Below are 56,411 nucleotides of genomic sequence, written 5' to 3' on the forward strand. Positions count from 1 at the left end.
CCCTCGGCGGTGAATTCGTGCCGGGTTCGGCCCTTGCTGTCGGTCACCGCGCACAGGTCATCGTGGACCGGAGGGCCAGCCTTCTTGGATTTGCCGCGTTTCTTCCCAAAGACCGACCACCAGCCGTTGTCCGCACAGATCCGCCACGCGGTCCGCTCAGACATCGGCTCACCCGAGGTGCGGGCTTCATCGACCAGGAATCGGTACCCGAACTCGGGGTCGTCCCGGTGGGCATCGAACAAAGCATTGGCCCGGTGGGCCTGTTCGTACTCGGCGTCGGTAACCGGGGTGGCCAGCCAGCGGTAGTAGGGCTGGCGGGCGATCTTCAGCACCCGGCACGTCACCGTGACGGGAATACCGTCAGCGGCTAGGTCTTGGACGAGCGGGTAGCTCATTTTCCCGGCAGATGAGCCTGGGAGAAATATGCCGCTGCCCGGCGCAGAACCTCAACTTCCTGCTCCAACGTCCTGATCCGCCGCTTCGCGGCCGCGAGTTCCGCGGCTTGCTCACCCGTGATCCCCGGACGGTTCCCCGCCTCAACCTCGGCCTTCTCCATCCACCCGTACAACGTCGTGAAATGGACCCCGAAATCCTTCGCGATCTGGGCCAGCTCAACCCCGGGCTCGCGATTCAACGCGACCCGGACAACATCATCCCGGAATTCCTTCGGGTACGGCTTGGTCATAGTAGACATCCTTCCAGCCCAGTCCCGTTGACTAGGCACAACAGATGTCACCTATCCGTGCAGCAGACCCGTTGAATCAGCACTGCGGGGACGGATGAAGGCTCCACACCTAGCATTCGCTCCTGATCATCGCCCTTCCCATGGGACCGGAAGCACTGTAGCCCTTTTCGCTCCCACGGCTTATTGCCGATATTCGAGACGATGACAGGCGGGACTTCAGCCTAGGGCAGGGACCGAGGAACGGTAACGGCGTCCTCATTCTCGTCCGGGAGAGCCGTCGGCGCCGCTGGAACCAGTTTCAGTCCGATAACGCAGGCAACGATTCCCGCGAGGAAGAATATGCGCAGAATGGTGGGCGTCTCGTTGCCGATGATCATGGCCCATGTGACGGTGAGGGCAGCGCCGGTGCCCGTCCACACTGCGTAGGCCGTGCTCATCGGTATTTTCTTGGCTGCATACCCTAATCCGAGCATGCTGAAAACTAGACCCAATATGAAAACGGTTGTTGGCAATGGTGCCGTGAAACCTTCGCTTTGTCCAAGGGCCGTTGCCCACACGGCTTCGAGTACAGCGCTGGCAAGAATCACAATCCAGTGCATTTAGCTGACCGCCTTCAGACCAATGACGCATCCAATCAGGGCTGTCAGGAGCGCGGTGCGTGCCACGGAAAGTCGCTCCTGCTTTCGCAGGACAGCAAGCACAGCGGTCAGGACTGCGCCGATACCCACCCAGACGGCGTAGGAAGTGCCTGTGGGAAGCTCGGTCATCGCGTAGGCCAGGCCAGCCATGCTGATGCCCATGGAAGCGATGAAGATGAACGTCGGGATTTTCCGCTTGAAGCCGTTGGATGCTCCAAGTGCTGTCGCCCAGACTGCTTCGAGCACGCCGGAGAGGATTAGTACAAGCCACGCCATTGTTTGTCCTTGCTGTGGTGAACTTTGGGAGGCGCGAAGCTCTTGGTATTGCGCGCCAGGAACTCCATTATGCACTATCAGGGCAGTGGAGTGCACTAGCAGTTTAGTCCTTGGATGTCGTCTTGTTTGGATCGGTGCTGCTCCCGCGCCACGTTGTTGCTACGTTGTGCCATCCATGAGTGGCCCAAGGATGTTCAGCGCCCGAACCAATTTAAGGTCGCTGACTGCTCCGTACCCGATGACCAGACCGTTCATGGGTGCACGGTCGGCGTAGTACGAGGCCAAAGGAATTACGCGGACTCCCAACTTCAGCGCATTCGCTGCCAGGTCCGCCGAATCGGGTCGTTCGAAACGGATGACTGCGTGCAATCCGCCATCGAGCGCTGCTAGATCAAGGTCACCCCGGGAACCCAGGCGATCTATGAGCAGGGAGCGCCGGTGGGAGTACTCCCTGCGGGCACGGGTGATGTGCCTGGAGAGTCCACCGCCGTTAATGTAGTGGGCAAGGGCTGATTGCAGTATTCCTGCCACCGGGGTGTCGAGGGCTTCGCGGGCTGCTTTGAGCCGCCGCCCGGCATCCCCCCGGACTGCCAGGTAACCGCAGCGCAGCGAAGGGCTCAGGTTCTTCGAGAAAGTTCCCACCAGCACCACCTCGGCGGTGCTGGGAAGGGAAGCGACAGCGGGAAGAGGCATTCGGGCGTGCCGGAATTCGCTGTCGTAGTCATCTTCCAGGATTAGAACACCGTGCTGGCCGGCCCATTTCAGCAGCCCCAGCCTTTCCCGAACGGCCATCCTGCCACCCAGTGGGTATTGGTGGCTGGGAGTCACCAGCACTGCATCCGGAATGTCCTTTAGTGCCGCCAGTTGTGAACTTTTGAGACCGTCTTCATCCACGGGGACCGTTACGAGTTGAGCTCCGGCTGCTGTCAGAACACGGCGCGCCGTGGGGTAGCCAGGATCCTCAACAAGAACGTGCGGATGGTCGCGCTTTCCTCGGAGCATAGCTACAACCAAATGCAGGGCATCACTGGTGCCCGCGGTGATGATGATGTTCTGGGGGTCGACCGAGAGCCCCCGGGATACGGCCAGGTGCCGGGCGACCGCATCCCTGAGTGCCCATGTTCCCAGTGCCGGCGGGAGCTGAGTGTTTCCCTCCTCTGACAAGGCGGCCTTCCAGGCGCCTCGCCATTCTCGGTCCTTGAAGGGCGCCCCGGATGGCCTGCCTGGAGTCAGATCAATAACGTCTTGGTTTGTCGAGCTGCTGCATGGTTTTATCTCCTGGCGGGGGAGTGTTTGAAGGTCCGGGCGCACCGCCACTTTCGTCCCGCCTGCTCCGTTGCTTTCCAGGAACCCTTCTCCGGACAATTGCTCGAACGCGCGCACCACAACACCTCGAGATATGCCCAAGTCCGTGGCGAGCCGGCGGGTTGCGGGAAGAGTGTGCTCTGGCCCAAGTAGTCCGGTCAGGATTGCGTCGCGCAGTTGACTGGCCACTTGAGCACTCAGCGAGACTGGGCTCTGCCTGTTCAGTGCGATAGGTAATTCGGCTTCACTCATTGGACCTCCGAAATCTGTGTTTCTTGGACCTAGTGTAGGTCCAAGCGATTTGGAAGCATGAACATGTAGCCATCTCCGCTCCGCTGAGGGGACCCGCAAACCAAATGAAAGCAGGAATTCCTTGTTCACCGGCCTTAGTGCATTTCCTCTGTCACCCATGAACGGCGAAAACGTCGACCTTGACGCCGTTGCCAAGCTGGTCAACCGCGCGGCCCAGGCCGGAGTGGACTCCCTGGGTGTACTTGGCTCAACGGGCAACTACGCCTACCTGGCGCGCGACGAACGCAGGGCCGTCCTGGAGACGGCAGTGGGTGCGGCCGACGGCGTTCCGGTTCTCGCCGGCGTCGGGGCACTTCGAACCCGGGACGTGCTTGTGCTGGCAGAGGATGCCCATATCGCCGGCGTCTCGGCCTTGCTGCTTGCCCCAGTGTCCTACCAGCGCCTGACCGAAGCGGAAGTCTTTGGCCTGTACGAAGACGTTGCCGCCGAATCATCCCTTCCCATCGTCGTTTACGACAACCCCGGCACCACCGGCTTCACATTCACTGATGACCTGCACGGCCGTATCGCCCGGATCCCCGGAATCGCGTCAATCAAGATTCCGCCGCCCGGCGCGGACGTGATGGCTAGCCGGCTGGAAAAGCTTCGCTCCGGCCTGCCGGAAGGAACGTCGGTGGGCATCAGCGGGGACTGGGTGGCGGCCGAAGCCCTGCTTGCCGGTAGTGACCTCTGGTATTCGGTCATCGCAGGGGTGCTTCCGCATCAGGCCAGGATCATCGCCGATCATGCCTTGGGTGGGCGCCGAGACCTGGCGCTTGAAGCATCCGCCGAGCTGGAACCGTTGTGGTCGCTTTTCCGCACCTATGGCAGCCTCCGTGTCACTGCGGCCCTCGCCGAGGATCTCGGTTTGATTCCGTCAGGGGCGCTGCCGCGTCCACTGCAGGGGCTGGACAGCGAAGGCCGAAGCAAGCTGGGTGAGGCTATCAGCGCCGTAGGGTTGGAGGCCTGACCCATGCCGGTTTCTCCACGGAGAGTCGTAAGCCCTCCCGACGGCAGCATACAGCTTGACCAGGTTTCGGAGAGGCCCACTACTCGAGGAGGGCTTGCCCGTTATGTCCTGGCCGCCACGCTGGCCCGGAGCGCCGACGGGGGTGCCGTCGTCGCAATCGTCCTGCTCGTGACAACCAGCGGAGCCCCTGGCTGGCTTGCCGGTATGCTCGGTGCCTGCATCACCGCTCCGCATCTCTTCGGTCCCCTCATCGCCAGGCGTCTGGACACGGCTCGTGACGGCCGCACGGTGATCGCCATGGCATGCGTGGCACACGGTGTGACGCTGGCGGCCGCCGTTCTTCTGTATTCGGTCACGTGGCCGATCATCCCTGCCTTGCTGCTCATAGCTTCCGGGCTGGTTGGTCCCCTCTTAACAGGCGGTATCAGCAGCCGCTTGGCCGCGATTGCCGGAGGTGACAGGAGCAGTCAGCGTCGTGCGCAGGGGTGGGATGTTGCCACGTATGGCATCGGAGGCACGATCGGGCCGTCGTTGGTTGCGGCCGTCTCCGCGTGGGCGGATCCTGCAGTGGCAGCCTTGATCCTTGCCGGATCGACCTTCGCCGCGGCCACAATAGTCAGGCTTTTGCCGTATTCGCCTCCTGCGGCCGCCCCCTCGGAGATCCCCCGCCCGAGCAAGACTTTGCTGATGATGGTCTCGAACGGCCCGCTGCGCCGTACGCTCTACCTGACCGTCGTCGTCGCCCTGTCGGTGGCGGCACTGCCAATCACTGCGGTTGCATCGACAGGTGAACTGCGTGTGGAACCTGCTGCAGCGGGTATTCTGACGGCAGCTTACGGGCTTGGCGGCGTTATGGGTTCTGCCGGCGTGATGATCCGCCCCATGCGAACCGACGCGGACCCTTTGATGACTTGGCTGGGAGCAGCCGTGGGGGCTGCCCTGTGCGGGGCCGCCGTCGCTGGGGTGTTTCCTGTAGCTGTTGCGGCATACTTCCTGGCCGGTACCCTCAACTCTTACTTCTTTGCAGCTACCTTGGCAGCCCGTAGTGAATACGCGCCAGCAGCGGTGCGCGGTCAGGTGTTCGTTTGGATTGGAGCCTTGAAAATCACTGCGGGCTCCGCTGGCACAGCCTTGGCAGGGGGCATCGTTGAGCTGGCAATCCAGCTGCCGTTGTTCCTCGCAGCCGGACTGATAGCTGTTGCCTCGGCGGCATCGGTCCTTGACCGTCATCGCGAGCACAGGAGCCCGCCGAAATTCACCATGTAGCACCAGGACAGGGGAGCACTCCCAGCCCGCCAAACGGCCCACAACAGTTGCTGCGGCAGTTTGGCGGGCTCTTCGGTGTGTGGGCCACTCCGCGCGGGCTACCAGGCAGGTTAGGAGAGCTGGGTGAGGCTTGTCAGCCCAGCTCGCCTGAGCATATTTTCCAGCGCCCAATACGAAGAGGCGGGGGAAATATTCCTTGATCCGTCACCGGTCTGTGTGCCCACCAGCATGACATGGGTACCGACGTAGAGGACGTTGGGCCGATGGTGATGTGCTCAGGTTCAGCCATGAGTGCTTTCATGCACGCGAATGGGGTCCTGCCTGATGTCCGGCAGGGTGAAGGTAATGACGACAAAGCCTGGGACGGGGCCTTATCAAGTGCCCGTCCCAGACTCGTACGTGCAGCGATATTTACTGCCCGGGGAACGTCTTATCCAGGGCGTTGAGGATGTCATCCACGAGGTCTTCGGAGTCCTCGAGGCCGATCGACAGGCGCATGTGGCCGTACTTGTGGAACGACGCCGGGTAGTTTTCCGAGCCTCCGCGTGCGTCCGGGCCAACATGGACGATCAGAGATTCATCATGGCCAAGGGACACTGCAGAAGTAATGACCTGCAGGTTGTTGACGAATCGGTTCTGGGTGTCGGAGTCACCGTCGACGGCGAAGGCGAGGACACCCCCATAGCCACGACCGCCGAATTGCTTGGCGGCGGTTTCGTGCTGCGGATGGGATGCAAGGCCCGGGTAGAGGACGTAGGCGACCCGTGGGTCTGATTCCAGGACTGCGGCTACTTTCTCGGCGCTCGAGAAGTGCTGCTTGAGTCGCAACGGCAGTGTGACGGAACCACGCATGATCATCCAAGCGTTGAAGGGCGAGATCACACCGCCCACCTCGACAACGGCTTCGTGCTTGATGTGCTGGATGAGCTCGCGGCGTCCGGCGACCACCCCGCCCATGGCGTCGCCATGGCCGTTAATGTACTTGGTCAGCGAGTGGACGACCAGATCGGCCCCGTCATCGAGGGCCCGGTAGAACGGGGCCGGCGTGAAGGTGGCATCGATGCTGAACAAGACACCCGCATCCTTGGCAATCCGCGAGAGTGCTGCAACGTTGGCGACCTTGGTGGTCGGATTGGCGATCGTTTCGGCGTGGATGAGTTTCGTGTTGGGGCGCACAGCGGCCTGGACAGCTTCAAGGTCTGCCACGTCCACGAAGGTGACTTCGATGCCGTATTTCTCGGGGAGGAGCTCACCGAATAGGCGGTAGACGGCTTCGTAGGTGACATTGGAAACCACGACGTGGTCGCCGACCTTGAGGAGGCTGAAGAAGATTCCGTGCAGTGCCGCCACACCTGTGGCGAAGACGGCGGCGGCTTCGGCGCCCTCCATGGCTGCGAGCTTCGTTTCGAGCGCCACCGAGTTCGCCCCGGAAGTCCTGTTATAGACCAATCCGTCGTCTACACTCGACCAGTCCATGTCGGAGGGGTCCTCGGGCAGCAGGTAGGAGTTGGCCATGATCAGCGGGGTGCGGAGGGCTCCGGTGCCCTTGTCGATGTTGTTTCCACCATGGACCGCCCAAGTGTAGTCATGGACGGAGTCACGAATGTGCTTATCTGGGTTTCGCTTCATTGCTGGTGTTTCCTTTCGGATGGGTGTCATCGTCAGCTGCCAATGGTTTGAGGCGCCGGGCGATGACAGTAAAGGGGTTGGGTTGTTGACACGTCGAGGGCCAGGACCGCCGACTGAACCTTGAAAAAGGCGCTGATCTTCTCTAGCCGTTCAAGGTCAGGGATCTGGAGCCTCAGGAGCACCGTGTGGTCGTTGTCCATGAGGTCAGCCGTGGTGATTTCCGGGATGGATTCCATGCTGCGTTGCAGGTCGTGCCCGGTGCGTCCGGACACCTGCACGATTCTGATGATGGCCGATATGGGTCTCGTGGCCGGATCGGGATAGTTGCGGATGATCGTGTACCCGGCGATGTGCCCGTCCCGCTCGAGCCTGAAGATCCGTTCAGAGCACTGGCTTTCAGTCAGGCCGGTACGCAGGGCGATGGTTGCGCTCGGCAGCCTGCCTTCGTCCTGGAGAATGTCCAGGATCTTCAGGTCCGTGGGGTCCAACGCAGGTAGGTTCACAGCGTCCGCGCTCGGATTACTGTCCTGGCTGGTGGCCGTCGGACTGAACCAGTTGCTGAGCGGCGACGACTTGCGGTCCAAGCAGGAGCAGGTGCTCTGTGAGGTCCTTGCCGGCGGCAAGCAGAGCTTCGGTGGTCATCGGTTCGAGGGCATCGAGAATGAACAACGCAGAGGTCGTGTCGTCGCGCAGTTGCGTGCGGCGGCCTTGGCGCCAGTTCCAGCGGCGGCAGGTGACACCACCGTCGTCGCACCAGACAACTTCACCTGCGTCCGGGTATTCGACGATTGGTTCCCCGCTGGCCACAGTGTCGAAGGGTTCATGGCCCGTTGCACGGATCAGCCGGGGTGCTCCGCGGTAGCTGGCGAGGTCCTCGCCGCCGAGCGGAATCTGGTGCAGCACTGAGATTGCCTTGTAAAGGTCGGTGAGCCTGTTGACCCGGGGGAGTCCTGCATCCGCGCGGCGGACCAGGGCTTCGAGGCTGTTGCGGGTGCGGTTGGGCTTGGCTCCGAAAGACTGATAAGCCGCCCGCCACGCAGCAACGTGCGGGAGGTGTTCGACTTTCTGCTGGTTCAGTGCGGCCCGGGCAGCAGCTTCGGCCTGTTCCAGTAAGGCGTTGCCGGCTTCATCGCTGGGTTCCGGGACAAGCCCGTCGACGGCAATCAGCAGACCCCGGTAGTCCGGTCGAAGCTCGAAGACGTCGGGAGCGACGTGTGCTTCGTTGAGGAGTTCCTGAAGAGTTTGGCTGTTATGCATTGCCGGTCTCCCGATGCCCTGACCCGACGCCGCGCTCAAACACGGCGAGGGAAAACCGTGCTGCCTTGGTGCTGTCGTTCGCGTACGAATGGGCTATGTCACCAGGGAAGGTGACCGAGTCGCCAACTTCCAGAATTACTGTCTGTTCCCCCGCGACAACCCTGACCGTTCCGTGTTGAACCTGCAACAGCTCTTTCGTGCCGGGCGTATGCGCCTCGCTGGTGTGCTGGTCGCCGGGGCCGAGCGTCCAATCCCATAGTTCAACTACTTCCGGCGGTTCGGTTCCGGCGACGAGAACGCCGCGTCCGCCTGAATCGCTGCTCCACAGCACGGCGCCTTCGCCCTTGCGGGTCACTTTCACGGCTTTTGGTTCGGGGGACTGGACCAGATCCGGGAGCCCGACTCCGAGGGCGTCACTGATCCGCAACAGCGTGCCGACGCTGGGGTTCATCGTCGCCTGTTCCACGTTGACGAGCATGCGTCGGCTTACACCGGCTGCTTCGGCGAGTTGGTCCAGGGTCCATCGGCGTGCTTGACGCTCCTGCTTGACCCTTACCCCGATGGCCGAGGCCAGGGTTGCGATGTTTTCATCCATGAATGCAGCATACTGCACTTCCAGTGCATTTTTCAAGGCAGTTTTTCGAATACAGTGCATGAAACGCATGAGCCGCCACTGCGATGTCGCGGTGGCGGCTCACTTTCGTCCGTCCAATCAGGTGAAGCAGGTCATGCAGCGTCCGGGAGGACGGCCAGCACCTCGATCTCCACGAGGACACCGGGCGCTAATTCGGCCCCAACGGTCACCCGGGGCGGGTACGGTTCGGGTACATGCCGGCCGTAAGCGGCATCGAACTCGTCAAAGTCCTGATCAGTGGAGAGATAAACGCGGCTGATCAGCACGTCGGACCAGCCGGCAGCGGCGTGGGCCAGAATCGTGCCAATCTGGGCAAGAACCTGCGACACCTGCTCGGTGACGCTGCCCCGGAGAATGCCGCCCGTTTGAGGGTCGATGGGGATCTGACCGGAGACTTGAAGGAAACGGCCGATCTGTTTGGCCTGGCTGTAGGAGCCGACCGGCGCCGGGGCGTTGGGTGCTTCGATGACGCGGTTGACGGACATGTTCGTCTTTCCCTTGCTTGGTGGTGGCCAGTTCGTGTGGCGCGCCCTACGGAACGGGGAGTGGTTCTTTCACCGGCTCCGGCCGAAGTCGGGAGTGGCGGATGGAGTAGGTGAAGTAGAACGCCGTGGCCAGCAGGAGCCATGCGACGAACGCGATCAACGTGACCGGCCGAAGATCCTTGATGATCCACAGACACCCTAAGATGGCGAGAATCGGTACGACCGGGTACAGCGGGACCTTGAACGGAGCGGGCTGGTCCGGGTACTGGGCACGTAGGATGATGACGGCCAGGGCCACCACGATGAACGCGACCAAAGTGCCGATGCTCGTCATTTCGGCAAGGAAGCTGATAGGGAGCAAGCCTGCGAGCACAGCGACCGCAGAACCGGTGATGAACGTGCCGGCCATGGGCGTCCGGGTGCGGGCGTTGACGCGGGAGAACACTGGCGGTACGAGCCCGTCGGTGCTCATCGCAAAAAAGATGCGGGTCTGGCCATACAGCACAACCAAGGTCACGCTGAAAATTGAGACGATGGCCGCCAAGGCCAGTACGGTGCCGGGCCAGCTGGCGTTTGTGACGGTCTGCAGGATCGCCGCCAACCCGGCTTCCTGCCCTTCAAAGGCTCGGGTTTCTTGGGCTCCGATGGCCACTACGGCGACTGCGATATACAGCGCCGTGACGACACCAAGGGTGATAAGGATTGCCAGGGGCATGGTACGGGACGGGTTCTTTGCTTCGTTGCCTGCAGTGGAGACCGCGTCCAGCCCGATGTAGGAGAAAAAGATGATGCCGGCAGCCCCGGTGATGCCGGCTATGCCCATCGGTGCGAAGTTGGAGAAGTGGTCCTGGTTCCACCCCGTCACCCCAATCACTATGAACATGACCAGCACGGCCAACTTGATCATCACCATCACTGCGTTGGCCTTTGCGGACTCTCTCACTCCGCGCACCAGCAGCAGCGTGCACATGGCAACCAAGGCGATCGCAGGCAGGTTCACAACGCCGCCGGCTTCGGGTGCACTGGACAAAGCCTCGGGGATGCGGACTCCAAATACATTCTCCAGAGCCTGGTTAAGGTACTCGGACCAACCAACGGCAACAGCTGCCCCAGAGACGCCGTATTCCAGCAGGAGGCAGGCGCCGACGGCGAGGGCCGGGAATTCGCCTAGTGTCGCGTAGGCGTAGGAATAGGACGAGCCGGATGCGGGGATGGCGCTGGCCATCTCTGCGTAGCAGAGGGCAGTGAGTCCGGCCACGACGGCGGCGATCACGAAGGACCAGATTACAGCCGGGCCGGCAACGGGGACGGCTTGGGAGAAGACGATGAAGATACCGGTTCCCACGGTGGCGCCGATGCCCAGCATGGACAGCTGGAATGTGCCCATGCTCCGGTTCAGCGCCGGCTGCTCCGTGGATTGCTGTGTTCCTGGTGTCGTTCTGCGAAAGAGAACGTGGCTAAGTGAAGACATCTGAAAGTTCCTAGCGTTATGGCCTGACCAGAGGTCAAGCGGCCTGCCTCCACGGCGTCCGTGGCGCAAGGCAGGACGGTCACGGGAAGGAGAGACTCCTGCTCATGACCGGAGATCGGCAAAGACAAGTTATGAAACGGGGGGACCAAATTGGCGCTGTAGCACCCCGCCGGGGTTCGTCACGCAGCGCGCCAGATGGGGCGTACGGCTGTGACCTGTGTCAATGATAGATACGATTATGCACCGCACCAATGGCATATATGCCAATCAATGATTAAGGTAACCCTTATGGATCCGTATCAGCTCAGCGTCTTGCGTGAACTCGGTGATCATGGCAGTGTGGCCGCTACAGCCCGCGCCCTTGGGGTTAGTCCGTCCGCAGTTTCGCAATCCCTCGGCGCCCTTCAGCGCAAATTCAAGGCACCGTTGACCCAGAAGCGTGGACGCTCCGTGGAGCTCACGGACGCGGGGCAGGCTCTCGCTGTCGCAGCCATCGCCGTCTCGGAAGCGATCACCCGGGCGGAGGCAACCGTGGATGAGTTCGTTGGCGGCATCGACAGGACGGTGCACGTCAGTGCCTTCCATAGCGCCGCCATGACGTTCTTTCCGGATATAGCGGCATTGGAAAATACGGAAGGATTCCCAGTGGTTGAATGCGTCGATGAAGATGTGGACCGCCTGTCGTTTCCGGCCTTGACGGCCAGCTATGACATTGTGATTGGGCACAGGATGAGCCACACACCTCCGTGGCCCCGGGACAGGCTCGCAGTGCTCTCACTGTTGCGCGAACCCATGGACGTGGCCATGCACTCGTCCCACGATCTGGCCATGAAGAAGACGCTCAAGCCCTCAGACCTTGTAGGGACAACCTGGATTTCCACTCACACAGGGTTTTCGCCGGCTGACATGCTGGACGCCGTAGCCGCGGCGGCGGGGCATCCGATGCGGGTGGTGCACCGGATCAATGACTTCAGCACTGCCGCTGCCATGGTCTCCGAAGGCGGTCATCTGGCGTTACTGCCCCGGCATACGGTTCGGATTCCAGCTTCCCAGGACGTTGTTCTGCGGCCTCTCCAGGGTCTGGAAACGGTTCGCCATGTGGACATGCTGATCAGGCCCGAGAGGGTCGTCCACAGAGCAGTAGCAGTCGTCATCGATGCTCTGCGGGAGATCGCCCAATCACATGTTGAACCCCCTTCAGTCAGGAGCCCCAGTGCCGAAGAGTCCGCATCATGAGATAGATGCGCATATTCTGGCCGAGCTTCGGCGCAATGCCCGCATCAGCTTGGCCCAGCTGGGGGAAAAGGTACTGCTGTCCCGTAACGCGGTCCGGCAGCGAATCGAGCGGTTGGAGCGGGACGGCGACATCAGCGGCTACACCATCAAGGAATCAGCACGAGACGGGATCCCCACCGTCAATGCCGTGCTGCTGATTCAGCGACATGACCGTATGCGGGGCAGTGATGTCATTGCGGGTTTGCGTGCCATCCCGGAAATCATCACCTGCGATGTGGTCAGCGGCGAGCTTGATCTCATCGTCAGAGTGGAGGCGCCGGACGCCGCCAGGATCCAAGAGATCTGGAGTCAGGTCTCGGAGCTTCCTGGAGTCCGTGACATCACCACCGCAGTGTCCCTTCGACCGCGATTGACAGGCAGGTGCCCCGCTGAGGGTCTTCCCCTTCAGAGGTTTAAAGAATCCGGCGTTGCGGAAACGAGTATGTCCGCAACGCCGGATTTGCTTGGGGCGGGTCAGGGCAGGAAGAGGCGACCACGCTTTCGGCGGCGCCGGGGCGGAAGTGCAGGTCCAGGAAGAAGCTCAGTGCCAATCATCACTTGCTGTCCTGTCCGTCCGCTCCGACGAGCTTGATGCCCTGATGATCAGGCGTTCATCAGGGCCTCGACCTGCTCGGGCAGCAACAGGCCCTCACTAACAGCAATGTCGATGACACTCTGCCCCGAGGCAAGGGCCCTATGGGCGACGTCGGCCGTCGCCGCGTACCCCAGGATTGGCAGCAGCGCTGTGGCCTGCGCCGTGGACGCCCGTGCCCTGGACCGAAGCAACGCCTCGTTTGCTTCGATGCCGGTCACACACAGCTCGCGCAGGACGTCGCAGCCGTTGGTCAGCCAACTCAGCGACTGCAGTAACGCGTGGGCGATGACCGGCTCGAACGCGTTCAGCTGAAGCTGTCCGTTGTCAGCTGCCATGGTGACAGTGACGTCGGCGCCGGCGACAAAGAATGCGATCTGATTGATGACCTCGGGGATGACCGGGTTGACCTTGCCGGGCATGATGGAGGAGCCCGCCTGCCGCGGGGGCAGATGAATCTCAGCGAGACCCGTTTGGGGTCCGCTGGAGAGCAGGCGCAGGTCACTGCAGATTTTGGAGAGCTTGATCGCGGTGCGTTTGAGTGCCCCGGAGAACGTCATGAACGCTCCCGTATCCCAGGTTGCTTCAACAAAATCGTGGGCACGGGTCAGCTGGACTCCGCTGACCGCCGAAAGTTTGTCGATGACGCGCTCCACATACCGCGGGTCCGCGGTGATGCCGGTGCCGATCGCTGTGGCACCCAGACTGCATTCCTGCAACAGCGCTGCTGCCTCGCGCAGGCGGCGCTGGTCCTCCTCGAGCGTGACGGCGAAGGCGGTGAACTCCTGCCCGAGCGTCATGGGCACAGCATCCTGCAACTGGGTCCGGCCGACTTTGGGGATGGCCGCGAACGCCTTGCCGCGCTCGGCGAATGCCGCTGACAGCAGGGCCAGGCGCTCCAGAAGGTCCTCCAAAGCAAACACGAGCGCCAAGCGCACCGCTGTCGGGTAGACATCATTGGTGGACTGGCATTTGTTGACGTGCCCGATGGGGTCGACCACTCCGTAGGACCCGCGGGGATGACCCAATGACTGCAGCGCCAGATTGGCGATGACCTCATTGGCGTTCATGTTCGTCGAGGTTCCTGCCCCGCCCTGGATGACGTCCACGGGGAAAGCGTCGTCGACCTCGCCGGACGCAACCGTGTCGCAGGCCGACGCGATTGCTTGGCCAATCTCGGCCGGAATCAAGCCGAGCTCGGCGTTGGTCAGCGCCGCGGCCTTCTTCACAACAGCGAGGGCACGGACCAGGTGCCCGTGGGTTCCCAGCTGAATTCCGCTGATCGGGAAGTTGAGGATCGCCCGTTCAGTGTGGATGCCCCACAGCGCGGACTTGGGGACGGCCAAAGAGCCCAGGCTGTCCTGTTCGATTCTGACCCCTGCACTCATGAAGCGATCGCAATGACTTTGGGTTGGGTCATTTCCTCGTAGGCGAAGTGGACGCCTTCCCGGCCCATGCTGCCGTATTTCGAGCCGCCGAATGGCATCGCATCATGTCGGTAGTCGGAAGAATCGTTGATCATGACCCCGCCGGCATCGATGGCTTTGGCGGTCCGCAATGCGAGGCTGAGGTCCTTGGTGAACACTCCGGCCTGCAGCGCGTACTCGCTGTCGTTGGCCAGTTCGATGGCTTCTTCGGCTGAGCCGAAGGGTTCGATAACGACAACCGGTGCGAACAGTTCTTCGCTCCAGGCTTCGCAGGTGCGGGGCACCCCGGTGAGCACAGCGGGGGTGAGGACGGGTCCGTTCAGGGTCCCTCCCGTCAGCAGTTGCGCCCCGGCCGATACGGCCTCATCAATCTTCCGTTTCGCTTCTGCGGCGGAGTCGTGGCTGATCATCGGTCCGACATCCGTGTGTTCGTTGCGAGGGTCGCCGGTTTTCAAGGAGGCAGTTTGGGTGACAAAGGCATCCAGGAAGGTGTCGAAGACTGCCCGCTGGACAAGGATTCGCTGGGCGCCGATGCAGTTCTGGCCGGCTGCCCAGAACGAACCGGACACGCTGGCCTCTACGGCAGCTGGAATGTCGGCGTCACCGAAAACGATGACGGGCGCGTTGCCGCCAAGTTCCATGGACAGTCGTTTGATTCCGGCGTTCGCGGCGATGGCTCGTCCGGTTGCGAATCCTCCGGTGAAGGAGACCATGCGAACCAGCTTGGAGGAGATGATGGTTTGCGCGACCGTGCGGTCGCCCAGGACAACGGTGACGAAGTCTGAGGGCAGGCCGGCTTCGCGAAGGAGGTCCACGAGGAGGATGGCGGTCAAGGGCGTCAGCTGGGAAGGCTTGAGGATGACGGCGTTGCCGCCGGCTATTGCCGGTCCGAGCTTGTGCGCTACCAAGTTCAACGCGTCGTTGTAGGGCGTAATCGCTGCGATGAGCCCCAGCGGTTCACGTGTGAACCATCCCTGACGGTTCTCCGAACCGGCGAAGGAGTCGAACGGAATAACTTCGCCGACGTTCCGACGGGTTTCCGCCGCCGAAAGCTTTAGGGTGTTCACCGCGCGGGAGACTTCTTTCCGGGCCTGCTTGATGGTCTTTCCTGCCTCGGCGACGATCAGTTCGGCGACCTTCTGCGACCGCTGCTGCAAAAGGTCTGCGGCGGTGTCCAGAATCCTGCCACGCTCATGGCGGGGCATGGCGGCAGCTGCAGGAGCGGCGGCAGCGGCGCGGATCAGCTCGACACGTGCCTCCGCCTCGCTGCACTGGGAAAGAGTGGCCAGAACGGTACCGTCAAATTTGTTGCGAACCACCAGGTCGTTGGTGGTGGTTTCGCTCGTAGTTTCGGCGATGGCTGTTTCAGGCACGGACGGCTCCTTTGATGAATTCGTCGACGGCAATGATGTCGGAAATGAGGGCGTAGGCGGTTTCGACACGTCCGGCTCCCGGGCCGGACACCGTCACGGCGCCAAGTAGGTCGGTGGTGAAAGACACGGCATTGGTGGCGCCCGAGATACCAGCAAGTGGGTGGTCGGCCGGCAATGCTACGGGCTGGACGGTAGCGGCGATGCCGCCGTCATCCTCACGTCGCACTTCACCGATCAGCTTCCACCGAAAACCGTTCGCCAATGCTTGGGCGACGTCGTCACCCTTGATGTCCTGGATTCCGGTGGTTTCCACGTCGCTTGGGCGGATGTTTGCGCCGAGCAGTTCGTTGGCCAGAATGGCGACTTTCAACCGGACATCGGAACCACCGATGTCCGCCGTGGGATCCGCCTCCGCGTAACCCAGACCTTGGGCTTCGGAGATGGCTTCGTCCAATCGCAGGCCGGCTTCCATCCGGCCAAGGACATAGTTGCTGGTTCCGTTCAGGATCCCTTGAACGGCGTTCAGTTCCAGGCCTCCGAGCATCTTGTGTGCCAAGCGGATGACGGGCGTTCCGCTCATGACGGCGCCCTCGTACTCGAAGCGGACGCCGTTGTTAGCAGCGATTGTGCCCAGTTCCTGACCGTGCAAGGCGACGGGACCCTTGTTGGTGGTCACCACATGCTTTCCCGACTCAAGGGCCCACTTCACATGTGACACGGCAGGTTCCCCGTCAATAGGGCTGGTATAAGTGGCTTCGACGACGATGTCCGCCGGACTGTTCTTAATGACGTCTTCGTTCAGGGGATCCTGGCTTCCACCGGGGAGACCCTCAAAGGACGATCCTCGAGGCATTGCGAGGACGGAGGCCAGATCGATCCCGTCGCCCTGAACAAGCGAGCCAAAAGCAAGGTCGGTGATGGCCACGACACGGAGCTCGAATCCGAGGGAAGCGAACCGCTGAGGCTCGTCGCGGATCAATTCGGCCAAGGCGCGGTTGACGCCGCCGAAACCGATCAGAGCCAGGTTGTAAGTAGTCACTTTGTTCTCCTAGATGGGGCGGAATTGCTGTCCTCTAAGCCTCGGTCCCGGCAGTGTCAGTTCCCTAGAGGCAAACCGCTCGTCGAGCATGACGAAACGGCCAAAGCAGCCTGCAGTTTGGTCCCTTTGATCACACGCCCGACGACGACTACGCCCGCCTCGCCAGGGAGCACGCAGCCCGCCGGCCCCGCTAAGGTCCGGAAAACAGCAACAAACGACGACGCCGGCCGGTCACCAAGGTGACCGGCCGGCGTCGTACTTTTGCTCGCTGGAAGCGTCCCTGTTACCAGCCGCGCTCTGCGAGGCGGTGGGGCTGGGGGATGTCGTCGACGTTGATGCCGACCATGGCTTCGCCCAGGCCGCGGGAGACCTTGGCAATGACATCGGGGTCGTCGTAGAACGTGGTGGCCTTGACGACGGCGGCGGCGCGCTCTGCCGGGTTCCCGGACTTGAAGATGCCCGAACCAACAAACACACCATCAGCGCCGAGCTGCATCATCATCGCAGCATCAGCCGGGGTCGCGATCCCACCGGCGGTGAACAAAACCACCGGGAGCTTACCCGTGGCAGCGATTTCCTTCACCAGCTCGTACGGGGCCTGGAGTTCCTTGGCCGCAACGTACAGCTCGTCCTCGGGAAGGGAGGACAGCTTCGCGATCTCCGCCCGGATCTTCCGCATGTGACCGGTCGCGTTGGAAACATCCCCGGTACCGGCCTCACCCTTGGAACGGATCATCGCCGCACCCTCGTTGATGCGGCGCAACGCCTCATCAAGGTTCGTGGCACCACAGACGAAAGGAACGGTGAAGTTCCACTTGTCGATGTGGTTGACGTAGTCAGCCGGGGTCAGGACCTCGGACTCGTCGATGTAATCGACGCCGAGGGACTGCAAAACCTGCGCTTCGACGAAGTGACCAATGCGGGCCTTCGCCATGACCGGAATGGACACAGCAGCGATGATCGCATCGATCATGTCCGGATCGGACATGCGGGACACGCCGCCCTGGGCACGGATATCGGCAGGGACACGCTCAAGCGCCATGACCGCCACAGCACCGGCGTCCTCAGCGATACGGGCCTGCTCGACGTTAACGACGTCCATGATGACGCCGCCCTTGAGCATCTCGGCCATACCGCGCTTCACACGGCTGGAGCCCGTTTGGGGGTAACTGGTGCGGTTAGGAGGGGTTGTACTCATATCTGTTCCTTTGGCCCTTCGGTGCTGTCGGTCTCCAGACGCGCCACGACGGTGAATTCGTAGGTCTCGATGATTTTGCGGGTCCGTGATTGTTCGTCAAAGATCCACAGGAGGCCCTGTTCGGACGAGATATCGGTGACGGGGCCGGCATGGCACACCGCTCCGTCCCGCAAGGCCCGGATGAGCGTTCCCGGGTCAAGGTCTGAGAGCTTGGCAGGCGGGACGAAGCCGTCCTCACGGTGGGCTGCCAGGGCTGACGGCGGGAGGGTTAGGCCCGAAACGTGTGTTCTCATGTCTGTCCTTGTCGGTTTTCCTGCCGGGTCTGAAGCGTGCTATCGCTGCCCGTTGCCTTCGTGTCGTTCGCGGGTTGGGCATTGGGCTTAGTCGGAAGTGGGTGCGGGTGGCGGCGACCGCCGTGTTGAGCCGCCGCGCCTGCAAAGACCACCAGCAGAATGCCCACGAGTTGGAGGACCGAGGGGGATTGCGCCAACACCACCATGCCCAGCAGCAAGCCGATGGCCGGTTCCAACGCCAAGAGGGTGCCGAAAGCAGTGTGGGTCATTTGGCGTAGCGCCCGCATTTCCAGAATGTAGGGCAGGACGGGTATCAGCACTGCCAGGCCGGCGGCTACGGCCACAATTTCCCACGTAATGTGCCCGAAAGCCTGCGGCACGCCGAACGGTGCCACGACCACGGCAGCGATGGGGATGGTCAGGGCGAGGGCACCGATACCGCTGAACCGATCGCCGACTTTTTGGGTCAGCAGGACATATGCGGCCCATCCGATCGCGCCGATGGCAGCAAAGCCGACGCCGATCGGGTCAACCCGGCCTGCCCAGGGTTCAGTGAGCAAGACGACACCAGCCAGCGCTGTCGCCGGCAGGACCAATGAACGCACTCCGCGGCCGCGAAGGGCGGCAACACTGAGGGGGCCGAGGAATTCGATGGCGACCGCGGTTCCCAGGGGAAGGCGTTCCATGGCGGCGAGGAACGTCACCGACATGACGCCGGTGGCGATGCCCAGGCCGAGGACGGCCGGGGCATCGCGAAGGCGCAGGGACCTGAGTGGCGGGCGGGCCAGCAGAAGCACGATGAGGCCGCCCATGCTCAGTCGCAGCCAGGCCGTTCCGATGGGTCCCAGTGTCGGCATCAATCCTGCTGACAGGGTGGAGCCGAGCTGGATGGAAAACATGGCTGCAATGGTCAGGGCCCAGGGTGGGATCGGGTTGTTGAATGGTGTGGTCATTGCTGGTTCCCGTCGGTCGGGCAGCCACTTCGTACACGAGACCTTGGAGGCAGGATCACGTCAGGGTGGTTTTGGTGATGAGATGGTCGGTGATGGTGATGTCGGGGCCGAGACTGCTGAGGTGTGTCGCGAGGTCCTCGGTGGCTGCCTGAAGGGCGTCGGTGGTCACCGGGTCTAGGGCATCCAGAATGAACAACGCCGTGGTGGTCTCATCCTGTAGTTGCGTCCGCCGGCCCTGTCGCCAGTTCCAGCGTCTGCAGGTAACCCCTTCGTCATCGCACCAGATGACCTCTCCGGGTTCGGGGTGTTCGATGACGGTCTCTCCGTTTGACGCGGTATCGAAAGGTTCCTCGCCCGTGGCGCGGATGAGTCGGGGCGGCCCGCTGTATTTGGAGAGGTCTTCGCCCCCGAGCGGGATTTGGTGGAGCACCGAAATGGCATTGTAGATGTCGGTCAGCCGGTTCACCCGGGGTAGCCCTGTGACAGCTCGGCGCAGGAGGGCCTCGAGGCTGTTCCGGGTCCGGTTCGGTTTGGCGCCGAAGCCTTGATAGGCCGCACGCCACGCAGCAACGTGGGGGAGGGACTCGACTTTTTGTTCCTGCAACGCCGAACGCGCAGAGGCCTCGGCTTTCTGCAGAAGCGCTTCGCTGGCCTCGTTGCTTGCCCCTGGTATCAGCCCATCAACGGCCAGCAGCACAGCCCGGTAATCGGGCCGGAGTTCAAAGATGGAAGGGTCGACGTGGCCAGCGTCGACGAGCTTCTGGAGTTGGCCGGGCTCAGACATCGGCCGGCTCCGTCAGTGCCTCGAAATATATGCTTTTCATAAAGGCATCATACTGCACTATCAGTGCATAATGAAAGTGGGCGCGTCAGCTTTGCCGCAGGTGGCTGCCAGCAGATCGCACCGCTGCCGTGATCCGTTCAAGCCGTGGTGAGGCCAGTGACCAGCACTGCCAATAGAGTGCGATGTCGTGGGGAGCGGCGCCCGGAAGAGCCACAAGTCCATTACGGGGCGTGCCGTGTTGAAGCTGCTGTTCGGGGATCATGCCCCACCCCAGTCCGGCGCGGACGGCCTCAAGGAATGCCTCGGAGGAGGGAATCGTGTGGGTTGGGGGGAAGCGCTTGGCACCTTGGGAACGCATTAGACGATGCTGCATGTCGTCATCGGCGCTGAACCGAAGCATCGGCATTTCCGGCCAGTTGATGCCATCTACGGTTTTGTAGCGTTTGAGTAGCCCGGGCGACGCGGCCGGGATATAGCGCATGACTCCCAGCAGTTCGGCACGGCATCCACCGACCGGTTTAGGCTCGGTGGTGACGGCCCCAAGCACATCCCCTTGTCGGAGTAAGCGGCTGCTGTGGTCCTGATCCTCGATGTGCAAGTCCAACTCTGTGTCCGCCCAGGTCGCCGCTTCGTGCAGGACCGGGATAAACCACGTCGCCAGTGAATCGGCGTTGACGGCGATTGAGGCGGTGGCGCGTCCGGCGGGCCCCTGCCCCAAGGACTGGAGGGCGTCTGCTTCAAGCGTCTGGATCTGCCGGGCTGTCCGCAGCAGTATGGCCCCTGCCTCCGTAGGGCTGCTCGGTAGGCTGCGGCGCACCAAAATCTGCCCTGCGGAGGTCTCCAGGGCTTTCATCCTTTGACTTACAGCTGACGGGGTGATGCCCAGAAGGTTCGCTGCGCCGTCGAAAGACCCGGTGGCAACGATGGCGCTCAGTGCCTTCAAATGTTCGAAGTTCATGGTGTAAACGTAAGGTACCTAGGGTTTTTTGGCCCGCTATGGTGTGGACCGCCGCGAACAGTCCACACCAAGGTCGGGGTGATGGTGGTTTTACCAGCGTGCAGGTCCCGAAATATCTCCGGCTTCCTTCCTGCTGCTCATAGAACCTTGCTGAGGAAGCCTTTCGTGCGCTCATGCAGGGGGTTAGCGATGACTTCGCGGGGGTTGCCCGACTCGACGACCACGCCGCCGTCCATGAAAGTGAGCGTGTCACCCACTTCCCGGGCAAAGCCAATTTCGTGGGTGACCACGATCATGGTCATGCCCGATTTGGCGAGGTCTTTCATGACGTCCAGTACGTCTCCCACAAGCTCGGGATCGAGAGCGGAGGTTGGCTCATCGAAGAGCATGAGCTCGGGATCCATTGCGAGGGCCCGGGCGATGGCAACGCGTTGTTGTTGACCGCCGGAGAGCTGCGCCGGATAGTAACTCGCCCGATAAGCCAGGCCCACGCGGTCCAGGAGTTCCTGGGCCCGGCGTTTGGCCGGCACTTTGTCGTGGCCTTTCACCTGCACCGGAGCCTCAATGATGTTCTCCAGGACCGTTTTGTGCCCGAACAGGTTGAACCTCTGGAACACCATGCCGATGTTCCGGCGCTGGCGTGCGATGTCTTTGAGGTGCAACTCGTGGAGCTTGCCATCCTTCTCCTTGTAGCCAATGAGTTCATCATTGACCCGGATGCGACCGGCGCTGATGGTCTCCAGATGGTTGATGCACCGCAGCAGCGTGGACTTGCCGGACCCTGACGGGCCGATCAGAACAGCAACTTCTCCCTGTTTGACGGTCATGTTGATCCCGTTGAGAACATGGTGGTCACCGAAGTACTTATGGACCTCCTCGATCTTGACCAAATCGTTTTTGACAGATGCATCGGAGACGGGGCGGGATAAGGAATGGGCAGAAGGGCTCATCGGCCGCTCTCCTCTGGGGTCGGGGTGGTTGGTGCTGGGTCAGCAGTTGCCCGTGCCGTCTGCAGTGCTGAGGGGTTGACTGTGATGCGCGCCGCGGTATCGATGCCTTTTCCGTAGTGCTTTTCGATGAAATGCTGGCCAATCATCAAAATGCTCGTGACCACCAAGTACCAAAACGCCGCGACAATGAGCAGGGGAATCGGAAGGTAGCTGCGATTGGCCAGCGTGTTGGTAACAAAAGTGAGGTCAAGGGTGAACGGCACGGCAAGAACGAGCGACGTGGTCTTGAGCATCCCGATGGTTTCGTTTCCGGTAGGCGGAACAATGACGCGCATTGCTTGGGGCAGGACGATCCGCCACATGATCTTGGTGCCTCGCATGCCCAAGGCTTCGGCGGCTTCGATCTGTCCCTTGTCCACCGATTTCAGGCCGGCACGGAAGATCTCCGCCAGATAGGCCGATTCATTCAGGGCCAGTCCAAGGACGGCGGCCCAAAAGGCGTTGAGCAAATCCTGGGTGGTCAGACTCAGAAGTTCCGGACCGAATGGCACCCCGAGGTTGATCTTGGGGTAGAGGACGGCCACCAGACCCCAAAAGACCAGCTGGGTGTAGACGGGGGTGCCGCGGAAGAACCAGACCCAGAACCAGCTCGACCACCGGAAAATGGGATTGTCCGACTGACGCATGAAGGCCAGCAGTACAGCCAAGGTGACGGCGATTGCCATCGACAGAACCGTGAGCAGAAGCGTCCAGCCAACACCGGTGACGACGTTTGCATCCAGAACGTAGAGTGCGAAGGTCTCCCAATGGAAGTTGGGGTTGGCGGCAAGGCTTTGGACGGCAAGAATAGCGAGGATCAGGATGATCGCGGCCCCTAGCCATCGGCCAGGATGCCGGACGCGTACTGCTTTGATGAGCTCCGGCGCTGCCCTCTGTGCGGTCGTTTCCTGGTTGTTGGTGGTGACACTCATGATTTGACGGTGGGGTTGACTTCAGGGTTCGTGATCGCGCCGTCAGCGTTGTTCCATGAGTCCAGGATGGTTTTGTAGGTGCCGTCGGAGATCAGTTTGGCCACGGTCTTCTGGATCAGTTCAGCCAGGGCCTGGTCATTCTTGGGGACCGCGATGCCGACAGGTGAGGTGTTGTAGACCTTGCCGACCTTTTCCACGGCGCCGTTGGTTTGCTGGATGGCGTAGCCGATGAGAGTTGATTCGGCGATCATCGCGTCAATGCCGCCGTTGACCAGTCGTGTGGTGACGTCTGTCTGATTCTTGAGCGTGACAACGTTGACCGGTTGTTTGCCTGCTTTGACGCATTCATCGTTGCGGGTCTTGAGATCAGGATCTTCCTGCGTGGTGCCCGTCTGGACGCCCACGGATCTACCGCAGACGTCATCCGGTGAGAACTTCTTTGGGTTGCCCTTTTGGACGGCCCAGGTGGTGCCGGCGCTGAGGTAGCTGACGAAGTTCACAGCCTTCAGGCGTTCGTTGGTGATGCTGAAGGAGCTGATCCCCAGATCGTATTTGGGGCCCAGTGCTGGGAGGATGCCGGTGAATTCGGCTGTCTGAATGTCTACTTTCAGGTCCAAGGTCGCACCGATCGCCTTTGCGAGGTCCACACCGTAGCCCATCGGCGTACGGTTGTCCGCCCCGCCGAGGAATTCGGCGGGAGCATAGGTGGTGTCGGAACCAATGACCAAGCTGCCCTTGGATTTGATGGCTGCCGGAACCTGGGAAGCCAACGTCTCATCGGCTTTTACGGTAGCGGGATCGAAGCTGGCGACGGGCGAGCCGACCTGAGTCGACACGTTCCCTCCTGATCCAGAGCCATTGGCGCACCCTGATAATGCCAAAACGCACGTGGTCAGGATCGTTGCCCCCTTGACCAGCGCCCCTGTACGGCGGCGGGTGTCGCTCTTGAGGACCGATCCTTTGTGCTGCCGCTTAGGGATCAGCTGGCCTGATGATGCGATCGTCGATTTCGACATACTATCTCCTGATGCTTGTTCGCCGATGCGGGCGAAAGAAGGGACCGCGCCAAGATGGACCAGCCCCGCATCACTGCAGGGCGTGTCGAGGGAGCGATGGCGCGGTTCTGCGCAACTCGCTGGGAGCTGACCGTGTAGCTGGCATGAGAGTGATCAAGCAGGAAAGGATCTACTTTTTGCTTCGGGATCTCCTTGTCGCCTCCGCCTTATGCGGCGTGCGGGCGATGGGTCAATGGTATGGATCACCAAACTAAAGACCAACGGTGCATGTTGTAATCGACACTTAAGGATTGCCTTACGGCACAGTTGCCGGCGACTGCTTCCGGTCTGACAGATGCGCCGATATCGGCGCGGACCATATCTCATGAGTCCTTTGACCGCTGCTAGGTTCCCCCTCTGCATCACCCGTAGAAGCGACAAATGTAGTCCGTTCGGGTACATGGCGCTGAAACTGCCCTACGGCCTGTGGTGCATTTCAATCTGCTAGGTGTCGCGGTGGTGCCGTGCATCCTTCGCGCACAAGTATTCGTTTAGAACTTCAGTCAAGCTGGGTACACCGATGTACGCACTGAAACGGTTGGTTTCATCTAGTGCTGTTAGTCATTTTTTGTGATGCCGAGGCCGCGATAACAACGCCGGACTGACACCGCGAATCCGGCACGCGCGACCGGTGCCGCTGACTGCCGCCAAGCAATACCGGTGCTCCTTGAGAAGACGGTGTGGCCTGCGCTATCAGCTTATGTCCGAGTGGGCTTCATAGAAGATGAACACCTGCTCCGGATATCCATCGATCCCATTTTGCCAGTCTTACTTGGTCCTCCAAAAATGCGTCGACATTCTAGTGAAGTTGCGAGAGCTCCAACCGTCCCACATGGCGTCATAGCGCATGGTGTGTTCAAGGGCGTCGGGAGTTGGCCGTCGTAGCAGGATCCGTGATCGGGTGGCAGTGCACGCATCGCAGTCGTTGACGGTTTCTCCTGGCTTTCGCGCCCGAATCCAACGCAAAGGGGTTTGTTGGTTGCTTGCCTTGTCCCACTTTGAACAACGGAAGGATGGCCGTCCAGTGCTCCCTGCGGGCGTCCTGTCCAAGATGTCTGTACGAGTCATGTTGCCAGATGGCGGGACGGCTATGAATTTGTGAAAGGAGGTAATCTGATGACGATGTCGTGCTCGGCTCTAACCGCCACTTCCGGCAACAAAGGTTCCGGCAACAAAGGTGTACTTGCCTCCTCGAGCGGAATGAGCTGTATTCCCTCCGCCTCAGACGTTGTCGTGACAGCCAACCTCGAGGCCAAAAACAAAGTGTGGACAATGTCCACACTTTCCGCCCCGGACTTTACCGTACACCCGGGGGATTGCCTCGGATTCCGCAGGTTTCCGCGACTTCCCAGCAATGACAAGGCTGGGAATCGCGTTCGAGTCCCACCTCGGGCACGGCATACCCCCTCGTCAGAGGGGGTTTTGCTTTAATGTGCGTACAAAGCTTGACAAGTGCCTCTGACTGGTCGTCCCGGCTGGTGCCTGGCCGCCGGGTGAGGCCCGTTCAGTTTGGGTGGGAGCGGGTTTGGCGCCTTCGCTGGCGGGCCCTCCGCGTGCTGTGAACTGGGGTTATATGTTCCTCTCTTGGTTCGCCCTGGTTGGCCTACACCTCTTCATGGGGCGGGGGAAGTAGTGCGACATGACCTGGGAGGCTTTCCGTTCTGCAGGTCCCGGATAGAACGTTTTCGGTGCGTACCCCGGCGCCGAAGGTGGCTTGGTCCGGCCATAAGGGGTGTCTACAGTGTGCACACGCAAGTCTGCTTTGGTGGTGACCGTGGTTGGCTCGCCTTCTTCCTTGCAGCTGTCCATGCCGAGTGCCGTCATCGCCGACATGAGTAGCCGTAAAGGCGCCGGTGCATGGGTGCTCAGTCTTTCCGAATTAGCAGCTGTGTCCCGGCGATGATGAGTTGTGACGCTCTGGCTGGCTTGAGCCGGAACGAATTGTCAGCTTAGGGCCTAAGACCTTGGGTGTGACCGCCGATATTCGGCGAAATGAGCCCCGACTTGACGCCATTTTGGAGCGCATATGACGTCAGGTTGGGGTCTAGCTCTACTAACAGGTACGAGTTTGTCTTCTGAGTTCGACATCTGGTTGTCCTGCCTCGGAGGATGAGAGCGGCGTGCGTCATTCCGTGCCTCTGTCGACGTGCTTGGTGACCGTTCGTTACCCCAGTTGGGTGTTGCGCCCGTCACATTTAATTGCTTCCAAAAGCTGGAACGTTGATCCTTGCATGACCTAGTTTTTTCGATTGTCAGAGCGTGCCCAATGGAGGACACATTTTATGACTAACGTTCTTTGGTTTTCTGAGCTTGGCTTGTCGGACCTTGATCAGGTTGGCGGCAAGAATGCATCGCTTGGGGAAATGGTCCGGAATCTTGCCTCTGCGGGGGTTAAGGTTCCGGGCGGTTTCGCGACGACGGCGGACGCTTACCGGCGTTTTCTGGCGGAGTCCAGCCTTGATACACAGATTGAAGCCGTCCTTGAGGGCTTGGACAGCGGCGACGTGGCCGCTTTGGCCAAGGTCGGCGGGCAGATTCGGGATCTGATCCGTGCTACACCGTTCCCGGCAGGTTTCGAGGAAGACATCCGGTCTGCGTATCAGCGGTTGACGGAGGAGCATGGCGGGGATGTGTCGTGGGCTGTGCGTTCGAGCGCCACTGCTGAGGACCTGCCGGATGCTTCCTTCGCGGGGCAGCAGGAAACGTTCCTGAACATCAGCGGTATCGAGAACATTCTGCACGCGATCAAGGACGTTTTCGCATCCCTATACAACGACCGGGCTATGGCTTACCGGGTGCATCACGGCTTCACCCATTCGGAAGTGGCGCTCTCGGCTGGTATCCAGCGGATGGTGCGTTCCGACGTCGGCGCTTCCGGCGTGATGTTCACTATGGACACCGAAACCGGATTTACCGACGCTGTCTTCATCACCTCGTCCTATGGGTTGGGGGAAGCAGTGGTCCAGGGCGCTGTGAACCCCGATGAGTTTTACGTCTACAAGCCGGCTTTGGCAGCGGGGCGCCCGGCGGTGCTTAAGCGCGGTTTGGGGGAGAAGGCCCTACAGATGGTGTATACGGACTCTTCCGAGGTTGGCCGGACGGTGGATTTCGTACCCGTTCCGCAGGACCTGAGGGCCCGGTTCAGCCTGACGGATGCCGAGGTTGAGCAGCTCGCCCGCCACGCGGTGGCTATCGAGGCTCATTACGGCCGGCCGATGGATATTGAGTGGGGCAAGGACGGACTCGACGGGGAACTGTACATCCTGCAGGCCCGCCCCGAAACGGTGGAGTCGCGTAAAGCCGCTGGCGTAACGTCGCGGTACACGCTCACCGAGCGTTCGACAGTGCTGGTGGAGGGCCGCGCTATCGGTCAGCGCATCGGTGCCGGGCAGGTGCGGGTGCTGTCCTCAATTGACCAGATGTCCTCCTTCCAGGAGGGCGATGTTCTGGTAGCAAACATGACGGACCCGGACTGGGAACCGATCATGAAGAAGGCAGCCGCGATCGTCACCGACCGTGGTGGGCGGACCTGCCATGCCGCGATCATTGCCCGCGAACTGGGCATCCCGGCTGTTGTCGGTACCGGTTACGCGTCCCAGATCCTCAAGGACGGCGTCCCCGTAACGGTCTCGTGCGCCGAGGGTGAGGCCGGGCTGGTGTACGAGGGGTTGCTGGAGTACACGCTGCAGGAGACCAGCCTGGAGACCATGCCCGAAGCCCCGGTGAAGATCATGATGAACGTCGGCACCCCGGAACAGGCCTTCAGCTTCGCCAAGCTCCCCAACCACGGTGTTGGTTTGGCCCGGCTGGAGTTCATCATCAACCGGCAAATCGGCGTCCATCCCAACGCCCTGTTGGCCGTGGGCGGCGAGATCGAGCGTCCGTCGACGCTCGACGATTACACCGTCCGGCAGATCCAGGAGAAAACTGCTGCCTACGACGGACCTCGGGACTACTACATCCGGCGTCTGGCCGAGGGCATCTCGACCATCGCCGCGGCGTTCGCCCCGGAACCGGTGATCATCCGGCTCTCTGACTTCAAGTCCAATGAGTACGCCAACCTTCTGGGCGGTCCGGCGTTCGAACCGGAGGAGGAGAACCCGATGATCGGGTTCCGGGGCGCGTCCCGGTATCTTTCGGCATCCTTCCGGCAAGCGTTTGAGCTTGAGTGCGAGGCCTTGAAGTATGTGCGCAACGAGATGGGGCTGAACAATATCAAGCTCATGGTCCCGTTCGTGCGGACCCTAGAGGAAGCGAAGGGCGTTACCGAGCTGCTCGCTGCCAACGGGCTAAGCCGCGGCGAGAACGGACTGGAGATCGTGATGATGTGCGAGCTGCCGGCCAACGCGCTGCTTGCCGATGAGTTCCTGGAGTACTTCGACGGGTTCTCCATCGGTTCGAACGACCTGACCCAACTGACTCTGGGCTTGGACCGAGACTCCGCCCTCGTGGCCGAGGGCTTCGATGAACGGAACCCGGCCGTGACCAAACTCCTGGAGATGGCAATCGCGGCCTGCCGGGCCAAGGGCCGCTACATTGGGATCTGCGGCCAGGGCCCGAGCGACCACCCGGACTTCGCCGAGTGGCTGCTCGCACAGGGGATCAGTTCGATCTCGCTGAACCCCGACGCCGTAACCGAAACCTGGCTGCGGCTGGCCCGCACCAACAGCGCCGTCTAAATGGCAGAACACCACACCGTGGGGGCGGCCACCCCAACCGCCCCCACGGTCTTTTTCCTTTCGGACAGCACAGGGATCACCGCCGAAGCCCTCGGTAACACGCTGCTGACCCAGTTCCCCGGCCATCGGTTGGAACGACGAACCATCCCGTTCATCACCACCGCGGAGCAAGCCCGCGACGTCGTCGCGCTGATCGACCGGGTCGCAGCGACCGGTCCGCAGCCCATCATCTTCTCCACCACCGTCAGCCAAGACATCCGCGCTGTCCTGTCCCAAAGCCAGGGGCAGTTCTTCGACCTTTTCGACGCGCACATAGGAAAACTCGAGCAGACCCTCGGAAGCACGGCCAATGGCAAGCCCGGTCAGGCCCACGGCGTCGGCGACGCGGTGCGCTACCAGCTACGCATGGCCGCCGTCGAGTACGCGATCGAACACGACGACGGCCAATCCCTCCGCGCGCTCGAACGCGCCGAACTGATCCTCATCGCCCCCTCACGCTGCGGCAAAACACCCACCACCATGTACCTGGCACTCCAACACGGCATCCTTGCCGCGAACTTCCCCCTCGTTGAAGAAGACTTCGACACCATGACTCTGCCCAAGCCCTTGCTGCCATTCGCCAGCAAGTGCTTCGGCCTCACGTCCCAGCCCGTCAGGCTCGGCCAGATCCGGCAGGAACGCCGCCCCGGGAGTAACTACGCATCACTGAACCAATGCACCTTTGAACTCCGTAACGCCGAAGACATGTACCGGACCAACAACATCCCCTATGTGAACTCCGCATCCATGTCTGTAGAAGAAATATCCGCCACCATCCTCCAACGCATGCAACTACACCACTGATCAACAGTCACCGACCCGGCAACCGTAGGCCGTAGCGGGTTCCTGAAGCTACGGCCTATCTGCGCCCACTTGATCGGCGGGGAAAGGGGACTGCCCCCGCTTTAGTTGACTTAGGGGGTCTTCGGCCGCTGTGAGCGCGGTCCGGCTGATTCATATTCGATGGGCGTGAGTTTTCCCAACCGTCTTGGCCCTCGACGGCAGTGGTAGGCCGTTCGATCCAGGTCGTGATGGCCTGCCGAACGTCCTGCCGCGTGAGCCACCGTTGACGGTCCAGAACGTTCTGCTGCAGCAACGAGAAGAACAACTCCATCGCGGGTCGGCGGATTCAGGCAACAGCCGTCATGATGTTCCAGCCTTGGCCGACCTGGACGCGGGACAGCCAGCCGTTGTGTCCGTTTCCGGGGTAGAGCCAGAGGTTCCCGGCGGCGTCCCGGGCGAGCAGATCGGCGCGGCCGTCGCCGTTGAAGTCGCCGGGGGTCACGAGTGCGTCCATGACATTCCACCCCTGTCCGGACTGGACCCGTGGAAGCCAGCCGGTGGAACCATCGCTGGGGTAGACCCACAACAGACCTGCAGCATCCCGGGCCAGGACGTCGGGATGCCCGTCCCCGTTCAGGTCCCCGGCGCCAAGGATTGCCGTCATGGCTTGCCAGCCCTGCCCGACGTGGACCTTCGGCAACCATCCGCCGCTTCCATCGCCTGGGTAGAGCCACAGAACTCCTGCAGTGTCACGTGCGAGGAGGTCGGGAAAGCCGTCACCGTTGAAGTCACCGGGGCCGGTGATCGCGGTCATGCCCTGCCAGCCTTGTCCCACCTGGACCCGTGGAAGCCAGCCGTTGGCGCCGTTGCCGGGGTAGAGCCACAGCACGCCGCCGGTGTCCCGGGCGAGCACGTCCGCGCGCCCGTCGGAGTTGAAGTCGCCGCTGGCCAGGATGGGCGTCATGGCACCCCAGCCCTGTCCTGCACGTTCAGGGTCGAGCCAGCCGCCGGAGCCGTTGCCGGGATACAGCCAGAGTGCCCCGCTTCCGTCGCGGGCCACGACATCGGTGCGGCCGTCGGAGGTGAAGTCCCGGTTGGACGGATCCCGGATTACGGAGACCGAACCGTCGGAGGAGGGCACATAGAGCGTGTGTCCTGTCTGGTCCACCACGGGCCGGCCGGGATCGTGAACCGGGATGGTATCGGTGACTGTGCTGCCATGGATGACGGACACCGTGTGAAGGCCCGGGCTTGTCACATAAGCGGTATGAGTCACCGAATCCACGACGACGTCGCGCGGAAAAGGAACGTTGATTGTTCGCACCACAGCTCCGCCGTTGATGACCAGGACTTTTTTATCGAACTCGCCCGGAACGTAGACGTCATGGGTTACGGAGTCGACAGCGATTGACCAGCCGCCTGCTGCGCCGACAGTCTGGACTTCGACGTCGTCGACGATGACTGACAGAGTACTTTTGCTGTAGTTGCCGGCATACACTTTGTGCGTGGACGTGTCCACCGCGATTGACCACACGTATCCTTCGTCCTTCAAGACGATCGTCTTGGTGACCTTGTCGCCCTGGATGACCGTAACTCCGGCCATTGAGGTGGCGACGTAGACCTTCCCGGTGCCGGGGTCAATAGCGAGAGCCTGCGGCTGATCAGGCATGGGGATCGTGGTTGTCACCGTGGTTCCTTTGATGACCAAGACCGTGTTGTTCGACGAATCGACTGCGTACACGGCGTGGGTTACCGGGTCGGCGGCCATGGAGACTTCGCCGACGGGGATTTTGCCGGTCAGGACACCGTCCTTGAACATCGAGATGGCTCCGTCTGCCCCCACATAGAGGGTCCGGCTCGCCGGGTCGTAGGCCGTCGACAACGCGTGGCTTCCAACCTGGATCCGGTAGCTCTCCTCCGGTGCTGCCACGGCGGCGTTACCACCGTGACCAGCGATCGTGAGCGAGAGAGCAGCAACCAAGGCAAGACCGATACGAGCTACGAAAGGACTGCGCATGCCGCCACCCTACAGTCACACAGAGCAGCGCTCCCCGGTTCGCTGGAAGACGCGCCTGCGGCGTCGGCAGTTGAGGCGACAGGACGGTGGGCGGGTCCGAGGTGCGGCAAGCCTTCCGGGCGTGAAGTTTGCTACCAGGTGGCGTCGATGAGGCGCAGCCGCTCGGAGAGGCGGGACCGGTCGCCAGCCGTGGGCGTCCGGGCGCACGAGTTTGGTCTCGGCCCGGTAGCCGGACGGAGTGATCCTAGCGAGGGGCTGGTGCTGTTTGACCGTGGGATCACGCAGCTCGCAGTGTCTCGTTAAGGCGCCTCAGCGTGAGCTGTCTCAGTAGGCAAGTTCGGGGCGTTTTCAAGGCCATGATGGGGCGGTTGAGGCCGGTAGGGTACCCGAGACGGGCGTACGATCACGTCATGAGTGCGGCAGCCGGAGCCGGCTATAACAATTGCCTAGGGACTACATGAAGGAGACCTGACCACGATGTTCACGAAAAAGGGTGACGCGGCCGTCCTCGCCAAACTCGGTGAAGCCCCGGCGCAGTACCGCGAGATAGGCGAACGCCTCCATAGCATCATCCGGGAGGCCGCGCCCTCGTTAGAGCCGATCGTCCGCTGGGGGCTACCTTTCTACGTGAAGGACGGAAAGGACGTCTGCTACATCAAACCGGATAAGGACTTTATCGCGTTCGGCTTCGGTGAGGTTGTGAACCCTGCCTTCGAGGAGGGTGTACACATGCACCCGGTCGCGTGGAACATCACCTCGCTGGATGCCGCGACGGAGGCAAAGATCCGCAGCCTTGTCGAGAAAGCAGTTGCCTGACCCGAACGCGTTCAGGATGTGGTGTTTGCCGTGCCCAAGGCGAAACATGCAGCGTGCATACTCTGCCCGAATCTGAGTGTTACGGTGGGCCCGTCGGCAGCTGTTTGATCCTGGAGGCGACCATGACGGCAGACAGTAGTGAACAAGATCCCGCCAAGAGCGGGGATGCCGGTCCCGATGGTTTGGGGCGAGATGGCATCGCTGCGGACCCGGCAAGCGGGGTCGGCTTGGGTGCGGGCACGGAGCTGAACACCTTCGAGCCGAAGGAAGAGCCCGAAGCCGTCGCCCAAGGCACAGAGGATACGGGGGACAGCCCTGCGGAGCCCTCCGCCCCGGGCCGATAGAAATATGTCCGGGCGCGACGGCCTCCTTGTTCAACGCTGCGCCTTAGCGGCCGTATCCCTCTCTGGCACGATGGACACGACGGGCAGAAAGAGGCGGGCGATGTCCAGGCATAGCGCGTACGACGCGTGACCGCAGGTGGCACGGTGTTCAAGAGGAACGGGTCATGGAGAATGAATTGGACGGGGTACCCGCCCGCGAGGGGATCGAGCGGGTCGAGGTCCGGGAAGTCAAGGAACGGGGTTCAGCAGAGACCCCGGTGATAGCATCCGGGCACCGGCCGAGGGTCAACCCGTTCGTCGTTGTCCTGTGGGTTGTAGCCGTGATCTTAGGCTCGGTTGGCTGCGTAGGTGCTTACGGATCCATGGCTTACTCATCTTTTGCCGGCTACTCCAGCGCTTTCCAGCAGGAACTTCCGCCGCCGTGGTACTTCTATCTCGGGCAGTTCACTCCGTTCTTCCTCACAGGTGCAGCGTTGGCCATGGTGACTGCACTGACGCTCCACGCTTTGATCTGGGAGGCGCGCCATTGGTCTCACAGCCCTTCCCAAGACAGGCCATAGGGGGAGGCCCTGATTACCACCGGGTTCAACTGAGCTCGAGAGCGCGGCACCCGCTCCGGGCACAGGACCGAAGCGACCAGTGTCGACGGGGAGCGGCTGCCCCAACTGCGATCCAAGGGATCAGGAGCTGGCCTGGGACCGGTATGCACAGGAGCTTCGCCGCCGGTGGGGTTCAGGACAGGCGCTGGAAGTGGCCGGGCTTCACCTGGATCAGAATGGGCAGCGCCAGCTGGACGGGGGTGTTGCCGACGGGCTCCTCGAGCAGTTCGTTGATCGAGCTCTGCCCTTGAAGTTCCCCGAACTCGTCCCTTTCCATGCTTGAACCCTAGACAGGACCGGGCGGCGTCGGGTCCAGGGACACGCGGGGCGGGGGAGTGCCAGAAGCGGATCTTACGTCGGAACCAGACCGTGAGCGCCCGGGAGAGTAGATGCGGGCAACCCCGTAAGACGATCCCTTACCCGAGCGTCCGTCCGCGTTCGTGTCTCTGCGCCAAGCCGACAGGGCGTCCCTCACCGCACGTAGCGACACTTTCTGAGGACTGGTGCAGTGCAGTTTTACCTCCACTACTACTCTCAGGATAAAGCGCCGAGGGGGACTTGCGGCAAGGCCCTGCTGACGTGGAACAATCGCGGGGCCGAGTAAGCCGATAGAAGGAGTCCAGGTGTCCAGACCACTCGAAGAGGGCCCATTTTTCCATGGCACGGTCGCGGATTTGAAGGTGGGAGAGTTGCTCACAGCGGGCAACCGATCGAACTACCGCCCCGAGATCGTGATGAACCATATCTACTTCACTGCTCTCGCCGACGGAGCCGGCCTCGCAGCAGAAATCGCCGCGGAACTGGCAGGGGGCGCGGTGACTCCACGGGTGTACGTTGTCGAGCCCACCGGAGCCTTCGAGGACGACCCGAACGTGACCGACAAGAAGTTCCCCGGTAACCCCACCCGGTCGTACCGGAGCAGACACCCGTTGCTGATTTGCGGCGAGATCACCGAGTGGGCCCGGCTGACACCCGAACAGCTGCAGACGTGGCGGGAACGGCTATCGGGGCTGCTCTCCAGCGAGCGAGGCGAAATCATCAATTGAATGCTTCACACGAGCGAGCTGCCTCATCGCTGGAGAACTTGTCTAAGCGCGCCCTCTGCGAAGCCTTAAGCACCGACGGCGATGACGGTGCCCGCAACCGGATCCCGCCAGCGGCTACCGACAAGGGGGACGCGCCACCCGCGGGACAATATCAGATGACTCCTCGATAGCGGCTACTCGGGCATCCCGGTGAGCATCGCGCCTACTCGGGGGAATCACGATGCCTGCGCGTAGCTTTCTTGTGGACCGTGGCGTAGTGTCCCCAGAACCGATGCCGGACGCGTCTGTTGACGGAGCTACACGGCTGGCTCGCTTCTTTGTTACCAACATGGAAAGGAGACGGCGATGGCTGCCATAGTGAACTACTTCGAGGTCGGCTCGGCCGACCCGGATGCCGCACGGAGCTTCTACGGCTCACTATTTGACTGGACCTTCGGTGAGCCCTCGCCGGTCGGCTACCGGATGGTGAACGGCGACAAGGGTGGTCTGTGGGATACCACGTCGCTGGGAGGAAACTCATGGGCGATCTTCTACGTACAGGTCGATGATGTGAAGGCTGCGATCACCCAAGCCGAATCGCTCGGTGCGAGCATCGCCGTCCCATTCGTCGACAACGGCACCATCGAGTTCGCGCACATCCTGGACCCGCAGGGGAACCGCTTCGGCGTGTGGCGACCGAAACAATCGGACTGAACCGGGCGACCCGCGTTGCCGCCGATCGGGTTCGACACGGGAGCACGGCAACCTCTCCTCTGATGAAGGTCCTGACCGGCTGGACGCACGGGACTATCTTCGGACGCGACCAAGAAAAACCGTGCCTTGAGAGGTTGCGGCCCGGACAAGAAAATCCTGGCGGAGCCTCTTTCGAGGCCGCGCCAGGATCAGTCATGGCCCGGTGGCATCGCCGCCGCACGCCTTGAGTTTTAGTTGTGGTTGTGACTCCGGTTGCCGGCCTTGGCCAAGCCGCGGGCGACCATAAGACCAACGGTCAGCCAGGTGATCATTTGCATGGCGTCGTGGGCGTTGAAGAGGTCTACGCCGTTATTGCTCTTGTGGTCCCCGGACAACTCCTGTAGTCGTGTGAGGGGCCTTGGGCGGCCGTGCGCTCAGGGTCCCGTTTCAGAAACCGAGAAAACATCTTCTCTACAACGTAGACAGTACATGTAGACCATCGAGTTAGCAAGTATGCTTAGTATCTTGGGGGGCTGCGCTCCGGTCCCGGGGTCCGGCCCTGGCCGACTACGACGACGCCCGGGAACTGGGCCAAGGCATCAGCATCCTCCCGCGCGGGCTCACCGACCAAATATCCCGAGCCGAACGAAAACCAGCGACACCACCCCAACATCGAAAGGTCACACCCATGTTCCTCCTCTTCGGACTCATCACCAGGCCCCGCGAGTTACCAGGACGGACCGCCACATGCCAGCACTGCGGCCAATTCGTGCACCACCACCTCGAAGAACGAACCACCAAACTCACGCTCTTCTTCGTCCCCGTCCTCACCACCTCCAGAAAACTGACGACCGTGTGCAGCAACTGCGGATACATCTCAACGGGCAAAGCACCCCGAAACTCCCGCCCCCTCACCCCTGGCCAGTAGAACCCGGCATCGGAGGTAGTGTCCGTTTTAGAGTCCTCTACCGGGCGGCCCCGAGCTCTGCTCTGGCCCCGGCTTCATTACAGAACGTGGCCGCATTCAACTCAGTGAAAAACGCGCCGCGTCACCCCATTGAACGACCGCGTGTGGCATCGGCCCGCCGGTTCCGACGTTCCGGATGGCCATGGTTCGGCCGGAACAGGTTGTCCCCGGACTTCCCGTTCAGTACGCATAATCACGTGCCTTTGCGATCCTGATCCGCATGTCGACAGCAGTCCTGCGCCGCCCCGACAGGGCAATTTTCGTACCTATGTTCCATCGTGCTCCTAAGCCGTACGATGGAGTTGCTTCAACTTGGAGAGAGGTTTCTCCGCCTCGAGTACGACGCCCGTCGGAGGAGGAGTCATGGTCAGATCTGCAGAGAGCGTAGTCATCGCCCGGCCGGCAGCACAGGTCTTCCGATACGTTGCGGACCTCCGCAACGAACCGAACTGGCATGTTGACCTAGCCACGGTGCCTCCCGAGACGGATCCGGTTCCGGTCGTCGGTAAGACGTACGCTCTGAAATTCAAGCCCTTCATGGGCAAGACCGACGGCACGTTCACTGCATTGAAGGTCGAGCCCGGCGTGTGCGTGGAATACCGAGCCGACTTCGCCGGACTGCAGCCACGCATCACTTACACGGTCGAGGCGGCCGGAGAGGGCACGCGGTTCACCCGCGGGGTCGACTTGCGACTCATCGGGCTCAAGATGCTCATGACCCCGATGATGGCGGTTATGGTTCCGCGCCGGAACAAGGTCTTTGTCCAGAATCTCAAGCGCGCGTTGGAAGCGTAAAAGCCGTTATCGGGGAGCTCCAGCGCTACAACCCCTACATGCCGGAAGCGACCGTTCTTGATCTGCTTTCGTCATGCCTCCCAAGAAGTCGAAATAGCACTCATATTGTTGGCCTGTGAGTTACAGCGGTAAATGGCGGCGTTTTTGCAGTGCTATTTGGCGCAGGGTAGCCCGGTAGGGGACCGTTGAGCGTGCTGCTGAACAGCTTGGAACGTCGACACCGGACGTCACGCAGACTTGAGCCGTGAGGCCACCGACTCACGCGTCCCCGGCACATCAACGCCGCCGGCTCTCTGCTCGACAAGCGCTTTGGCTAACCGTTTCGGCCAGAGCACGTGGACGCCCCGAGTCGAGAACGCGCCCCCGATCACGGGCCAGTCTGCTTCGATGAAGCACAGAGCCCCGACGACTGGAACGTCACCGACGATGTCTCGCACGACGTCGACCTGCTCGAGCACCCCATCGACCAGTTTCGTGCAATCACGCCGGCCAACGAGGAGCTTCTCGACGCGTGGGCGAAGGATGCCACCTTCGATCTTCAGTTCAGGCCGTCCCTTGTATCGCTTGGCGTCGATCACCCAGATTCCGCCGCGAGTAATGGCGAGGTGGTCGATGTTGGCCTTCGAGCCGGGGATGCGCCGGTCGTGGAGGACAGCCAGGCCATCGGCTGCCAAGGCGTTTAGCCGAGCACCGAGTCGTTCCTCACCGATCGCGCCTCGATCCCAGGACTTCGTGTGCCGCCGCTCGTCAGAGAGGGCGACTGCGAGGCCACCGAAGCGGCCCCACTTCTCGCGGAGCTTTTCTTCGTCCTTCGCCTTACGGCGCTCATATTCGCGCCGGGCGGACGGCCCGGGTACTCCCGACTCAGCGGACACCGAATCATCATAAGGTGGTTCCAGGTCTGGGGAGATGGGTTCCGTAGCCTCGGTGGCGCAGTCCAAGCAGAGGACGGTCTTCGTGTCGCCCTCATAGATCGCTTCTGTCCAGGCCGGAAGAGAGGCGCCGCACAGCCGGCACGCTCCGGCGTACCGGAGCCTCATCTGCCTCATGAGGATGCACTTTGGAACATTGGCACGAATCCAGTCTGCTTGTGGACCACGGCGGTTAGGCCGCGGACGCGCTTTGCCATGGCTCAATCTTCACCCAGTGCAGGAACTTTTTCGGGGGTGCCGCGCGTAACGGTACCTAAGACCCCGCGAACTGTCCTCGTCGGTCGAGGACGAGTGGCCATAGAATCGCCGTTTCGGTGGGTCCTTCAGGGGGCGGCCTTGGGGTGGTGTCTGCCCACTCTCCGCGCGCGGATTGCCGTCGAAAGTCGCAACGGCACGGTCCTCGACGTTCCCCCGTCCCGGGCCTCGCCGACGTGCAGACGACGACGGCCAGCGTTCCTAGAGCAGGTTCGCCCTGAGCGTCTTGGCGATGAAGGTGCCGTACCGCTCGGCGGACCATCCCCGTTTCATGACGAGGGTCTCGTACAGCTCGGAGGTGGTGCAGGTGAACATGACGTCCGCGGCCTCCAAGGCGCTGAGGCCTGGACGTAGGAGCCCCCGGGCCTTCATCTGTTGCGCGTTGTGCAGCATCCGCCGGTAGCGGGCGTCGTCGACCTCGCGCAGCAAGTCCGCCATGGCAGCATCGCCGCTGGCCGCCGCGTCCCGGATGAGCAGCATGATCGGTGCCTCGAGCGGACCGACCTCGGTAGTGAAGCGACCGAGCCGCTCCATGAGTGCTAGCGAATCGGTGGCAGTCAGCTGCGCAAGATCCGAACGCTGCTCCGCTGGTGTCCCACCCGCGCCGAGGAGGCTTTGTTCCTGGATCGCCCGCACGAGCCCTGGCTTGCCGCCGAAGTTCTTGTACACCGATTCGGGAGACACCCCGGCCGCGCGCGCGATCTGCGCTATCGTCGTGGGCCCGAAACCCTGCGCGAGGAACAATTCGCGCGCCCGTGCGAGCACGAGGCGCCGCGACGCCTCGGCGAGCTCGCGGCGCCGTCGCGCGTCGTAGGGCCGCCCGGGCGTGGGAGGGTCTGACGCATTGACGTGGTGGCTCATCGGTCCTAAACTCCAATCAATACAGTTAACTGTATTTAAAGTAAATCTACCAGAGCTGAGCCTCCTCCACACGCCCGAGGCACCAAGGAGTCATCATCATGGACACGCCTAAGGGTGTGGACCGCCTTCCCGACGGGCCCGTGCGTCGCATGTTCGCCGCCGCCGGCCAGCACGATCTCGACGCGATGGTCGCCGAGTTCGCCGACGACTACGTCAACATCACCCCCAACCACCCCGACCGCAGTTTCACCGGCAGGGCCCAAGTGCGGTCCAACTGGTCCGCCCTCTTCATGGGAATCCCCGATCTCACGTTGGAAATCCGTGACGCGGCGACGGGGGCCGATGGGAAGGTCTGGGTCGAGTGGGCCTCCCGCGGTACACGTCGTGATGGCGTGCCCGTTGAGCAGGCCGGAGTCTCGATCTTCACCCCGCGCGAGGACCGGCTCACCGCCGTTCGGTTCTACCTCGAGCCCGTCGAGCGCGCGTCCGGGGACGTCAATACGGCCGTCCAGGGCGTCGCCGGCGTCGATTCGACAGGACCCCGGCCATGATCCTCGTCGTGGGCGCGACTGGTGATCTCGGCGGCCGCGTTGCCAGGCTGCTGCGCGTAGAGGGACAGGACGTCCGCTGCCTCGTGCGGCAGAGCAGCGACGACACCGGGTTGCGCGAGCTCGGCATGGAAGTCGTGCGCGGTGACCTCACAGTACCTGCTAGCCTCAAAGCTGCATGTCAGGGCATCGATACTGTGATCGCCACAGCGACGGCGATGGGTCGACGCCTGGCCGGGACCAGCCCTGCGACGATCCGGGCCGTGGACGAGCAAGGCATGAGCTCCCTGGTGGATGCGGCCGAGGCCGCGGGCGTTCGCCGCTTCGTCTACATGTCCTTCACCGGAGCCGACGAGGCTATGGGTACACCCTTGGATCGCGCCAAGCTGGCGATCGAGGGGCGCCTGAAGGGCTCGGCGATGCAGACGGTCATCGTCCGCTCGGACGCATTTCAGGAAGTCCAACTCGCCCCCATGGCCCGTTTCGACATGGCCGCCGGGAAGGCCGCGGTCATCGGCAAGGGTGACACCAAGAGGCGCTGGGTGGCCACGGATGACGTCGCGGCTCTCCTCTCGGTGGTCGCACTCGAGCCAGATCCGCCAGTGCTGATCGAGGTCGGCGGACCAGAGTCGCTCACGAAGAACGAAGCCATCGCGTTCGCCGAGGAGCTCATTCATCACAAAATGATAGTGCGGCACATGCCGCGCCCCATCGCCCGCCTTGCGGTCCGCCTGCTCAACCGGCGCAACGACGCCCTCTCGTCCTTGTTCGGCGCCGGGCTGCTCGGGGACCTCCGGGAGGCCACCTGGGACGACAAGCCCCTGCGCCAGCGGGGAATCAACCCCAAAACCGCCCGCGACTTCCTCCGCGAGCAGGCGCGCGAACTGACCTGAGCGGCCCCGTGGGTATATAGGAGACGCCTCGGCGTAAATTGGTCCGGTTCCCTTTGCAGGTCACCTCGCCGGGGTAAGCAAGGACGATCCGCATCGCCATTGCCCCGCCCAGGGTCGCTGTCGTAGTCTGCTTGGAGCCGGCCGGTGTGACCAAGGCCAGCGGCTCCGGCGACCTGTTCCTCTACTGCCCCCGATGAAGGCCTGCGCGAGCCTCAGGAACGCCTGATGTTTACTATCTTGTCGTTAAGCGGCACTGTCAGGTGCCCGGCGACAAACGTGTCCAAGTAAGGTGGCGCTGTCCTGTGGTGCCCGAAACTACGCGCACCGATCCCGCGGGCCGCCTTTCTATGACGGCCTGACCCCGACGGTGACCGAACAGATCGCCAAGCTGGCCGTCAGCAGACAGATCAGCGCTACCACCGCGATGGTCACCATCACTGCCGGGGGCACCGATGTTGGCGCCTCGAAGGTCCTTGGCGGTTGCGCCATCGATCCCCAGCACTGTGCAGGCTACGTGGACTCTGCCGTGAACGCGGCGCAGACGCTCCTCCTACCTGCGCTGGTCGGGACCTACAACGCCATTCACAGCCAAGCCCCAAACGCCAAAATCGGGGTCGTCGGCTACGTCCACTTCTTCAACCCCTCCAGCGGCATCCCGACCATCCTCACGCCGGCGAATCAGCAGTTGGTCAACGCCGGTACAGACAAGCTGAACGCCGTGCTCGCCCAGGCTGCCGGGATTGCAGCAGGCGAAGGCGCCAAGACCCAGTACGTGGACGCCGCCGGTAAGTTCGCCGGCCATGAATCAAACACCACAGATCCGTGGGTGGCATTCGACCCGACCAACCCGACTGCGGACTCCAACTTCCATCCCAACGCCACCGGCTATATCAACGGCTACATGCCCGCCGTCCTGAGCCAGCTGAAGCCCACACAGCTCTAGCCGACAAGATACAGAACGGTGCCGTGAAGGCTGGCGGCAAGAGCGTGGTCTCCGGTTTTAAAGCCACGGTGCAGGGCGCATCCGACTGGGACGCGCCCCACCCGTGGCTGGATGGCGTGCACGGGACTTGGCGGGCCATTTGGTCCAGTGGTTCCCGGACTTCTTGCTGAGCGCGACGGGGATTGTGCTCGACCGCGGGCCGTGCGTGGAGGTTGACCCGGTCGCGGCGTGGAAGGTGCACTCCGAGGCCGTGCAGTTATTGCTCGACGGGCGGGAACGGACCACCACCTTCCGGCACCCCTTGGTGGGGCAGATGCCGTTGCCGGAGGCGGTGGACCGGTTCTACACCCTGGACGTCTTCATGCATACCTGGGATCTGGCCCGCGCTACCGGCCAGGACGAGAGACTGGACGCGCGGACCTGTGCCGATTTGCTCGCGGGCATGGTGCCGATCGAGGACATGATTCGCGGACGCGACCCCCTCGCCAACCGACCGGCACTGTGCCCCCCGTTCCGTGCTGACCCGGACTCTGGTGCTTGAACTGTTCATCAAATACCCCGGACCCAAAGGTCTCAGGGCTGCCACTAAGGCAAAGACGACGGTACGGGGTCATGCACCGGCTGGAAGCCCGCCTGCCCGAGCCTGGGACAAGAGGGCCATGGCGGTCCAGCGCATGGAGGCGAGGGCATCGTCTCGGCTAAGGCCACCAACATCGGTTAGCCAGACGAGGGATTCGATACCAATCGCACTTCGGATCGCCAAGACGAGTTGATGAATCTCCTTTTCGGTCATTTCGCCCTTGAGCGGCGCAAGGGCCTCGGAGATCCATGCAATGGCACGTCCCTGGCGGAGAGGAAGGTCAGGTCGCGCACCGTTCGTCGGCTCGAGCGAAAGTCGCAGCATGGTGCGCTGCTGGGATTCGGTTTCGACAATCATTCTGGTGAATTCGACCACCACGGCGTCCAAACGTTCCGCAGCTCCGGGAGGGGGAGAGGGCGGCAGCAAGGATGTCCTCGCGGTTTCGGGATGGGCCGCAGCCAACAACTCCCGTTGTCCCGGGAAATAGCGGTAGGCCGTGCTCCGCGCGATCCCGGCCTCCTGCGCCGTGTCCTCCACAGTGGGCGTAATTCCTGCAGTCACCAGGGAACGCGCCGCGGCAACCAGCGCATCCATTGTGCGCCGCTTCTGGCTTGTCCGGCCGTTATCGGCGTAGGGTCTTGACACGTTCTTCATGATACACGAGTCTTGTTATGGGACAGACGTCTCACCAATCTTCCACTTAGGCATTGAGGCAAGAGCCATGGAGACGAATAAGACTGCAGCAGCAATCGTCCGCCAGCCGGGGGAAGGGGTTGAGCGCTGGTTCTTCGGTGGAGGGATCCACGTGGAAGCTCAGGGGGGAAGACACTGCGGGTGCGTTCCTCCTCTTCGAAGACGAGATGTCCTTGGGCAAGGTCACGCCCATGCATACCCATCCGGACGCCGACGAAACCCTATATGTCCTGGCCGGGGAGATCCTGATCAACATGGATGGAATCGAACACAACATTGCGGCAGGTGGGCTGGCCGTCGCACCGCGGGGTGTGCCCCACGCATTCAAAGTTCTCCGGGACAAGACCCGCATACTGTGCTTCCACACCCCCGGCAGCAGCCAGGCGTTCTACGACGGCGCCAGCGAACCCCTTGGCCCCGACATTGAGGCCCACCTGGTGGATTTTGACCGCATCCGCGAATCAGGTCGAGCAAATGGCGGCATCGAGATTGTTGGCCCTCCCCCTTTTCCGCAACCACGGGGCTGACACTGCGGCCAATGCTCTTGATTCGCTCGCGGGCTCGAAGTTCCCCCTTAGTCCGGAGGTGGCCGCAGCTCCCGGTGCGGTGTCAACCGACAGGCAGAGGCCTCGGACTTGCGCCCGCCGCCAATCGTCGACGGCGGACCAACCTTGCGCTGCCCGCCCGCCGGCCATCCCACCGGCCCCCGCGGCTCTGACGATGTCAGCTATTTGCAGCGCCATCAGCTAGTGTCTACGATTCAGCTGCCCAATTTCCGTCCAGCTTCTGAAGAATCCTGGATATGTCCTTTGGAAGGAAGTCACCGAGGCTTTTGGACCGACCCGAATCGCTCATGCCCAATGTGACGCGTATGTCCGCCAAGATGCCGCGCAGGGAGGTGAAGGCCAAATCGAGTGCTGAGGGCGCCTCAGCGGCCATGGTGGTGCCGGCAGGGACTACCGTGATGCATTCGCCTAGGCGGATTAGGGAAAGCATGGTGCGGTAGCCATCAACGACGTGGAACCGAGTCAACCCGTAGGTATCTATCAGCGAGGTTGTGATGGCGGCATGGTGTGTCAGAACAGGGTTATCGAATAGGACGAAACGGTAACCGGAGAGCAGGGACCTGAGCGCATCCTGGCTGCGCTCAGGAAGCACTGATCTTTTGGGATGGATAAGGACCATTTCCTCAACCCCCACTGCCGCTGTTTGGAATGGGTACTCGGAGTTGGGTGAATAGAAGAGAGCCGCGTCCACCTGGTTGAGTTCGAGGAGATCGATCAGCGTGGTCGCCGATCGGGTGATTACTTGAAGATCGTCGATTTCATAGTGGCCCAGGCCGGCCTCCACGACGGAGCGCACTGAGGGCTCGGCCATCCAGTTGTCCACGCCGAGCAGGACTTTCCGTCGATGCCCCACAACCTCGGTGAAGCTTCGAAGCTTGGGTGCGTGCTTCCGTCCAAGCACTTCTGAGGCATTGGATAGATCGCGCACCAGCTGCGCTGCGTAGGGAAGGAAATAGGAGCCTTCCTTGGTGAGGGAAACTCCTGTCCAGTCACGCTCGAAGAGGGGGAATCCAAGGCTCTCTTCAAGCCGTTTCAGGCGTTGGCTCATGGCAGGTTGTGTCACGTAGAGGCTTGCTGCGGCCTTGGATATGCTCTTGTGCTTGGCTACGGCCAGAAAGGAACGCATTGTCTCTACGTCCATGGTGGTGCTCTCCTCGTTGCGCAGAACGCTGCCGGGACGGTGATCAGCATCGTGTCTCGGCAGCGGCCTGCATGGTCAAAACGATCTAGCTTTCCAGTGCTGATTCCAAACCAGGGACTTGCTCGCCGCCAGCCTGCTTGAGCTTGTTAGGAGCAGTTTCTCGCAGGAACGCAGCTGCCACAACACAGAGCAGCAATCCGGCTAATGCCAAATACAGGGGATATGCAATGCCGTAGTTTTGTGCCAGGAATCCGGCAAGCGAGGGAGCGACGCCGCCACCGAAAATTTCAGCCACGCCTATTACTGTTCCTGCGGCCGCTGCCAGGCTGCCGGCGGGGACGGATTCAACTGTGATGGTGCCCGCGAGCAAGGCAAGGCAGCCATTGGCTCCGAAGGCTATGAAAAAAAGCAGTAGGAACAGAACCGGCATGAAGGGGCCTTGGAAAATGAACACCAGCAGAAGCGCCGCGGCAAGGAGCAACGCTGCGATAACTACAGGTTTGCGGCCGAACCGGTCCGACAGTGCCGGTATGGCCAGCTGCCCGGCGAAGGCACCTAAGCCGATGCCGGAAGTAATGATTCCCATTGACGTCATTTCGATGCCGCGGAAGTCGGTCAAATAGCTTGGGACCATGGCGCTGAGCACGAAAATGCATGTCATGGCACCGCACAATGCCAGCATGGCCAAGCGAACGTTGCGGTACCGGAAAACGTCCACCCACCGTGCCTTTTCGGCGGACGTTGTTGCGACGGCGGACTCAAATGTCGGCAGATCCCGCGGTTCGCGAATTGTTTTGAAGATGAAGTACGCGAGAACCAGGCCGGGGATGAGCATGATGCCGAAAACCCAGTGCCAACTGGGTACTACTTGCAGCAGTTGCGTCGCGATGATGGGGCCGAGGCCGATTCCGAAGAGAGCGAAGGTGCTCTGCTGAATGCCCATGTTCAGGCCTCGCCTCTTGGGACGCGAGGACTCCGCCGTCGCGGCTACAGCAGTAGGACCGAAGGCGCCTTCTGTGATTCCCATAATCACACGAACCAGGATCAGGCTAAACAAACCGCTCGCCAAGCCTGTCAGCAACGAGCATAGTGAGAACAGGATTATCGAACCCACGAGTACCTTCTTGCGGCCTAGTTTGTCGGACAGGCCTCCGATGATTAGAGCCGAGACCCCCCACGCCAGACCCAGCGCACCAATGATGTTTCCGAGGTCCTGGTAGTTCAGTCCCATGTCCTTCATCATGGAAGGAAACAAGGGGCTGATGATCCAACGGTCCAGTCCCACCAGACCAAAGCCCAGGGACAGCAAAAGGACCGTGCGGCGTTCGTGGCCGATGTCGTATTGTTCAGTTTTCATGCTGCCGGGTCCTTCTGGAGAGGCTGGATTTCATGAGTCAGTTGCTTAGTGGTGAGTACACGGCCAAAGAATGATGCAACGTTCGCCTCTGTGGCTGATTGGCCGGCGTCGGAGAGGGCCCCGGTGGCATCGCTGACGAAGGCGACCTTGTAGTCGCGCATGTATGCGCTTCGTGCCGTCGACTCGCAGCAGACTTCGGTTAGCGTTCCGATGATGAGGACGGTATCTACCTGGTGTAGTCCTCGGATCGTCTTGAGGATGGTGTCAAGAGGGGTGTTGTGGAAAGCGTCGTAGCGGTGTTTCTGTAGCACGACGTCGTTTTGCTCAGGCTTGAGATCATCTACGATCTTTGCTCCTATGCTTCCCTTCCGCATGCCTGCATCGAGAAGGCTCGGGTTGTAAGCAGTCTCCAGGGGCGAGACGTTGAAGGCGTCCAGCAAAATATGTTCGGTGTAAATCACAGGAATACCGGAATTCCGGCAGACCCGGGTCACTTCCTGCATTTGAGGCAGCTTTTGCCGTGCCATGGGCACTTCCATCGGATACCCATCAAGTACAAAATCGTTTTGCATATCAATGATGAAAGTTTTTATATCCGTGCATCTGAGAACCCCCGTCCGCAGGCCGCGGGGGAGGGGGCCGGCACTAATGCCTGAGGCGACCCGGGCCAATGGCTGCTCAGCTGTACGGTTCTGACCACGACCTCCCATGACACCCCGCGCCGCATCCACGACCGATCACCGGTCATCATCCCGCCGGAAATTTTCGCCGACTGGCTGAACCCTGGCACGACTAACAAAGCCGACGTTCAGATGCTGCTCGACAGCGTTCCGGAACCCATCCAGACCCCTCGGATCGTCACCGACCGGGTCAACAGCGTGCGGAACAACGGCCCTGAACTCGTAGAGTCGGCGGAGCATGAACAAGGAGACCTGTCGGTTTTCGTCGGCTTAGTGGGCGGACTTGATGCCAGCCAGCAGGGCTGTCGCGTCGGGGCTGCCGAGGCCTGTGCAGGGGTCCCAGCCGGCCGAGGCCTTGTACGTGCCGTTGTTTCCGGTGGTGATGTCGTGGAATCCTGACCGCAGGCCGTAGAGGAGCGGCTGGAGTTGGCCGAACCGGCGGTTTGTTGACTGGGCGAATAAGGCGATGAGTGCGGCCCAGAGCGGCGCCACGGCGCTGGTGCCGCCGATGACCATGTCTTTGCCGTCAACCCTGACTTTGTACCCGGTCTGCGGATCGGCGACACCGCTGACGTCCGGGACACCGCGGCCGTTGTTTCCGGGGGCGGGGGAAGTCCGGACCTTCTGCCAGGCCGGGGCGGGGAAGGCGTCGCTGTAACCGCCGCCCGTGGCTGAGTGCGGGCCGTCGTTCCAGACGGTTTCGGTTCTGATCGTTCCGGCGGCTGGGTCGGCATCGAGGCGGGTGCCTCCGCAGGCCAGCGCGTGTGGGCTGGACGCCGGAAAGTCAGCGTGGTCTTTGCCGTCCGTTGCCCCGTCGGCGCTGCCGTTGTCACCGGCCGCTGCAGTGACGGTCACGCCGAGCGCGTTAGCGTCGGCGAGGGCCTGGTCGAACGCCGTCCGGGCCTGGGCGGTCCAAGCGTCTTCGTTCTGTCCCCAGCTGATGCTGATGGCGGCTGGCGCCGGGGTCGCGTGGGAGGCGTTGATGATCGCGTCAAGGAACCCGGCGTCGGTGTTCGGTGCGAAGTAGACGAGGATGTCCGCTTTCGGTGCCAGTGCGCCGACCACTTCGATGTCGAGCAGAACTTCACCGTCCGCACCGGTCGGGTCCTGGCCGGGATGATTTGCGGCGCCGTCGACGCCGACGGCGGTGACGTGCGGCCCGGTGATCCCGAGACTGCCGAAATAGGCGTCAAGGTCTGCTTGGCCGAAGCCGCCGCCGAGTTCGATGATAGCCACAATCTGGCCGGTTCCGTCCGCCCCGGGCGGGAAGTTGTAGATTCTGGCCAGCTCGGGAGGGGTGTAGCTGATGCCGGTTGCGGACAGCGGGATCGCCTGGAATTGCGCCCGGGCCTGGGGGCGGTCGTCGAGGCCCAGCACGGCGGTGACGATGCCGTCCAGTTCTGCCGGGATCTGCAGGCTTCCGGTCCGGTGCCGGTGAGTGACGTCGTGGCCGTGGGGTCCGCTGCTGGTGACCTCTTCCAGGCTGGTGCCGAAGATCCGGCTTAGCTGGTCCACGGTTCCGGCCAGACGGATGCGCCGGGAGGCGAGGTCCGTTTCGAGGACCTCCGCGCCGAGCCGGGTGAATGTAGTAGTGGCAAGGCTAAGGTCAGCGGCTGAGGCTCCGTGCCGGGCCGCGAGCCCGTCCCGCGAGATCGGCCCGGTGGGGGTTTCGGGGAGTTGTTCCTGGCGGCGCAGGATAACCGTTACTTCAATTCTGCGGGAGGGATCGACGGGCCCGTGCGCGGCCTGGATCCGTGCGGCCGCCGGGCGTTCAGAACCGGCAAGCGGGACACTGCCGGTGTCCTTGGGCGTGGTGTTGTTGATGTGTTCGGACATGAGGTTGCTCCGTTCGTGGGGCCGTTCCTGTTCAGGGCTGAGTCGTTGTCAGGGGAACGTCGTTCGGCGGCGGAAGGGTACCGCCGCCCCGCAGTACCACCGGGGGCACAGGGGAGGACGAAAGCACTGGCGGGGCAGGCAATGGTTTGGGCGCGGGTTCCGGCTGCGGGGGAGCGGGCAGGGTGATGTGTGATCCGTAGTCTGGAGGCGCAGGGTTGTGGGCGTCCGGGTCGATCAGGTCCACGAGGCCTGGGTCGTTATCGACGCGGTCGACGCCGAGTTTGGGCAGGCCGAGCAGCTGCATCACGGTCTTCGGGATGCCAGCGTGGTTCGACCAGCGGCTGTCGATGCCCGGTTTGACCGGTCCGCCGAACATGATCAGAGGGACGCGGGGTCCGTAGGCGAGTTGTACGCCGTCCGGGGTGTGTTCGACGTTCGGGGTGGCGACGTGGTCATCCCAACCGCCCCAGTCATCCCAGGTCAGCAGGAACACTGTCTCGTCCCAGCCGCCGGATCTGACCACGGCGTCCACCGATTCCCAGACCTTGTTCATCCCGATCGTGACGTCGGCGGTGGGGTGTTCGTCTTCGGGGGAGTCGTGCCACAGGTACACCAGCTGGGGCAGTTTCCCGGCGGCGGCGTCGGCGACGAAATGCGAGTTGGGAATCAGGTTTTTGGAGCCGTTGAGCTGCTGGTAGAACCCGGCCGGATAATTGCTGCTGCCGGTGTAGCATGCCCAGCCGACGCCGGCCAGGTCGGCGACCCCGGGAACGGAGGGCATGTCCCACAAGGGCGGAGGCTGCGCCCGGGACGGGTTGCGCAGCGTCGGTGACTGGCCGCCAACGAGCAGCAGATGGTTAGGAGTGGAGTTCGTGCCGAAGCCGCTGCAATGGTTCTCCAGGAACGCTCCGGTCAGGGCCAGGTACGCGTAGAACGGCAAGGTCGTAGCCGTGTCGAACTGGGTGCGGGTCGCCTTGTGCTGCCCGGTAAGCCAGCGGTAGTACGCGTGCCGGTCGTGCGGCTGATCCGCCGATGGCGGGTTGGGCTGCACCGGCCAGTCCGATTCAACGTTGGCCCCGTAGGGAGCCAGCGTCCGGAAGTAGTTGTCCGTGGTGTGGTTTTCCTGGACCATCACCACAACACGCTTGACTCTGTTGTTGTCCGCCATGACATCCCCGTTTTCCCGGCCGGGCCACCCGGTCGCCTAATCGGTTATCACCGAGACTATGCGCAAAGCAGCCCATAAGAGAGCGGTTGTGCCCCCCTTTTCAGAAATGTTCACCCACGCATGAAGGCGGAACAGCAGACTCCGGACCGCGGTGGCCAATCCAGGGACCTCCGAAGCGCCGAGGCCCGTGTCGCTTGCGGTTCGCCGGAAACCGGCCAACTTTTCAGTCAGACAGAACTCCCGCATGGTCCGCCCGGCCGTCGTAATCCGCCGGCCGGAATGGTGCACTCATCACCGGTCAAGGGACCTGCGCTGGCCCGCGGCAACCCCGCGTTCAGAGTCGTGCGCGCAGCTCAGCGCGGCCTTGAGGTCCAACTGCAGCGCGTAGACGTCCGCCGTCATGAGGAACCCCCCGTTCGAAACAGTTACCGATAACCAGCCTCATATAAAACTGTGCACTCGCTGTTGTTTACAACTCGTCCTGACGGCACATAAGTCACACACTAGGGCGGCAGGCTGTTCGGGCTGGGTGTCGTATGGGCACCATGAGTTTATGGCCATGAATCTCCGGTCGACTTATGAAGTTGGCTGCCGAGGAACAAACGGCAAAGTCTCCGCTTTTGGTGCAGAGGGCTGAGTTTGGTTTTTCAGCGCGACGCGCGCCGGCGTGAGATCACTGAAGGCATTGCATTTGTGATCAGTCATGACGCCGAGCTGCTGAAGCGCCGGTATCTGAGATTTGACTGGCTTCATCTGGATGCCCCGCCCGATGCCTGTTTCCCCTGAGGTACTCGTCCAGCTGCATTTGAGTTAGCACGGTCCGGGCGTGCCGGGAGGTCAGTGGTAACCCGGATTCACGGCCCTACGCGGGCGACGATGCTGCGCCTTTAGCTTGTGGGTGAGGCTTGTTGCGCCATCGACGCAATGAGGCGGTGGCTGAATTCTTGGGCCAGTTGGAGGTGCTCGGGTTTCATGGCACAGGATCTCAGGACTGTGGTGTAGTCACTATCAACCACGATCCAAGGATGGTTCCGCGCAAGCCACTTGCTGTCGACCCGATACAGTGCCAGGTGCCAGCCGTCCTGCGCCATGGCCGCGAACGTATCTTGTGTTGCCTCAGATATTTGCACGGTTGTAGGACGTCGAGGGAAGGCGCAAACGATGTCGAGTTCGGGTTCGACGACGAGCTCGGCACCGTCGGCGGCTCTGATGATGTCAGCTATTTGCAGCGCGGCCTTTCGGCCGTCGGCGATAATCGATCCCATTCCCTCGCGTGTCAATCCCAGTGCTTCAACCGTGGTCCAAAATGCTGCGGCGGACGCTCCCGCTCGGGAGCACTCCAGGCTGATCTCACCAAGATGAAGGTCAGAAGAAGTGAAGTAGGTGTAGGGGGAATTGTGCGAGTAGAGCTTGCCGACAGATGGGTCAGCGAAGAGCACAGATCCGCATCCGTAGGGTTGAAGTCCGTGTTTATGTGGATCTACGACGATTGAATCTGCTCGGCGTATGGCCAGGAAGGGGGCAGGATCAACCAGCGGTTGGGGACCAGTTGCCAGGAGGGTGTGGAATCCTCCGTAGGCCGCATCGATATGCAGCCTGGCTCCGAATTCGGCTGCCAGGTCCGCGGCTTCATGGACCTGGTCCAGTGCACCAAGACCGGTCGTGCCCAAAGTGACGACAACGGTCCCGACCCCGCCTTGCGCCAGCCTAACCCTTAAATCCGCCATTGAAAGACGGCCGAGGTCGTCTTCCGGAATGGTTTCATGCGGGGTTCCGAGCAACCGGCACATGCGCTCGTGCGTGTAGTGGGCGTTCGTTCCCGACAGTATGACCTTGCCTGGATGCAACTCCCTGGCAACCCAGAGCGCCTCAAGATTTGCGATGGTGCCGGAGGATGTCAGATGGCCCAGATGTTCTTGATAACCGAACATTGCCGCGAGTTTGGCCACGACTTCCTTTTCCAGGACCGCGGTGGCCGGGCCTCCGTCCATGGCGTGGTTGTTCGGATTGATCAGTGCTGTAATGGCCTGCGCAACCCAAGCCACAGGGTGCGGGGGCTTAAGGAGCTGGCCGATGTACTTTGCATCCCCGTAGGGATACATGTTGGCCAGCCGTTCAACCAGGGAGGAAAGAGCAGCTGAACCTGATGAGTCAATTTCTGGACCACCGGCCCACAGCGTGGAATACGCCTCCAAGTCTTTGGCGCGCTGCCTTAGCTCGGCGATCACGGTGTCGTCCAACCGAACGTCTTGAGCCCTCATGAGTATCTCCTATAGTTTTTGGCTGGTGCGGGGAGCCGGATGGTGCAGCAACAGCTTGCGCAGCAATTGGGCCAGGATCGACGCTTCGGTTTCGGTGAGCCCCGCAGCCCAGGCTTGCTCGCGCTGGTTGTTAATCTGGAAGAGATCGGCCAGCATTTGCTCGCCTTCGTCCGAAAGCTGCACCACGGTTTTGCGCTTGTCCGCTGGATCCGGTTCCCGGATAACGAGCCCACTCTTCTGCAATGTGTTGAGCAAGCTGGCTATGGAAGCCGTGGAAACGCTGGACAACCGGGCCAGCTCGTTGGGGTTGACCTGTCCCACCGACTTGATGGTGAACAAGAGCCGGTACCCGGCGAAGCTGATGCCCATGGGGCGGTGCACCGAGACTTCCATGTCCGTGGTCATCCTGTTTGCGGCTCGGATGAGGTTGAAACACAACCCCATGGCGGGCGGATTGACGTCCGGGTACAGCTCAATGGCAGCAGCACGGGCCAGTGATTCGTATTCAGAAGACCCGATGCGCTTCGCCTTCTGGACATTGGCAGTCATCCGGAAGGGTTCATCAGCGCTTGCAGGGTCCTCTGCGTCTTCAGCGATCACAGTAACTCCCATAGCTATCGGAAGGCAGCCAGTACATTTGCTAGAACTCTAGCGGTAATTCACTAACTGCGCCACCTAGAACCTAAGTTAGATGGGGAGGTTTACCCACCGGCTGGCCCAATAGCGGGAGAAGGTAGCCGTCGAAATGGTTGCCAAACTACGGCCGCGTTGGGTGGGGCCGTGATAGTACGCCCTTATGGAGTGAAGGCACTCCGGACGCGGCGCCTTCATAGAGCTAGGTGCCAAGGTAGCTTCCAGAGCTCGAGAAATAAGCTAGATCTCTAGTTCGTGAATTGATTACCAGGGAAAGATGAGAGACACGATGACTTGGGACGCTCTAGCCCCAGCTTGAGCCGGAACCATCGACCGTATCCCGGGGTGTGAAGTAGCGAAATCATCCGATTGCGTGGGAACGGGGTGTGGGTACTTCGAGTGCAGATTTCAATTCGTCCAGTGTCGGCGGGTTCGCTCCGGCTCGTTGAACGGTAATGGCGGCCGCTGCGGCTGCGGTGCGTCCGAGCTGCTCCATGACGGCGGGGGCGAATCCTTTGGTGCCGCGCGTGAGGAGGCCCAGGATCAGTGCGGCCATGTAGGAGTCTCCGGCGCCTATGGTGTCCGCGACTGTGGCTTTGAAGGCGGGGATGGTGATGGTTGCGGCGGCGGAGGTGAATTGGGAGCCTTCGGCCCCCTTGGTTATTACTGTCAGCCCGGTGCCGAGTCGGAGGATGTGGTCCGCGGTTTCCACCAGTGTTTTCCCGGGGTAGAGCCAGTGGGCGTCTTCGTCGCTGAGTTTGACGACGTCGGTCAGGGAAACGAGTTCTTCGAAGGTTGCTTTCGCTTCGGCGTGGCTGCCGAGCAGGGATGGCCTGATGTTCGGGTCGTAGGTGATGGTGCACTGCGTATGGGCTTGTTTTATCAGGCTTTTGACAGTGTTGGCGCCGGGGTTCAGGAAGGTGGCTATGGAACCGGTGTGGAGAATTTTCGGGAAATAGGCCGGCGTTGCCCGTGGCAGGTCCCAGTGGATGTCGAAGTCGTACGTGGCGGACCCGTCGGGGCCCAGGGCTGCTGTGGCTGTTGCCGTGCGGGTGAGCGATTTTGATCCGGGCAGGAGAGCCACTCCTGCCCGGCGGAGGTGGTTCTCTATTGAGATTCCCCGCGCATCGGGCGCGATGGCCGTGAGCAGTCCCGTGGTGACGCCCAGTAGCCCGAGGCCGTAGGCGACGTTAGCAGGCGATCCACCGGGATGCTCTTCCCGGCTGTTTGGGGTGGTGACCACATCAATGAGGGCTTCTCCGACAACGACGACGTCCGGGGGCTGTTGGGCGTCATGCCCACCTGCTTTGAGGTTTTCCATGTTTGTCTCTTCGGGCAGTGCTGGTCGGGGAGGGGTCAGGTCATTCTGCCGCCAGGGGCGGCGGCAGAATGACCTGAAGGAAAGGTCTCGGATGGGACTAGGGCGTCGCGTTCATCTCGTTGATCGTGAGGTCGCCGAAAGTCGCCGTTCCTTCGTCTGCGTAAAGACGGATTCCGTCGTCCCCTTCAAGGGGGAACACCCGGTGTGAGTGCACCACGCGTCCGTCTCCTACGAACATTTCGACGCTTGTCCGGTCCACGAGGATACGAACAGCGAGGCGCCCTGCCGAGGGGTCGATGGGAGTCTGGCTTTCCCCACCGGTGGGGTTAACTGTGGGCCGCCGGTTGAGGTACGCGAAGGGGCCGCGGAGGAATGCGCCAGCGGCGACGTGCCGGCCTCCGCCCCCTGCACGACAGATCTCGAGACCGATATTGGCTGGCGGGCTGGCCGGGTCCCATACCAGCTCACAGGTCAGATCATAGGCCAGTGAACTGAAATCGAGGTCATGCGTGCCTGTTACCTTGACGTCTCCAAGGCGCTGGGTGCGCTTGACGTGGTTGCTCAGGCCGGCGGTAGGGGTTGAGGCGAGGTGGTAGCTTCCGCTCCCTTTCTTGAGGCGGATGTCGCGCACGATCATGTCATCGCCGTTGTACGCATCGGTTGCCAGGGTGGGAGTGTTGTGTGGGTAGTCCCAGAAGTTCGCCCATCCAAGGGCCCTGCGCAGGGTGGGGTCCTCCTCACGGGACGAGTCGTGATGCGCGTAGGTCACTGCTCCGTAGAAGTCGTAGCCGTAGTCCAGCCATTCCGGTTCGGAATGGTCGGGCGTAAAAGTGGTGCCGTTGAAAGCGCCTGTCCAGTATGCGTAGGTTGCCGGGAGGCCGCGGCCTTTGCCGTTGGCGCTGGTGCCGATAATCCAGTGGGAAGTACCGTCGTCGGCGGTCATCCGGAAAAGATCCGGGCACTCAAGCACCCCTAAATCGGTGCGGATGAATTCGCCGACCCGCGTCCAGGAGCACAGGTTGGAAGATGTGTAGAAGCCGAGTTTTTGCCCTTCGGCGTTGACCAAGAACCAGTGCCCCCGCTCGGCGTCCCAGATTACTTTCGGGTCGCGGAAGTCCTGGACGCCTGGGTTTGGTAGCACCGGGGCGGTGCCACCGGATTGGAATGAGCGCCCGCGGTCCGTAGAGTACCAGAGGTATTGGGCCTGGCGGCCCTGGGGTGCCTGCGTTACTAGGGCTATGACAGCGTTCTCACCGTATCCGGCGGTGTTTCGTTCGTCGATGACCAGGCATCCTGACCAGCAGTCGCCGTTCTCGTTGCTGAACTTTGGGATCGCGACGCCGTGGTCGCGGAAGGAAACGTGGTCGGTGGTGGTCGCACGGCGCCACGATGTGCCTCCGCCGCCCTGAAGGTAATCGGCGTTGTAGAGGTAGTAGTAGTGGTATTCGCCGTCTATGTAGATGGGCCGCTGGGGGTCATTCTTCCAGTTGTCCGGGACGCTGAAATGATAGCTCGGGCGTATACGGGTTGGTCCTTTTGAGGGCGGCTTAACCGGTGCAGTGTCGGGCGTGCTTGGGGGCGCTGCTGCCGCTGACTGGGCGAATGACGTTGAAAGTGCGAGCGATCCGGTGACGGCAACGGCTCCACTTCCGGTCAGGAGGGCACGCCGGGAGACGGCGGGGGAGTCTTCCATCGGTTACCTTTCGGTGGGCAGCTTCAGCGCTGCTGCGGGTGCATGTTGTTGTTCTTGAAACAGGAATGTCACTCTGCAGGTTTCTGTTTCGGGAGCGGCTCTGTGGCCAGTGCGTGGCCGCCGGCGCCGACGCCGGGTCGGTAGAGATGGCAGCGGACCCAGTGGCGGTTGAGGGGGTCGCCCACCTGGTGCCGGACGGGTTCCTCGGATGAGCACCGCTGATCGGGGTCGTTCTCGAAGGCGCAGGTAGTGGAAGCAATGACGGCTTGCCTGAGCACGGCGCGGTGAACGGGGTCGTATGACCCGGCCCGGGCTGGGTCCGGAACGGCTGAGACCAGCAATTGTGTGTAGGGGTGGGCTGGGTTGGCCAGCAGGTCCAGTGATTCGCCTTCTTCCACGATTTCGCCGGCGAACATGACGACCGTTCGGTCCGCGAGGTATCGGGCCGAGGCCAGGTCGTGGGTGATGTAGAGCATGGAGATGCCCTTCTCATCGCGCAGTTTCCGCATCAGGTTCAGTACTCCGATGCGGACCGATACGTCCAACATGGACGTCGGTTCGTCGGCGAGGATGACTTCTGGTTCGACGGCGAGGGCACGTGCGATCGCGACACGTTGACGCTGGCCGCCCGAAAGCTCGTGCGGGTAGGAGTTGAGCATGTCGGCTTGAAGCCCGACGGTAGTCATGAGCTCTTCAAGACGGTGTCTGGTCTGCGCTTCGGAGCCCCGTTTGCCTGTGCCGTTTTTGCCGTGGATCACGAGGGACCGTCGGAGGAAGTGCTCGATCCGGTGTGCGGGGTTAAGGGAACCGAAGGGGTCTTGGAAGACCATCTGCAGTTGGGATCGGAACGTGCGTGAGGCTTGGAAGCGGTCGCGTTTGAGGACGTCGACGCCGTCGAGCAGGATGGCGCCTTCGCTCGGCTTCTCAAGCCGGGCTACGCACCGGGCCAGGGTGCTCTTGCCCGAACCGGACTCTCCGACCAGTGCCACGATTTCTCCGCGGCCGATGGTCAGGTCGACGCGGTGCAGCGCCCGCACTTTCTGGCTTGAGAACAGGCCGCCGATGTGGAACGACTTACCCAGGCCGCGCAGCTCAAGGGAGGGGGTTTGGCTCGACACGTTTGGCCTTGTCGCGGAGTGTACGGCGTGGCTCATTGTGCTGCTCCTTCAAAAACGGCGGCTTCCGCGCCGGCATTAAACGGTGCCACGAAGTGGTCCGGGGCTACTTCCTCGAGGTCGGGGATGTTCTGGAACTTCACGCCTTCGGGCAGGCCCTTGAGCGGAATCCGGGGGCCGGTGAGCGGCGGGAACGCGCCCATCAGTGCTTGGGTGTAGGGGTGGCGGGGATCGGCGTAGACGTCCTGGGCTTTCGCGGTCTCCACGATCCGGCCTCCGTACATCACGGCCATGCGGTGGGAGAGTTCCACCATGAGGGACATGTCATGGGTGATGAAGAGGACGGAGAATCCCAGTTCGCGTTGGAGTTCCTTGATTTGGGCCATGATTTCCTGCTGCACCA

56 protein-coding genes and 3 pseudogenes (1 of these 59 running past the window's edge) are annotated in these 56,411 nt (G+C 61.9%); 20 read left to right on the forward strand and 39 right to left on the reverse strand.

The window, feature by feature from the left end:
- From SB659_RS04950 to SB659_RS04970, 5 genes and pseudogenes are all read right to left on the reverse strand, one after another.
- Window positions 1–395 (reverse strand): annotated as a pseudogene (locus tag SB659_RS04950) (hypothetical protein); the annotation flags it as partial.
- Window positions 392–685 carry a transposase gene (locus tag SB659_RS04955; protein WP_410549683.1) on the reverse strand — a complete coding sequence of 98 codons (294 nt, stop codon included), beginning with the start codon at window positions 683–685 and terminating at the stop codon, window positions 392–394. The gene SB659_RS04955 and the pseudogene SB659_RS04950, both read right to left, overlap by 4 nt.
- Before the next feature lie 221 nt (window positions 686–906).
- Window positions 907–1,284 (reverse strand): DMT family transporter, encoded by a 378-nt coding sequence (locus tag SB659_RS04960; protein ID WP_284980379.1) that lies wholly within the window; start codon window positions 1,282–1,284, stop codon window positions 907–909.
- Window positions 1,285–1,599 carry a DMT family transporter gene (locus SB659_RS04965; protein ID WP_284980380.1) on the reverse strand — a complete coding sequence of 105 codons (315 nt, stop codon included), beginning with the start codon at window positions 1,597–1,599 and terminating at the stop codon, window positions 1,285–1,287.
- A 159-nt stretch (window positions 1,600–1,758) separates the two neighbouring features.
- A complete protein-coding gene (locus SB659_RS04970; RefSeq protein ID WP_410549684.1) occupies window positions 1,759–3,093 on the reverse strand; it encodes a PLP-dependent aminotransferase family protein in 1,335 nt (444 codons plus the stop codon).
- A 184-nt stretch (window positions 3,094–3,277) separates the two neighbouring features.
- On the opposite strand from SB659_RS04970, the gene SB659_RS04975 reads away from it, so the two are divergent.
- Both SB659_RS04975 and SB659_RS04980 read left to right on the forward strand, forming a co-directional pair.
- Complete coding sequence (locus tag SB659_RS04975) at window positions 3,278–4,165, forward strand: dihydrodipicolinate synthase family protein (RefSeq protein ID WP_284980382.1); 888 nt, start codon at window positions 3,278–3,280, stop codon at window positions 4,163–4,165.
- A 3-nt stretch (window positions 4,166–4,168) separates the two neighbouring features.
- Window positions 4,169–5,431, forward strand: coding sequence for an MFS transporter (locus SB659_RS04980; protein ID WP_284980383.1), 1,263 nt, complete (start codon window positions 4,169–4,171; stop codon window positions 5,429–5,431).
- A gap of 411 nt (window positions 5,432–5,842) precedes the next feature.
- Here the strand turns inward: SB659_RS04980 and SB659_RS04985 are convergent, their stop codons facing one another.
- The 6 genes from SB659_RS04985 to SB659_RS05010 form a co-directional block, all read right to left on the reverse strand.
- Complete coding sequence (locus SB659_RS04985; RefSeq protein ID WP_410549685.1) at window positions 5,843–7,060, reverse strand: trans-sulfuration enzyme family protein; 1,218 nt, start codon at window positions 7,058–7,060, stop codon at window positions 5,843–5,845.
- Between the two features lie 32 nt (window positions 7,061–7,092).
- Entirely contained in the window at window positions 7,093–7,563 is a 471-nt protein-coding gene (locus SB659_RS04990; protein ID WP_410549686.1) for an Lrp/AsnC family transcriptional regulator, read from the reverse strand.
- A gap of 16 nt (window positions 7,564–7,579) precedes the next feature.
- A complete protein-coding gene (locus tag SB659_RS04995; RefSeq protein WP_410549687.1) occupies window positions 7,580–8,317 on the reverse strand; it encodes a B3/4 domain-containing protein in 738 nt (245 codons plus the stop codon).
- Complete coding sequence (locus SB659_RS05000; protein WP_410549688.1) at window positions 8,310–8,912, reverse strand: helix-turn-helix domain-containing protein; 603 nt, start codon at window positions 8,910–8,912, stop codon at window positions 8,310–8,312. Before SB659_RS05000 ends, SB659_RS04995 begins: the two co-directional genes overlap by 8 nt.
- 131 nt (window positions 8,913–9,043) lie before the next feature.
- Window positions 9,044–9,436 carry a Rid family hydrolase gene (locus tag SB659_RS05005; RefSeq protein WP_284980388.1) on the reverse strand — a complete coding sequence of 131 codons (393 nt, stop codon included), beginning with the start codon at window positions 9,434–9,436 and terminating at the stop codon, window positions 9,044–9,046.
- Window positions 9,437–9,482: 46 nt separating this feature from the next.
- Entirely contained in the window at window positions 9,483–10,823 is a 1,341-nt protein-coding gene (locus tag SB659_RS05010) for an amino acid permease (protein ID WP_410549689.1), read from the reverse strand.
- Between the two features lie 372 nt (window positions 10,824–11,195).
- On the opposite strand from SB659_RS05010, the gene SB659_RS05015 reads away from it, so the two are divergent.
- Both SB659_RS05015 and SB659_RS05020 read left to right on the forward strand, forming a co-directional pair.
- Window positions 11,196–12,143, forward strand: coding sequence for a LysR family transcriptional regulator (locus SB659_RS05015; RefSeq protein WP_410549690.1), 948 nt, complete (start codon window positions 11,196–11,198; stop codon window positions 12,141–12,143).
- Entirely contained in the window at window positions 12,121–12,774 is a 654-nt protein-coding gene (locus SB659_RS05020) for an Lrp/AsnC family transcriptional regulator (RefSeq protein WP_410549691.1), read from the forward strand. Before SB659_RS05015 ends, SB659_RS05020 begins: the two co-directional genes overlap by 23 nt.
- An 11-nt stretch (window positions 12,775–12,785) precedes the next feature.
- On the opposite strand, the gene SB659_RS05025 is transcribed toward SB659_RS05020, so the two are convergent.
- The 11 genes from SB659_RS05025 to SB659_RS05075 form a co-directional block, all read right to left on the reverse strand.
- A complete protein-coding gene (locus tag SB659_RS05025) occupies window positions 12,786–14,162 on the reverse strand; it encodes an aspartate ammonia-lyase (protein ID WP_410549692.1) in 1,377 nt (458 codons plus the stop codon).
- On the reverse strand, window positions 14,159–15,574 hold the full coding sequence (locus SB659_RS05030) for an aldehyde dehydrogenase family protein (RefSeq protein ID WP_410549693.1): 1,416 nt from the start codon (window positions 15,572–15,574) through the stop codon (window positions 14,159–14,161). Before SB659_RS05030 ends, SB659_RS05025 begins: the two co-directional genes overlap by 4 nt.
- Complete coding sequence (locus SB659_RS05035; RefSeq protein WP_284980394.1) at window positions 15,567–16,613, reverse strand: homoserine dehydrogenase; 1,047 nt, start codon at window positions 16,611–16,613, stop codon at window positions 15,567–15,569. The genes SB659_RS05030 and SB659_RS05035 overlap by 8 nt, the downstream gene beginning before the upstream one ends.
- 283 nt (window positions 16,614–16,896) lie before the next feature.
- On the reverse strand, window positions 16,897–17,811 hold the full coding sequence (gene pdxS / locus SB659_RS05040; protein WP_410549694.1) for a pyridoxal 5'-phosphate synthase lyase subunit PdxS: 915 nt from the start codon (window positions 17,809–17,811) through the stop codon (window positions 16,897–16,899).
- Complete coding sequence (locus tag SB659_RS05045; protein ID WP_284980396.1) at window positions 17,808–18,104, reverse strand: hypothetical protein; 297 nt, start codon at window positions 18,102–18,104, stop codon at window positions 17,808–17,810. Before SB659_RS05045 ends, pdxS begins: the two co-directional genes overlap by 4 nt.
- On the reverse strand, window positions 18,101–19,057 hold the full coding sequence (locus SB659_RS05050; RefSeq protein WP_410549695.1) for an EamA family transporter: 957 nt from the start codon (window positions 19,055–19,057) through the stop codon (window positions 18,101–18,103). The genes SB659_RS05045 and SB659_RS05050 overlap by 4 nt, the downstream gene beginning before the upstream one ends.
- A 55-nt stretch (window positions 19,058–19,112) precedes the next feature.
- Window positions 19,113–19,841, reverse strand: a complete 729-nt coding sequence (locus tag SB659_RS05055; RefSeq protein ID WP_284980398.1) for a B3/4 domain-containing protein — start codon at window positions 19,839–19,841, stop codon at window positions 19,113–19,115.
- 85 nt (window positions 19,842–19,926) lie between these two features.
- Complete coding sequence (locus SB659_RS05060) at window positions 19,927–20,799, reverse strand: LysR family transcriptional regulator ArgP (protein ID WP_284980399.1); 873 nt, start codon at window positions 20,797–20,799, stop codon at window positions 19,927–19,929.
- A 137-nt stretch (window positions 20,800–20,936) separates the two neighbouring features.
- On the reverse strand, window positions 20,937–21,749 hold the full coding sequence (locus SB659_RS05065; protein WP_284980400.1) for an amino acid ABC transporter ATP-binding protein: 813 nt from the start codon (window positions 21,747–21,749) through the stop codon (window positions 20,937–20,939).
- A complete protein-coding gene (locus tag SB659_RS05070) occupies window positions 21,746–22,720 on the reverse strand; it encodes an amino acid ABC transporter permease (RefSeq protein ID WP_284980401.1) in 975 nt (324 codons plus the stop codon). The genes SB659_RS05065 and SB659_RS05070 overlap by 4 nt, the downstream gene beginning before the upstream one ends.
- Complete coding sequence (locus SB659_RS05075; protein WP_284980402.1) at window positions 22,717–23,556, reverse strand: ABC transporter substrate-binding protein; 840 nt, start codon at window positions 23,554–23,556, stop codon at window positions 22,717–22,719. Before SB659_RS05075 ends, SB659_RS05070 begins: the two co-directional genes overlap by 4 nt.
- A 2,501-nt stretch (window positions 23,557–26,057) precedes the next feature.
- Here SB659_RS05075 and ppsA point away from each other — a divergent pair.
- Both ppsA and SB659_RS05085 read left to right on the forward strand, forming a co-directional pair.
- Window positions 26,058–28,454, forward strand: coding sequence for a phosphoenolpyruvate synthase (gene ppsA, locus SB659_RS05080; RefSeq protein WP_410549696.1), 2,397 nt, complete (start codon window positions 26,058–26,060; stop codon window positions 28,452–28,454).
- Window positions 28,455–29,297 carry a pyruvate, water dikinase regulatory protein gene (locus SB659_RS05085; protein ID WP_410549697.1) on the forward strand — a complete coding sequence of 281 codons (843 nt, stop codon included), beginning with the start codon at window positions 28,455–28,457 and terminating at the stop codon, window positions 29,295–29,297.
- A 123-nt stretch (window positions 29,298–29,420) separates the two neighbouring features.
- Here SB659_RS05085 and SB659_RS05090 read toward each other — a convergent pair.
- A pseudogene (locus SB659_RS05090) lies at window positions 29,421–29,610 on the reverse strand (IS3 family transposase); the annotation flags it as partial.
- Between the two features lie 12 nt (window positions 29,611–29,622).
- On the reverse strand, window positions 29,623–31,293 hold the full coding sequence (locus SB659_RS05095) for an FG-GAP-like repeat-containing protein (protein ID WP_410549698.1): 1,671 nt from the start codon (window positions 31,291–31,293) through the stop codon (window positions 29,623–29,625).
- Window positions 31,294–31,770: 477 nt separating this feature from the next.
- On the opposite strand from SB659_RS05095, the gene SB659_RS05100 reads away from it, so the two are divergent.
- From SB659_RS05100 to SB659_RS05110, 3 genes are all read left to right on the forward strand, one after another.
- On the forward strand, window positions 31,771–32,109 hold the full coding sequence (locus SB659_RS05100; protein ID WP_284980463.1) for a DUF1801 domain-containing protein: 339 nt from the start codon (window positions 31,771–31,773) through the stop codon (window positions 32,107–32,109).
- Window positions 32,110–32,231: 122 nt separating this feature from the next.
- Entirely contained in the window at window positions 32,232–32,453 is a 222-nt protein-coding gene (locus SB659_RS05105; RefSeq protein ID WP_410549699.1) for a hypothetical protein, read from the forward strand.
- A gap of 164 nt (window positions 32,454–32,617) precedes the next feature.
- A complete protein-coding gene (locus SB659_RS05110; RefSeq protein ID WP_410549700.1) occupies window positions 32,618–33,013 on the forward strand; it encodes a hypothetical protein in 396 nt (131 codons plus the stop codon).
- Window positions 33,014–33,185: 172 nt separating this feature from the next.
- On the opposite strand, the gene SB659_RS05115 is transcribed toward SB659_RS05110, so the two are convergent.
- Complete coding sequence (locus SB659_RS05115) at window positions 33,186–33,329, reverse strand: hypothetical protein (protein WP_284980460.1); 144 nt, start codon at window positions 33,327–33,329, stop codon at window positions 33,186–33,188.
- A 346-nt stretch (window positions 33,330–33,675) separates the two neighbouring features.
- Here SB659_RS05115 and arr point away from each other — a divergent pair, with 346 nt between their 5' ends.
- The 5 genes from arr (at window position 33,676) to SB659_RS05140 (ending at window position 36,532) form a co-directional block, all read left to right on the forward strand.
- A complete protein-coding gene (gene arr / locus SB659_RS05120) occupies window positions 33,676–34,098 on the forward strand; it encodes an NAD(+)--rifampin ADP-ribosyltransferase (RefSeq protein WP_284980459.1) in 423 nt (140 codons plus the stop codon).
- A 345-nt stretch (window positions 34,099–34,443) separates the two neighbouring features.
- Window positions 34,444–34,791, forward strand: coding sequence for a VOC family protein (locus SB659_RS05125; RefSeq protein WP_410549701.1), 348 nt, complete (start codon window positions 34,444–34,446; stop codon window positions 34,789–34,791).
- A 242-nt stretch (window positions 34,792–35,033) separates the two neighbouring features.
- The gene (locus tag SB659_RS05130) at window positions 35,034–35,174 is read left to right on the forward strand and encodes a hypothetical protein (RefSeq protein WP_410549702.1); all 141 of its coding nucleotides are present in this window, start codon (window positions 35,034–35,036) and stop codon (window positions 35,172–35,174) included.
- A gap of 284 nt (window positions 35,175–35,458) precedes the next feature.
- Window positions 35,459–35,698: a zinc-ribbon domain-containing protein gene (locus tag SB659_RS05135; protein ID WP_410549703.1), complete on the forward strand. Its 240-nt coding sequence runs from the start codon at window positions 35,459–35,461 to the stop codon at window positions 35,696–35,698.
- A 402-nt stretch (window positions 35,699–36,100) separates the two neighbouring features.
- Window positions 36,101–36,532 (forward strand): SRPBCC family protein, encoded by a 432-nt coding sequence (locus tag SB659_RS05140; protein ID WP_410549704.1) that lies wholly within the window; start codon window positions 36,101–36,103, stop codon window positions 36,530–36,532.
- A 227-nt stretch (window positions 36,533–36,759) separates the two neighbouring features.
- Here SB659_RS05140 and SB659_RS05145 read toward each other — a convergent pair whose 3' ends face one another.
- Together SB659_RS05145 and SB659_RS05150 are read right to left on the reverse strand one after the other, a co-directional pair.
- Window positions 36,760–37,581, reverse strand: coding sequence for a nuclease-related domain-containing protein (locus tag SB659_RS05145; protein WP_410549705.1), 822 nt, complete (start codon window positions 37,579–37,581; stop codon window positions 36,760–36,762).
- Between the two features lie 339 nt (window positions 37,582–37,920).
- On the reverse strand, window positions 37,921–38,484 hold the full coding sequence (locus SB659_RS05150) for a TetR/AcrR family transcriptional regulator (RefSeq protein ID WP_410549706.1): 564 nt from the start codon (window positions 38,482–38,484) through the stop codon (window positions 37,921–37,923).
- Window positions 38,485–38,678: 194 nt separating this feature from the next.
- Between SB659_RS05150 and SB659_RS05155 the strand changes: the two genes are divergently transcribed.
- From SB659_RS05155 to SB659_RS05170, 4 genes are all read left to right on the forward strand, one after another.
- Window positions 38,679–39,131 (forward strand): nuclear transport factor 2 family protein, encoded by a 453-nt coding sequence (locus SB659_RS05155; RefSeq protein WP_410549707.1) that lies wholly within the window; start codon window positions 38,679–38,681, stop codon window positions 39,129–39,131.
- Entirely contained in the window at window positions 39,128–40,021 is an 894-nt protein-coding gene (locus SB659_RS05160; protein ID WP_410549708.1) for an SDR family oxidoreductase, read from the forward strand. The genes SB659_RS05155 and SB659_RS05160 overlap by 4 nt, the downstream gene beginning before the upstream one ends.
- 367 nt (window positions 40,022–40,388) lie before the next feature.
- Window positions 40,389–40,964, forward strand: a complete 576-nt coding sequence (locus SB659_RS05165) for a GDSL-type esterase/lipase family protein (protein ID WP_410549709.1) — start codon at window positions 40,389–40,391, stop codon at window positions 40,962–40,964.
- A 103-nt stretch (window positions 40,965–41,067) separates the two neighbouring features.
- The gene (locus tag SB659_RS05170; RefSeq protein ID WP_410549710.1) at window positions 41,068–41,505 is read left to right on the forward strand and encodes a hypothetical protein; all 438 of its coding nucleotides are present in this window, start codon (window positions 41,068–41,070) and stop codon (window positions 41,503–41,505) included.
- 69 nt (window positions 41,506–41,574) lie between these two features.
- Here the strand turns inward: SB659_RS05170 and SB659_RS05175 are convergent, their stop codons facing one another.
- On the reverse strand, window positions 41,575–42,198 hold the full coding sequence (locus SB659_RS05175) for a TetR/AcrR family transcriptional regulator (protein WP_410549711.1): 624 nt from the start codon (window positions 42,196–42,198) through the stop codon (window positions 41,575–41,577).
- A 119-nt stretch (window positions 42,199–42,317) separates the two neighbouring features.
- On the opposite strand from SB659_RS05175, the gene SB659_RS05180 reads away from it, so the two are divergent.
- Complete coding sequence (locus SB659_RS05180) at window positions 42,318–42,764, forward strand: cupin domain-containing protein (protein WP_410549712.1); 447 nt, start codon at window positions 42,318–42,320, stop codon at window positions 42,762–42,764.
- Between the two features lie 226 nt (window positions 42,765–42,990).
- Here the strand turns inward: SB659_RS05180 and SB659_RS05185 are convergent, their stop codons facing one another.
- The 3 genes from SB659_RS05185 to SB659_RS05195 all read right to left on the reverse strand — a co-directional run bounded on the left by SB659_RS05185 (window position 42,991) and on the right by SB659_RS05195 (window position 46,011).
- A complete protein-coding gene (locus tag SB659_RS05185; RefSeq protein WP_410549713.1) occupies window positions 42,991–43,944 on the reverse strand; it encodes a LysR family transcriptional regulator in 954 nt (317 codons plus the stop codon).
- 85 nt (window positions 43,945–44,029) lie between these two features.
- Entirely contained in the window at window positions 44,030–45,301 is a 1,272-nt protein-coding gene (locus SB659_RS05190) for an MFS transporter (protein ID WP_410549714.1), read from the reverse strand.
- Complete coding sequence (locus SB659_RS05195) at window positions 45,298–46,011, reverse strand: isochorismatase family protein (RefSeq protein ID WP_410549860.1); 714 nt, start codon at window positions 46,009–46,011, stop codon at window positions 45,298–45,300. Before SB659_RS05195 ends, SB659_RS05190 begins: the two co-directional genes overlap by 4 nt.
- Between SB659_RS05195 and SB659_RS05200 the strand changes: the two are divergent.
- Window positions 45,976–46,170, forward strand: a pseudogene (locus SB659_RS05200) (SOS response-associated peptidase family protein); the annotation flags it as partial. The gene SB659_RS05195 and the pseudogene SB659_RS05200 overlap by 36 nt on opposite strands.
- A gap of 81 nt (window positions 46,171–46,251) precedes the next feature.
- Here SB659_RS05200 and SB659_RS05205 read toward each other — a convergent pair.
- The 8 genes from SB659_RS05205 to SB659_RS05240 form a co-directional block, all read right to left on the reverse strand.
- Entirely contained in the window at window positions 46,252–47,817 is a 1,566-nt protein-coding gene (locus tag SB659_RS05205) for a S8 family serine peptidase (RefSeq protein ID WP_410549715.1), read from the reverse strand.
- Between the two features lie 31 nt (window positions 47,818–47,848).
- Window positions 47,849–48,985, reverse strand: coding sequence for an alkaline phosphatase family protein (locus tag SB659_RS05210; protein WP_410549716.1), 1,137 nt, complete (start codon window positions 48,983–48,985; stop codon window positions 47,849–47,851).
- Window positions 48,986–49,872: 887 nt separating this feature from the next.
- Entirely contained in the window at window positions 49,873–51,246 is a 1,374-nt protein-coding gene (locus SB659_RS05215; RefSeq protein WP_410549717.1) for a pyridoxal phosphate-dependent decarboxylase family protein, read from the reverse strand.
- A gap of 9 nt (window positions 51,247–51,255) precedes the next feature.
- Window positions 51,256–51,846 (reverse strand): MarR family winged helix-turn-helix transcriptional regulator, encoded by a 591-nt coding sequence (locus SB659_RS05220; protein WP_410549718.1) that lies wholly within the window; start codon window positions 51,844–51,846, stop codon window positions 51,256–51,258.
- Between the two features lie 394 nt (window positions 51,847–52,240).
- Window positions 52,241–53,200 carry a PfkB family carbohydrate kinase gene (locus tag SB659_RS05225; RefSeq protein WP_410549719.1) on the reverse strand — a complete coding sequence of 320 codons (960 nt, stop codon included), beginning with the start codon at window positions 53,198–53,200 and terminating at the stop codon, window positions 52,241–52,243.
- Between the two features lie 97 nt (window positions 53,201–53,297).
- On the reverse strand, window positions 53,298–54,722 hold the full coding sequence (locus tag SB659_RS05230; protein ID WP_410549861.1) for a glycoside hydrolase family 32 protein: 1,425 nt from the start codon (window positions 54,720–54,722) through the stop codon (window positions 53,298–53,300).
- A 239-nt stretch (window positions 54,723–54,961) separates the two neighbouring features.
- Window positions 54,962–56,047: an ATP-binding cassette domain-containing protein gene (locus SB659_RS05235; RefSeq protein WP_410549720.1), complete on the reverse strand. Its 1,086-nt coding sequence runs from the start codon at window positions 56,045–56,047 to the stop codon at window positions 54,962–54,964.
- On the reverse strand, window positions 56,044–56,411 hold the 3' end of the coding sequence (locus SB659_RS05240; protein ID WP_284980367.1) for an ABC transporter ATP-binding protein. 586 nt of this gene lie beyond the right edge of the window; only the last 368 of its 954 coding nucleotides appear in the window; its start codon lies off the right edge, out of view; it ends in the stop codon at window positions 56,044–56,046. The genes SB659_RS05235 and SB659_RS05240 overlap by 4 nt, the downstream gene beginning before the upstream one ends.

Source organism: Arthrobacter sp. SIMBA_036 (genome assembly GCF_046535135.1).
Taxonomy (GTDB): Bacteria; Actinomycetota; Actinomycetes; order Actinomycetales; family Micrococcaceae; genus Arthrobacter.

What these genes read in the sequence shown, in the direction of transcription:
- SB659_RS04980 (WP_284980383.1), top strand. Translation starts at nt 4,169, where the DNA reads ATGCCGGTTTCTCCACGGAGAGTCGTAAGCCCTCCCGACGGCAGCATA.
- SB659_RS04955 (WP_410549683.1), bottom strand. Translation starts at nt 685, where the DNA reads ATGACCAAGCCGTACCCGAAGGAATTCCGGGATGATGTTGTCCGGGTC.
- SB659_RS05065 (WP_284980400.1), bottom strand. Translation starts at nt 21,749, where the DNA reads ATGAGCCCTTCTGCCCATTCCTTATCCCGCCCCGTCTCCGATGCATCT.
- SB659_RS04960 (WP_284980379.1), bottom strand. Translation starts at nt 1,284, where the DNA reads ATGCACTGGATTGTGATTCTTGCCAGCGCTGTACTCGAAGCCGTGTGG.
- SB659_RS05215 (WP_410549717.1), bottom strand. Translation starts at nt 51,246, where the DNA reads ATGAGGGCTCAAGACGTTCGGTTGGACGACACCGTGATCGCCGAGCTA.
- SB659_RS04995 (WP_410549687.1), bottom strand. Translation starts at nt 8,317, where the DNA reads ATGCATAACAGCCAAACTCTTCAGGAACTCCTCAACGAAGCACACGTC.
- SB659_RS05055 (WP_284980398.1), bottom strand. Translation starts at nt 19,841, where the DNA reads ATGTCTGAGCCCGGCCAACTCCAGAAGCTCGTCGACGCTGGCCACGTC.
- SB659_RS05235 (WP_410549720.1), bottom strand. Translation starts at nt 56,047, where the DNA reads ATGAGCCACGCCGTACACTCCGCGACAAGGCCAAACGTGTCGAGCCAA.
- SB659_RS05145 (WP_410549705.1), bottom strand. Translation starts at nt 37,581, where the DNA reads ATGAGGCAGATGAGGCTCCGGTACGCCGGAGCGTGCCGGCTGTGCGGC.
- SB659_RS05050 (WP_410549695.1), bottom strand. Translation starts at nt 19,057, where the DNA reads ATGACCACACCATTCAACAACCCGATCCCACCCTGGGCCCTGACCATT.
- SB659_RS05210 (WP_410549716.1), bottom strand. Translation starts at nt 48,985, where the DNA reads ATGGCGGACAACAACAGAGTCAAGCGTGTTGTGGTGATGGTCCAGGAA.
- SB659_RS05010 (WP_410549689.1), bottom strand. Translation starts at nt 10,823, where the DNA reads ATGGGCACATTCCAGCTGTCCATGCTGGGCATCGGCGCCACCGTGGGA.
- SB659_RS05135 (WP_410549703.1), top strand. Translation starts at nt 35,459, where the DNA reads ATGTTCCTCCTCTTCGGACTCATCACCAGGCCCCGCGAGTTACCAGGA.
- SB659_RS05185 (WP_410549713.1), bottom strand. Translation starts at nt 43,944, where the DNA reads ATGGACGTAGAGACAATGCGTTCCTTTCTGGCCGTAGCCAAGCACAAG.
- SB659_RS05100 (WP_284980463.1), top strand. Translation starts at nt 31,771, where the DNA reads ATGTTCACGAAAAAGGGTGACGCGGCCGTCCTCGCCAAACTCGGTGAA.
- SB659_RS05110 (WP_410549700.1), top strand. Translation starts at nt 32,618, where the DNA reads ATGGAGAATGAATTGGACGGGGTACCCGCCCGCGAGGGGATCGAGCGG.
- SB659_RS05190 (WP_410549714.1), bottom strand. Translation starts at nt 45,301, where the DNA reads ATGAAAACTGAACAATACGACATCGGCCACGAACGCCGCACGGTCCTT.
- SB659_RS05115 (WP_284980460.1), bottom strand. Translation starts at nt 33,329, where the DNA reads ATGGAAAGGGACGAGTTCGGGGAACTTCAAGGGCAGAGCTCGATCAAC.
- SB659_RS05105 (WP_410549699.1), top strand. Translation starts at nt 32,232, where the DNA reads ATGACGGCAGACAGTAGTGAACAAGATCCCGCCAAGAGCGGGGATGCC.
- SB659_RS05205 (WP_410549715.1), bottom strand. Translation starts at nt 47,817, where the DNA reads ATGTCCGAACACATCAACAACACCACGCCCAAGGACACCGGCAGTGTC.
- ppsA (WP_410549696.1), top strand. Translation starts at nt 26,058, where the DNA reads ATGACTAACGTTCTTTGGTTTTCTGAGCTTGGCTTGTCGGACCTTGAT.
- SB659_RS05175 (WP_410549711.1), bottom strand. Translation starts at nt 42,198, where the DNA reads ATGAAGAACGTGTCAAGACCCTACGCCGATAACGGCCGGACAAGCCAG.
- SB659_RS05195 (WP_410549860.1), bottom strand. Translation starts at nt 46,011, where the DNA reads ATGGGAGGTCGTGGTCAGAACCGTACAGCTGAGCAGCCATTGGCCCGG.
- SB659_RS05005 (WP_284980388.1), bottom strand. Translation starts at nt 9,436, where the DNA reads ATGTCCGTCAACCGCGTCATCGAAGCACCCAACGCCCCGGCGCCGGTC.
- SB659_RS05045 (WP_284980396.1), bottom strand. Translation starts at nt 18,104, where the DNA reads ATGAGAACACACGTTTCGGGCCTAACCCTCCCGCCGTCAGCCCTGGCA.
- SB659_RS04965 (WP_284980380.1), bottom strand. Translation starts at nt 1,599, where the DNA reads ATGGCGTGGCTTGTACTAATCCTCTCCGGCGTGCTCGAAGCAGTCTGG.
- SB659_RS05060 (WP_284980399.1), bottom strand. Translation starts at nt 20,799, where the DNA reads ATGAACTTCGAACATTTGAAGGCACTGAGCGCCATCGTTGCCACCGGG.
- SB659_RS05225 (WP_410549719.1), bottom strand. Translation starts at nt 53,200, where the DNA reads ATGGAAAACCTCAAAGCAGGTGGGCATGACGCCCAACAGCCCCCGGAC.
- SB659_RS05160 (WP_410549708.1), top strand. Translation starts at nt 39,128, where the DNA reads ATGATCCTCGTCGTGGGCGCGACTGGTGATCTCGGCGGCCGCGTTGCC.
- SB659_RS05125 (WP_410549701.1), top strand. Translation starts at nt 34,444, where the DNA reads ATGGCTGCCATAGTGAACTACTTCGAGGTCGGCTCGGCCGACCCGGAT.
- SB659_RS05000 (WP_410549688.1), bottom strand. Translation starts at nt 8,912, where the DNA reads ATGGATGAAAACATCGCAACCCTGGCCTCGGCCATCGGGGTAAGGGTC.
- SB659_RS05070 (WP_284980401.1), bottom strand. Translation starts at nt 22,720, where the DNA reads ATGAGTGTCACCACCAACAACCAGGAAACGACCGCACAGAGGGCAGCG.
- SB659_RS05155 (WP_410549707.1), top strand. Translation starts at nt 38,679, where the DNA reads ATGGACACGCCTAAGGGTGTGGACCGCCTTCCCGACGGGCCCGTGCGT.
- SB659_RS05015 (WP_410549690.1), top strand. Translation starts at nt 11,196, where the DNA reads ATGGATCCGTATCAGCTCAGCGTCTTGCGTGAACTCGGTGATCATGGC.
- pdxS (WP_410549694.1), bottom strand. Translation starts at nt 17,811, where the DNA reads ATGAGTACAACCCCTCCTAACCGCACCAGTTACCCCCAAACGGGCTCC.
- SB659_RS05025 (WP_410549692.1), bottom strand. Translation starts at nt 14,162, where the DNA reads ATGAGTGCAGGGGTCAGAATCGAACAGGACAGCCTGGGCTCTTTGGCC.
- SB659_RS05095 (WP_410549698.1), bottom strand. Translation starts at nt 31,293, where the DNA reads ATGCGCAGTCCTTTCGTAGCTCGTATCGGTCTTGCCTTGGTTGCTGCT.
- SB659_RS05085 (WP_410549697.1), top strand. Translation starts at nt 28,455, where the DNA reads ATGGCAGAACACCACACCGTGGGGGCGGCCACCCCAACCGCCCCCACG.
- SB659_RS05140 (WP_410549704.1), top strand. Translation starts at nt 36,101, where the DNA reads ATGGTCAGATCTGCAGAGAGCGTAGTCATCGCCCGGCCGGCAGCACAG.
- SB659_RS04985 (WP_410549685.1), bottom strand. Translation starts at nt 7,060, where the DNA reads ATGAAGCGAAACCCAGATAAGCACATTCGTGACTCCGTCCATGACTAC.